This is a genomic window from Bacteroides reticulotermitis JCM 10512, assembly GCF_000517545.1.
GTDB lineage: Bacteria > Bacteroidota > Bacteroidia > Bacteroidales > Bacteroidaceae > Bacteroides > Bacteroides reticulotermitis.
The window spans coordinates 57,672-115,342 of sequence record NZ_BAIV01000012.1 but is presented as its reverse complement, the minus strand read 5'-3'; the positions used below and the strand labels follow the sequence as shown (position 1 = coordinate 115,342).

Below are 57,671 nucleotides of genomic sequence, written 5' to 3'. Positions count from 1 at the left end.
TTGAAATTGATTTCAGCGGGATCTTCTTCCGGGAGGAAGTCCTCTTCAACGCCTCCGTTGTCGAGAAACAGTTTTTTAGCAGCTTCGAGTTCTGCATTATGTAACTTATAGAATGCTTGTTTCAGGTTGTCAATTTCTTGCTTATTCGTGTTTTCTGTGTTTTGCGCGAGTTCTTTCAACCGGTTCAAGATTTCCTCTTTGTCCATCTGTTTCGTAGTTTCTTCCGGTTCCTTTACGGCATCAACATTCTCAACCGGAGTCTCGATAATAACTTCGGAAACTTCGGATGTTTTCTTTTCTTCTTCTAACTTCCCTTGATTCAGAGGTAGAGTAGTGTCATGAGCGTCCATCATTGTATATTAGTTTTGGGTCACAAATTAATGAAATAAAACAATTACTTCATACTATTTTGCCTATTTTTTTTTATTTATCTTACTTTCACGACAATAAAACAGTAATTCCCATATATAACATCATTCCGATTATGTCATTTGTGATGGCAATAAACGGTCCGGTAGCAATAGCAGGATCTATTTTAAGTCTTTCGAGTGTCATCGGTACCAATGTCCCGAAGATTGAAGCAAACATGACGACCGCAAATAGGCTGATCGACACGGAATACGTCACTGTGGCAGTTGCACCAAACCGAATAAAGTTGTAGGTGTATACCAATATCGAGATAATAGTGGCATTAATCAAGGCCACTACTGCTTCTTTGCTAACTTGTTTGAATGTGTTCTTGGTATCTAGCGAACTGTTGGCAAGTCCTTGTACAATTATGGCGGACGATTGCGTACCCACGTTTCCTCCCGTACCTCCGATTAACGGAATGTAGAGTGCCATCTCCGGATGTGCGGCAAACGTAGTATCAAAATTTCCCAGAATCATAGAGTTACCGATACCTCCCAGCATGCCGATAATTAGCCAAGCAACCGTGCCGTGGTTTGACGAAAGACTTTATCATCGGTTTCTACGTCTTGCGAAAGACCTGAAGCCAATTGATAGTCACGTTCGGCTTGTTCACGCACTTCATCCATAACGTCGTCGACAGTGATCTGTCCGACTAGCCGGCCAATGCTATCAATAACGGGCAAAGCTACCAAGTCATATTTTTCGATGATCTGTACTACCTCTTCAATAGAAGTGTCGACATGCACCGAAATAGGTTCTTTCTGCATCACATGCTTTACCTTCGATACCGAAGGCGAGGTAATCATCTTTTTGAGTGGAAAAACACCTCGCAGGCGTTCGTCGTCGTCAATAACGTATACGTAATAGACCTCATCCAGAACTTCCGCTTGCAGGCGCATCTCTTTCAAACACTCCGGCATACTCCAGTTTTCGTTGACAAGTACCATCTCTGTACCCATCAAACCACCGGCGGTGTTTTCATCATATTTCAATAAATCGACAATATCACCAGCCTGTTCTATGTCTTCTATATGCGAAAGCACCTCTTCCTGCTTGTCTTCGTCCAACTCACGCATTAAGTCTACGGCATCATCCGTGTCCATGTAGTCAACGAAGCGCTTAGCGATCGTTTCGGAAGGAAGTATCTCTAGAAACTCTTTACGGACATCCTCGTCCATCTCCATGAGTACATCCGCTGCCGTCTCATTGTCGAGCAACCGATAGACAAACCGCGCTTCTTCCGTACTTAGGTCATTGCATAATTCGGCAATGTCGGCCGGATGGAGGTCGACGAGAAGATTTTTAACCTTATCGGCTTCTTTTTGTTCTATAAGGCGTTTCACATTGCCAATGTATTCCTCATCCATGTCAGTTCGGTTTTACGTATTACTACTTGCAGTCGGATCAGGCGTTTAAGCTGGCTGATTCATTGCTTTGAGTGCCGCTTCGACTCTGTTGGTCAGGTCGATAAACTCCTGCACCGATAGTTGCTCGGGACGTTTGTTGAATAAAACATCTGCCGTCAACGGGCAATCTTTACCTAATATCGGTTTGATGGAATTACGTAATGTTTTTCGGCGTTGGTTGAATGTTGTTTTCACCACCTGCTTGAATAGTTTCTCGTCACAGCCTAATTGCTGAGTTTCGTTGCGCGTCATGCGAATAACTGCGCTTTTTACTTTGGGAGGAGGGTTAAATACCTGTTCACTAACCGTAAATAGGTATTCAACTTTATACCATGCTTGAATCAGTATACTTAGAATTCCGTAAGTCTTACTGCCTGGACCTGCTGCTATGCGCTCGGCTACTTCTTTTTGAATCATTCCGGTGCAGCAAGGTATAATGTCTTTATTATCCAGCATCTTGAAAAAGATCTGACTGGAAATGTTGTATGGGTAATTGCCGGTAAGCACAAAAGGTTTTCCGTCGAATAAACGTTGTAGTTTCATTTTCAGAAAATCATCTTCGATGATGTGATCTTCCAGTTGCGGAAATGTTTCACGAAGATAAGCCACGGATTCGTAATCTACCTCGACCACTTTAATCTGTCTGTCCTTTTTTACAAGAAACTGGGTGAGTACTCCCATACCCGGCCCGACTTCCAAAACAGGCAATTCGGGAAAGGTATCGACTGTATCAGCGATGTTCTCTGCTACTTTCAGATCTTTCAGAAAGTGTTGTCCGAGAAACTTTTTAGGCTTTACTAATTTCATTTACCAACTAAATAATTACTTTTGCAGTTGACAAAGGTAATTCTTTTAAATGAAGAATGAAGGATTAAGGATGAAGAAACTAATAAAAAAGGCGCTGAAACTTGTTTTACCAATTGTCTTGGGCGGCTTTATTTTGTTCTGGGTTTATCGGGACTTTTGACTTTTCAAAGGCAGGAGATGTACTACTACGTGGCATGAATTGGTGGTGGATGCTGTTTTCACTTCTATTTGGTATTCTAGCCCAACTCTTTCGCGGCTGGCGCTGGCGGCAGACTTTGGAGCCTTTGGGCGTTTTCCCGAAGCGGAATGATTGTGTAAATGCAATTTTTGTATCTTATGCAGCTAGTCTTGTAATTCCTCGATTGGGCGAAATTAGCCGTTGCGGAGTACTTGCCAAATATGATAATGTGTCATTCTCCAAATCGTTGGGTACTGTTGTTACCGAACGCTTGGTCGATACTTTAACTATTCTATTCATTACCGGAATCACCTTTTTGTTGCAGATGCCTGTTTTCATTACTTTTCTGGAACAGACCGGAACTAAGATTCCTTCGCTGGTTCATTTACTTACTTCTGTATGGTTCTATATCGTATTGTTCTGTTTGATAGGCGTGTTGGTGCTCCTTTATTACCTGAGAAAAACGTTGTTCTTTTATGAAAGAGTGAAAGGTTTTGTACTCAATATATGTGAAGGTGTAATGTCTCTCAAAAATGTACGTAACATACCGCTATTCATATTTTACACGCTCGCTATTTGGGGCTGTTATTTCTTTCATTTCTATTTTACCTTCTATTGTTTTGAATTCACGAGTCATCTGAGTATGCTGGCTGCGTTGGTGATGTTCGTTGGTGGAACATTTGCTGTTATTGTACCTACGCCTAACGGAGCAGGCCCCTGGCACTTTGCAGTCATTTCAATGATGATGCTTTATGGAGTAAATGTGACCGAAGCCGGAATATTTGCTTTAATTGTGCATGGAATTCAAACTTTTTTGGTAGTTTTGTTGGGTGTATATGCTTTAGTAGCTCTCTCGTTTACCAATAAGAACAAAACTAATTATTAAATAGAAAATGTTATGAGTAGTATTCTTTCTTTAGCTCCACAAAACGTTTGGAAGCATTTTTATTCATTAACGCAAATTCCCCGTCCATCTGGTCATATGGAGAAAGTGACAAACTTCTTACTCAATTTTGGAAAAGAGTTGGGGTTAGAAACTTTTGTCGATGAAGTTGGCAACGTGATTATACGTAAGCCGGCTACTCCGGGAATGGAGAATCTGAAAGGCATTATTTTGCAGGCTCATATGGATATGGTTCCGCAGAAGAATAACGACACGGTACACGACTTTGAAAAAGATCCTATTCAGACCTATATAGATGGCGATTGGGTGAAAGCGAAAGGTACTACGTTAGGAGCTGACAATGGACTAGGCGTAGCTGCCATTATGGCTGTATTGGAATCAAAGGATTTGAAGCACGGTCCTTTGGAGGCCTTGATCACGAAAGATGAGGAAACTGGAATGTACGGTGCATTTGGATTGAAACCCGGTACACTGAATGGCGAAATAATGCTGAATCTTGATTCGGAAGATGAAGGAGAATTGTATATTGGTTGTGCCGGTGGTATGGATGTCACCGCTACATTAGAATATAAGGAAGTAGCTCCTGAAGAAGGCGATATTGCTCTCAAAGTTACTTTGAAAGGATTGCGTGGAGGCCATTCCGGATTGGAAATTAATGAAGGACGTGGCAATGCCAACAAGCTGTTAGTTCGCTTTGTACGTGAGGCGGTTGCTACCTATGAAGCACATTTAGCTAGTTGGGAAGGTGGAAATATGCGCAATGCTATTCCACGAGAAGCCAATGCGGTGATAACCATTCCGGCTGAAAATGAAGAAGAAATCCTTGGCTTGGTGAAATATTGCGAAGATCTTTTCAATGAAGAATTGGCTGCTGTTGAAACTCCAATTAGCTTTCAAGCGGAAAGAGTGGAATTACCGCTCGGTAAAGTCCCACAAGAAATTCAAGACAATCTGATTGATGCTATTTTTGCTTGTCAGAATGGCGTAACCCGTATGATACCAACTGTGCCTGATACTGTAGAGACCTCTTCTAACTTGGCGATAATTGTTATTGGTAGCGGTAAGGCCGACTTTAAAATTCTGGCTCGTAGCTCAAGCGATAGTATGAAGGAATACTTAACGACTAGTCTAGAGTCTTGTTTCTCTATGGCTGGTATGAAAGTAGAAATGACCGGTGGTTACTCCGGATGGCAACCTAATGTTGAATCACCGATATTGCACGCAATGAAAGCTTCCTATAAACAACAGTTTGGGGTAGAGCCTGCAGTGAAAGTTATTCACGCCGGATTAGAATGCGGAATTATCGGTGCAATTATTCCCGGTTTGGATATGATCTCCTTTGGCCCTACTTTGAGATCACCTCACTCACCGGATGAAAGAGCGTATATACCGACTGTACCAAAGTTCTATGACTTTTTGGTAGCTACTTTGGAGCAAGCTCCCCGGAAGTAAAATCAGCGAACTATTTGCATAGTTCTACATCATAAACGAAAGGCACTAAGGAGATCTCCTTAGTGCCTTTTTGACATATACATAATCTCTTTGCCCGCCAAAATAGACTACTTAGTTGATCTGCATCAATAAATATGCTATAAAACATATATTCTAGGGAGATATATGCAACAAAGGCACTCTTCTTGCGTTTTATATATAGATTTTAGGAGGATAACAAAATGAAAAAGTTAAAAGGTTTATTTAGACACATCGGTGAAACTGATGTAACTATTTGGGGATATGCTACGCTTAACGTGCTTCCCCGTTGATTGAGAAAGATTGTTTTAAAGTAGTTTTCAGAGAATTTAAAGTAAAATGATTATGGCAAAGAAAATAACCAAACTAGTCGGAAAAATCCTCAGTGAAGTAGGGCGTAACGAAATGCTGACATTGGGGTATCGGATTGAAAAATGAAATGACGTACACTAACAAATATAGAAAAGCCGGTCCTTGGATCGCTTTTCTATATTTGTTAGATACCAATCAATGACTCATGGGATAGATGTACAAAGATAACGTAGCATGCCGACAAGCATGCTAAGAATGGACTTTGTTATTTTCGTAGGGAAGTAATAACCGAGTTTTAAGGCGTCTCAATCAATCTTTTATTTTTAATTAATTAGGACGTTTTTTCCTTTTTATTCTCTTTCGAGGTATTGTGTGTCCACTTTTCCATATAGTTTCATCCAAGCCCAGGACTTCCGTTTCCTTAGATATAGAAGATCGTAGTTATTTACCTTTGCTTCAAGATCGAATGCGGAAAGATAATTACCCAGATGGTCTCTACGGCTAGTTTTAGCTTTGGACGAGAATAGAAGTATGACCCATTCGATGCTGTAAAGGATATAGTACATCATTGGAACTAATAACATAAACCACCAGGAAATTAAGACTGAGGGTATTAGGGCCGGTACTAATGCTAGTAAGATACATTCAAAGTAGATCTTTCTGTAAATCATCATTTCCATCTCTTTACATGGCTCGAGATACTTCTTTTTTGTAAAATTAATGCCGAAAATCATGACATTTTCTTTCTTTTTGTTTAAGATGGCTTTAGCCAACAAACTATCATATAAAATCATATGAGTCTAGGTTGTTTTAGTAATCCTTATATATGCGAACTGTTAATGCGATGCTAATAATTGTTTTTAGTTACTCTTGGTGTCTTATTCTAAAAACTTTTTTCTTTACAGACGGCAAAGTTACAAACTTTTTTTCTTTTCTTTGTTATTGATTAGCGAAAAAATAGTGAAGAATATAAATAAATGGGCTTTATGAAGATCAAAAAAGTTTATTTTTGGGTATTATTGGGATTGATAATCAGTTCCTTTGTACAAGCGCAAACTTATGATAAATTATGGAAGCAAGTAGAACAGGCACAGCAGAAAAGTTTGCCGCAAACTGTTCTCAAATTGTCAGACGCGATTTATCAGAAAGGAGAACGGGAGAAGAACTCCGGGCAAATGCTAAAAGCATATATGCTGCAAATGGAGTGTCGTGGTGCACTGACTCCGGATAGTCTGTATGTGGGCATAGAGCGACTCGAAAAGTGGGCTTCGCAAACAAACATACCTATGGATCGGGCTATCTTACATTCTTTACTGGCAGAAAAGTACGCCCAGTATGCTAACGACAATCAATGGCAGCTTCGCAGGCAGACTTCAATAGTTGGTGAAGCTCCTTCGGCCGATATGCGTGAATGGACATTGAATATGTTTACTGACACGGTGCGTTCGCACATTCAGGCGGCACTAAAGGATTCCGTGTTGTTGCTTGCTACCTCTTCGCGTACATATATTCCTTTTGTTGAGTTGGGAGAGACAAGTCGATTCTATCATCATGATATGTATCATCTACTGGTTTCTCGCAGTTTGGATGCATTGAAGCAAATCAATTTTTCCGATCGTTACGTATCCGAATCCCCATCCATTATAAAGCAGGATATAATAGAACTTTATAACCGTATGCTCTCAACCTATAAGGCTTCTGATTCTAAAGAAGGGTATCTATTGGCTGCACTCGACTATCTTGCGTGGAAGCATACGGGAGTCGGAAATTTGAATGAATCCTATTTGCGACAGATTGGGCCGAGGGCTGCAGTTAAGCCTACTGACTATGAAGTCGCATTGAACGAGTTGAAGGAGAAATACAATTCTGAAGCAATATGTGCGGAAGTCTACCTCGCTTTAGCGAATCATGCCATAGAGAATGAACAGCCGAAAACTGCTTTGCAGCTTTGCGATGAAGCGATTCGCCTGTATCCGAAATATGATCGCATCAATGCTTTGAAGAATTTGCGGGAAGATATTCTATCACCGCATCTGACAGTGAATACGTCATCGTCCGCTTTTCCCGGTGAAGACTTGAAGTTAACCGTTTCGCACAAGAATCTGAATGGCTTTACCGTCCGTCTTTATCGGTCCGTGAAAGGTATCACTGAGATGCCGGAAAGTAAAATGAAACCATATTTGCTTAAAGAACAGCATTATACAGTTCTGCGTCCGGAAGATTATCGTGCGCAGGATACCGTATTTACTTGGAAGGCACCGGAACTTGGCTCATACGCGATGCGCATTGTGCCCGATACCTACACAAAAAATAACACAACCTGTGCCTTCAATATCACGCGCTTCAAGGTACTGACTTGTCGCATGCCGCAAGAACAATATCAAGTAGTTGCACTCGACAGGGAAACCGGACATCCGATTCCGTACGCGAAAGTTACGCTTTATGATAATAAAGAAAAGGTCGTGGATGAATTTACGACGAATGAGGCCGGGAAGGTTGCGTTTCTTTGGAAACCAGCATATCGATACTTAATAGCCGCTAAGGATAACGATTCCGCCATGACAAAACAGTACATTTACGGAAGTAACTATGGACGTTATACACCTGATGCGAATGCTGAACACATTACTTTATTGACCGATCGCTCTTTATATCGTCCCGGACAAACCGTGTATATAAAGGGGATTGCCCACACCCAGTCTTCGGATACGGCTCAAGTGATCTCAAATAAAGAATATACGGTAAAACTGACTGATGCCAATAATCAGGAAGTAGCCCAGAAAAAGGTACGTACCAATGAATTCGGTTCATTTACGTCTGATTTTGCTTTGCCTGCCGCGTGCCTGAATGGAATGTTCTCGTTGGAAGTAGCGGGAAATCGGATAAACATCCGCGTAGAGGAGTATAAGCGGCCGACATTCAATATAACTTTCGAGGAGCAGACGGCCGGCTATCAATTAGGTGATGAAATAACCGTCAAAGGAAAGGCTGCGGCTTATAGTGGCGTGTTGCTGCAGAACCTTCCGGTGAAATATACCGTAAAACGTTCTTCTTACTTCTTCTGGACGCTTGACAGGGAGACACAGATTGCTTCCGGTGAGGTCTCTACGAACGATAATGGAGAATTCGCGATTCCGGTTCGCTTGGAAGAAGATAAAGTAACCGATGATATCAACGGTGTTTTCTATCGATATCAGATAGAAGCTGTTGTTACGAATGTATCAGGTGAAACACAAACTTCTGTTCAGGTCGTTTCAGCCGGAAACCATTCGCTCATAATGCAGGCTAATTTGGAAGAGCGAGCTCTCAAAGATGATTCAGTTAGCCTCCGGTTGAATGTACAAAACCTGAATGGTCGATCAGTGGAAGCAGAAGGTACGTACCGTTTGTTCCGCGCCAAAGAAGATTCGATGACTCCGCTGGAAGATGTACCGGTGGTTACAGGAACGTTCGTTGCCAATCAGGAACTAAAGGTAGATTGGAAACACCTTGCTTCCGGGTCTTATGTGCTGAAAGCAGTGGTCAAAGACAGTTTGGGCAGGGAAGTGACGGATTATGCGAAAACAGTTCTTTTCTCCACGAGTGATCGACGTCCACCAGTGACAACTCCGACATGGCTCTATCAAGAGAATGTAGCGTTTGACGCAACTCATCCGGCTGTGTTCTACTTCGGTACATCCGAGAAAGACACGTATTGGATGATGGATGTATTTAGTGGAGACCGATTGTTGGAAAGCAAAGCTCTCAACTTATCTGATACAATTGTACGTTTTGACTATCCTTATAAAGAAAGCTACGGAGATGGTGTGCTGATCCAATTCTGTATGGTGAGAAATGGAGAAGTTTATCAGGAACAAGTGCGATTGACCAAACGATTGCCCGATAAAAAGCTTACTTTGAAGTGGGAGGTTTTCCGTGATAAGTTACGTCCCGGACAGACAGAAGAATGGAAGTTAACGATAAAGACACCGCAAGGACAACCTGCCGATGCCGAAATGCTAGCAACCATGTATGATGCTTCATTAGATAAAATATGGAAGCAACAACAGGACTTTAAACTCATTTATGCTCGTACGGAAGTTTTTGTAAATTGGATGATTCCTTTTAAAGATATACAATCGTTCTATTACTGGTGGGATCGTGCTAATTTGAAACTGTCTCCTTTGGTTTATGATTCTTTTGTGACTAATCAGTCTGCACCTATATTTAATATGGTAGGCCGTTCTACCGGTGGTCTAATGATTAGAGGAAATGCGGCGGTTGCGCAAGAGGTCATCTCAATTGCTGATGCTAAAAGTGGAGGAGGTGTCGATCTTGCAGAAAGCAAACAACTCAAAGGAAAATTAATGGGAGTCGTAGCATCCACTTCAGCAGACAAATCAAATTCGCGATTATACGAAGAAGGCAGTGAGGAAAAGTTATCCGCTCCCACCGCTGATCTTCGTACAAACTTTGCCGAGACCGCTTTCTTCTACCCTCAGCTTCGCACGAACGAACAGGGTGAGGTTTCCTTCTCTTTCACGCTTCCCGAAAGCCTGACACGCTGGAACTTCCGTGGATATGCCCATACAAAAGGAATGTTGATGGGTACGTTGGATGGAGAAGCAGTTGCCAGCAAAGAGTTTATGCTGACTCCCAATTTGCCTCGCTTTGTCCGCGTAGGGGATGTTACTTCCATCTCGGCTTCGATTGCCAATATGACGGGTAAGCCACAGGCAGGAACAGTAACAATGGTCTTGTTCGATCCCATTACCGAAAAGGTAATCAGTACCCAGAAACAGAAATTCTCTCTTACTACCGGACAGACTCTTGGGGTGAACTTCCGTTTCACGGCAACAGATAAGTACGAAGTGATGGGTTGCCGCCTGATTGCTGATAGTGGTACGTTTAGCGATGGAGAGCAACAGCTGCTTCCGGTATTGAGCAATAAAGAGCAATTGACCGAGACACTTGCCATGCCTTTGCGTGGCGAAGGTGCCCGTGTGTTCTCACTCGAAAACCTGTTCAATCGTCATAATAAGACGGCAACCGATCGCAAACTTACCGTTGAGGTAACCGGCAATCCGGCTTGGTATGCCGTACAGTCTTTGCCTTCCCTCAACCTGCCGGTAAATGATGACGCTATTTCGTGGGCTACCGCTTATTATGCCAATACATTGGCTTCACATATTATGAACAGCCAGCCGCGTATTAAATCCGTCTTCGACAGTTGGAAGCTTCAAGGAGGAACGAAAGATACTTTCTTGAGTAACTTGCAGAAGAATCAGGAAGTGAAGAATATCCTGCTGTCCGAATCACCTTGGGTGATGGAAGCGCAGACCGAACAACAGCAGCAAGAACGCATTGCCACCCTGTTTGATCTGAATACAATTCAAAACAATAACATCTCCGCATTGACCAAGCTGAGTGAGCTACAGAATGCCGACGGAGCCTGGTCGTGGTATAAAGGAATGAATGGTAGTCAGTATGTGACGGCTTACATCGTGAATGTGAATGCCCGTCTGGCTATGCTGACAGGTAGCAAGCCCGCTGATGCGATGCTGGCTCTGCAGCAGAAAGCATTCACGTATCTGCATCAATCCGCTTTGAAGGAGTATACCGATATCTTGAAATATCAGCAGAGAGGAGAGAAACCTTCAGGTCTTTCCACGAACGCTTTGCAGTATTTGTATCTGATTGCTATATCCGGCGAGGAGGTTCCTGAAGCAAATAAAGCAGCTTACGCTTACTACCTGTCTCAGGTGCCTAAGATGCTTTCGGGAGCTTCGGTCGATACCAAATCGATTGCTGTCGTTATATTGGATAAGGCTGGTCGCAAGAAAGACGCACAAGACTTTGTCGCTTCCTTGAAAGAACACTTAACGAAGACCGACGAACAGGGCATGTTCTTCGCCTTCAATGAGAACCCCTATACTTGGGGCGGATTGAAGCTGCCTGCGCATGTCCACGTTATGGAAGCCTTGTCTTTGGTTGGCGGTAATGAAGATGCAGTAGAAGAAATGAAGCTCTGGTTGCTGGCACAAAAGCGCACCCAGCAATGGACCTCTCCGGTGGCTACGGCCGATGCAGTTTATGCTTTGCTGATGCAAGGAACCAACCTGCTCGAAACTAAGGGAGATGTGCGTGTTACAGTCGGCAATGAAGTGTTGGAAACTCTTAGTCCTGCCAAAACCACGGTTCCGGGCTTGGGTTATGTCAAACGTAGCTTTACGGAAAAACAGGTTGTGAATGCTCGTGAAATAAAAGTAGAGAAAAGAGATCCGGGTATTGCCTGGGGAGCAGTTTATGCCCAATACGAATCTCCGCTTGCTGATGTAGAGCAACAAGGAGCAGAGTTAAACGTACAAAAGCAAATGTATGTGGAACGCCTTGTTAATAATGTGGCGCAACTCCAACTGCTGACAAATAAGACACCTCTTCAGGTAGGTGATAAGGTTGTAAGCCGACTTAGCATCCGACTGGATCGTCCGATGGACTTTGTGCAGTTGAAAGATCAGCGTGCCGCTTGTTTCGAACCGATCGATAATCTATCCGGCTATCGTTGGGGAGCAGGCACAGGCTATTATGTCGATGTAAAAGACGCTTCTACCAACTTCTTCTTCGACCGTTTGGGTAAGGGATTGTATGTATTGGAGTATAGCTATCGGGTGAGCCGTAGCGGTACATATACCTCCGGCTTGGCTATTATGCAAAGTGCGTACGCTCCGGAATACGCTTCTCATTCAGGTTCGATAACGGTAGAGGTGAAGTAAAATAACGACTACCGAAAAGGAAGGAAATATCCTTCGTAAACTTTGTAAAAATCGCTCGTTGATTGTGCAAAGGTTACGGAGGATATTTTTTATGCCCGTACGTTTATCTTAATAAACCTTTCAATCCGTTCCATATCTCGTCTAAAACTCCTACATTTGTGCGTCAAAATAAAAACATATCGCATGAAACGTAGTTTATTATCTATATTTTTCCTACTTACCCTGACTTTGGCCGTTGTTGCCCAACCGCGCATCTCTTCCAATAAAGAGACACATAACTTTGGACAGATCGAATGGAAGCAACCGGTTACGGTGGAATATACAATAACAAATACCGGTAATAAACCGTTGGTGCTGACTAATGTTACGACCTCTTGCGCCTGTGCGGTAGCCGATTGGACAAAGAATGCCATTGCTCCGGGAGAGAAAGGCATGGTTAAAGCTGTTTTTGATGCCAAGGCACTTGGACGCTTTGAGAAGTCGGTAGGCATTTATAGCAATGCGACACCTAGCCTGGTTTATTTGAAATTTACCGGAGAAGTGGTTCAAGAAGTTAAAGACTATACCCAGACACATCCGCATATGATTGGCGACATCAATATTGATTGCGAAGAGTTTGCTTTCCCCGATGTCTATCAAGGACAGAAACCGGAACTGACTTTCAGTATTGTGAATCTTTCCGATCGTCCCTATGAACCGGTGTTGATGCACTTGCCTCCTTATCTGAAAATGGAAGCTGAACCAAATGTACTACTGAAAGGTAAGAAGGGTACAGTGAAACTGACGTTGGATGCTAATTTGCTGAAAGACTACGGACTTACACAAACTTCTGTTTATCTGTCACGTTTCTCAGGAGATAAAGTTAGCGAAGATAACGAAATGCCCGTTTCGGTAGTTCTGCTTCCCGACTTTTCGCAGATGACTGCACAGGATTCTCTGAACGCTCCGGTTGTTCGTCTGTCTGAAACCAATATTGATTTGAGCGGCCCGCTACAAAAGAAAAGCAAGGCCAGCTATGATATTCTGATTGCTAATCCCGGCAAGAGCCCGTTAGTTATCAGCAAACTGCAAGTATTTAATTCGTCGGTAGGAGTTAGTTTAAAGAAAACCGTTATTCAGCCCGACGCAATGACCAAACTTAAAGTAACGATCTACAAACGCGATACAGGTAAGAAGAAGCACCGTCTGCGTATTCTGATGATTACCAATGATCCGTTGCGTCCTAAAGTTGAAATTAATATCAAACGTTAGTTATCATGGAACATCCCGAAAATAGCGAAGCATACAAAGGACTTGTTGTCAATAAAGGTATTGAGCAACCCTCGTCCGTTAATCCCTATTTGAAGCGGAAACCGAAGAAACGCCTCTTGTCGGCAGCCGAGTTTGTAGAGGGCATCGTGAAAGGTGATATCACCATTCTAAGTCAGGCAGTGACCTTGGTAGAAAGCGTGAAACCCGACCATCAAGTCATCGCTCAGGAAGTTATCGAGAAATGTTTGCCCTATTCCGGCGATTCCATTCGGATTGGCATCAGCGGTGTTCCCGGTGCGGGAAAAAGTACATCGATCGACGTATTTGGACTGCATGTGCTCGAGAAAGGCGGAAAGTTGGCCGTACTAGCCATCGATCCAAGCAGCGAACGCAGCAAAGGAAGTATCTTGGGAGACAAAACCCGTATGGAGCAACTTGCCGTGCATCCCAATTCTTTTATTCGTCCGAGTCCCTCGGCCGGCTCTTTGGGCGGAGTAGCCCGTAAAACTCGTGAAACCATTATTCTTTGCGAGGCTGCCGGCTTCAATAAAATATTTGTTGAAACCGTAGGAGTAGGGCAGAGCGAAATAGCTGTTCACTCCATGGTCGATTTCTTTTTGCTTATCCAGTTAGCCGGTACCGGTGATGAGTTGCAAGGTATCAAGCGAGGGATCATGGAGATGGCTGACGGAATTGTAATCAACAAAGCCGACGGTGATAATCTCGAACGGGCTAAGTTAGCCGCAACTCAATTCCGCAATGCATTGCATCTGTTCCCTCTTCCCGATTCGGGTTGGGCACCTAAGGTGATGACCTATTCAGGTTTCTATAATATAGGTGTGAAAGAGGTGTGGGACATGGTTTACGAATACATCGACTTTGTGAAAGACAATGGGTACTTTGAGTACCGGCGTAACGAGCAGAGTAAGTTTTGGATGTACGAGAGTATCAACGAACAGCTGCGCGACAGTTTTTATAACAATCCCCAAGTTGAGGCTTTACTCAGGGAAAGAGAACAACAAGTTTTACAAGGGAATCTGACCTCCTTTGTAGCTGCCAAAAGTCTGCTCGACACCTACTTCGAAGATTTGAAGAAATAGTAAATCACACCCGAGGTTTTCTTGTAACTGCCTGCGGGTCGCATTCTGAATAGCAGTTACTTTCAAGTAGTTTCATGCCTATGAGAATTTTGTTTCATAGGCATGAGAAAAAAGTTTCATCACGGTGAGAAAAAAGTTTCCTCGGTATGAAACAGTTGCTTCTTCTACTTCTTTAGGAAAGATACAAGGCAGTTATAACTCTTTCCCTGCCTTTTCGAAGTCGGCTCTCGACTTACTTTGTGTTACGATATATACACCTAAGAATACCAAAGCAATGGCAATTCCCTTTTGCCAGCCAAAGCTTCCGATACCCATAATAACAGCGGCAATCGTTGCTACAATCGGTTGCATATAATTATACATGCTTACCACCGTTGGGCGAAGTAACTTCTGAGCAGTCATAATGCAGAGATAAGCTAGGAAGCTACCACCTAATACCACATAGAGCACTTCGACAATTGCAATTGTCGGAACAGAGGTCCAGACGATGGCCGATATATCCTGATAAGAGAACGGTATATAGCACATGGAAGCATAAACAAACATCCACTTATTAATGGTGACAACCGAATATTGTTGGGTGAGTCCCTTGAACACCGTCAGGTAAATGGAGAAGCTGATCTGCGCTACCAAACAAAGTAGGTCGCCTATGAGGTTACCATTGCCACCACCAGCCATCTGGCTGCTTAGGATAAGCGTAAGTGCGCCCAAGGCACCGACAAAGATACCCAATACCTTTTTGTTCGTAATTGGTTCTTTGAGGTAGATAGCGGCCACAATCATGGTGACGATTGGCAAAGTGGTTGTTACAATCGACGCATCAATCGGAGAAGTCATCGATAATCCGAAGATAAACACCCCCTGATTGAAGACCAGGGCAAAAAGAGAAGCAAAGAAAATCTTCAGCATATCCCGGTGACTTACATGTTCCTGTTTAAAGAACGCCGAGAGAAGCCAGAAAGCTGCTGCTGCTCCCACCATGCGAAACGTGGTAAGGGAGATAGGGGAAAACTCTTGGAGAGCCGACTTGCCAATAGGAGCCATCAAGCCCCACATCACGTTTGCAAGAAGTGCAAACAGATGTCCATGCATATTTTTACTTTTATCCATGTTCAATAATACCTATAACTAATAACACCTAATCTTGAAAACGGTTGCAAAGGTAGTCTTTTATTCTGGTATTTGTGCAAATTGACGAGTTTACACGCTTACTCTCAGAAAAAAAGAGGGCACTTTTCCCAGTGATACTTGCTTTAAACTTATTCGGACAAATTCTTTGCCTTGATAGAAAGCCAGCCGGTTCTCTGTCGGATTGGGAATGCCGGGTTTGTCTTTGGTCTTATACGCCCGGCAAACTACTCTTTTGTCGATTGTCTATTGAATAAAAACCAAACAGGGTCTTAATATTCCTTTATTCTTTTTGATTATCCTCATAAACGCTTTATCTTTATGCAATCAATGTTCTTGATTATCTACGGTAATCTCTAAAATGAAACTTATGGAACTACAAGCCAACTTTATCCGTCGTATTGAAATACAAGGTCTCTGGGGGCGATTTAATATCGCCTGGGACTTGCGGCCCGATGTGAATATACTTTCCGGTATCAATGGAGTCGGAAAAACAACCATCCTCAACCGTTCGGTCGATTATCTGGATCAGCTTTCGGGAGAGATGAAAAGCGATGAGAAGAACGGTGTACGCCTTTTCTTCGATAATCCCGAAGCGACTTTTATCCCCTACGACGTGATTCGGAGTTACGACCGTCCTTTGGTGATGGGCGACTTTACAGCCCGCATGGCGGACAAGAACGTGAAATCCGAACTCGACTGGCAACTCTATCTGCTTCAAAGACGCTATCTTGACTACCAAGTCAATATCGGTAATAAAATGATCGAACAGCTCTCCAGTTCCAATGAAGAAGAACGTCGCGAGGCTAACAATCTTTCGATGTCGAAGCGTCGTTTTCAGGATATGATCGACGAGCTTTTCAGTTACACCCGCAAGAAGATAGACCGGAAGCGGAATGAGATTGCTTTCTATCAGGACGGCGAACTGCTGTTCCCCTACAAACTCTCTTCCGGTGAGAAGCAGATGCTCGTTATCCTGTTGACTGTACTTGTGCAGGACAATAGCCACTGCGTGCTCTTTATGGATGAGCCGGAGGCTTCGTTGCACATCGAATGGCAACAGAAACTGATATCCATGATTCGGGAACTGAATCCTAACGTGCAGATTATACTGAGTACGCATTCACCTGCTGTTATCATGGAAGGCTGGCTGGATGCGGTGACGGAGGTGAGTGATATATCAGTGCCCGCGGCAGGAGCGGCCTCTTCGCATAAAGTGGAGAAGTAGCGATCGGCTGAAAAGAAGTTAATGAACACTATGGACAATCATCGCACGCGTAATACAAGCCGGAAAGACGTTTTATCACCTACTCCCCCAACGCAGGGAGGAGGGAAACGTTTGTCCTCTTATTTGAGTTCTTCTTATTTTAATGCTGCCGACAAACTCTACTCCAAGAAAGTACGAAAACGTATCATTGCCTATGTAGAGAGTTACGACGACGTGGCTTTCTGGCGCACGCTGCTTGAAGAGTTCGAGAGTGAGGACTATTATTTCCAAGTGATGCTTCCTTCGTCCACTTCGCTGGCGAAAGGGAAGAAGATGGTTTTGATGAATACGCTCAATACGGAGAATCTGGGAAAGAGTATGATTGCCTGCGTGGACAGCGATTATGACTTTCTCTTGCAGGGGGCGACCAAAACATCTCAGAAGGTAAATCGAAACCAGTATGTATTGCAAACGTATACGTACGCTATTGAGAATTACCACTGCTTTGCCGAAAGTCTGCATGAAGTGTGTGTGCAGGCAACCCTGAACGACCGTTCGATCCTCAATTTCGAAACGTATCTGCGGCGGTATTCCGAAATTGTATATCCGTTGTTTCTTTGGAATATCTGGTTTTACCGGCAGCAGGACACCAATACTTTCCCGATGTATGAATTTCATGCCTGTACGGGCTTGAGGGATATAAGTCTCAGGTATCCGGAACGTAGTTGGATGCGGTGCAACAACAGGTGAATAAGAAGCTGGCCGAACTGAAGAATAAGTTTGCTTATCTGATCGATAAGGTCGACGGTTTGCGAGCGGAGGTTAAAGAATTGGGGCTAGTGCCCGAAAGTACTTATTTATATATGCAAGGCCATCACGTGATGGATAATGTAGTCTTGAAACTATTGAACCCCGTTTGTACCGTTCTGCGGCGTGAGCGTGAGGAGGAAATAAAAAGGTTGGCCGAGCATGAAGAACAATATAGAAATGAACTGACCAGCTATCAGAATAGTCAGGTAGATGTAGAGATTATGTTAAAGAAGAACATGGCCTACAAGAGGCTCTACCACTATGAATGGTTGCGGGAAGATGTTCATGAGTTTTTAACAAAATAGAAGTTTTATCTTAATTTATGGAAGAAGTAGTAGACACAGTAAGTATTGCATTAACAGGTAAAGAAACACAAGAACTAGGGAGTGCCCTGATGAGGGAGGTCAACCACGGATTGGTTAACATCGGAATGGAAGCTTCCTGGGCAGATAAAATAGACAATTTAGTAGTTTTGGTATGTATTATCGGAGTTGCTCTGTTGGGGAATGTCATTTGTCGGCGTATTCTTTTGCAGGTAGTGGCCCGATTGGTAAAAAGGACGAAGGCAACTTGGGACGACATCGTGTTCGATCGCAAAGTGCTGACGCACGTGAGCAACATGGTTGCCCCGATCCTAATCTATATTGCCATTCCCATTGCTTTCCCGGAGCATACGGATTCCGGACTACTCGACTTGTTCAGACGACTCTGCCTGATTTATATCATAGCGGTTTTCCTACGATTCATCAATGCGTTAATGATCGCTGTTTATCATGTGTATAGCGTCAAAGAACAGTATAAGGATAAACCGTTGCGCGGACTTTTGCAAACGTTCCAAGTAATACTCTTTTTCATCGGAGCGATTATCATTATAAGTATCCTGATCAAGAAAGATCCGGTTGTGTTGCTCACCGGTTTAGGAGCTTCCGCCGCGATTCTGATGTTGGTATTCAAAGACAGCATCATGGGCTTTGTGTCCGGTATTCAACTTTCGGTTAATAACATGCTGAAGGTGGGCGATTGGATAGCGATGCCCAAATATGGTGCGGATGGTACCGTGATTGAAGTATCACTGAATACCGTGAAAGTTCGGAACTGGGATAATACCATTACCACCATACCACCCTATCTTTTAGTTAGCGACTCGTTCCAGAACTGGGAGGGGATGTCGACTTCCGGTGGACGTCGTGTGAAGCGTTCGATCAACATCGATATGACGAGCGTATGTTTCTGTACGCCGGAAATGCTGGCGAAGTATAAGAAGATCCAATTGCTTACGGAATACATTGACGGAACGGAAGAGATGGTGGATAAATATAACGAAGAGCATGGCATCGACAACTCGGTGCTGGTGAATGGACGCAGACAAACCAACCTGGGTGTGTTTCGGGCGTATTTGAACAACTATTTGAAGAGCCTGCCCACGGTGAACCATGAAATGACTTGCATGGTGCGACAGTTGCAACCTACCGAAACCGGTATACCTTTGGAACTCTATTTCTTTTCCGCAAATAAGAACTGGGTACCTTATGAAGGGGTGCAGGGCGACGTGTTCGATCATGTGCTTGCCATTATCCCCGAATTCGGATTGCGTGTGTTCCAGAACCCGACAGGAGAGGACTTTCGGCAGATGGGCATAAAGAATATGAATTGATTGGGTGATAAATATTCGCACAGAGCAAAATAAAAGGAGGGAAGAAGTCGGCATCGAGCCTGTCTTCTTCCCTCTTGCTATATCTTATAGCTTGCCTGCAAAGATTCTACTAGATCCGCTATCCGTTTAAAACATTATTGATCGCTTCTAGCTCTTCGCTCGAGAAGTCTGTCTGCTGAATCCCTTTCAGGTTGTCTTTCATCTGTTCCACCGAACTGGCTCCGATAATGACAGAAGTCACGCTGTTGTCTTTCAATATCCAAGCCAAAGCCATTTCCGCCAGGGTTTGTCCACGTTGTCCGGCTAGCTGATTGAGTCTCTTTATTTTGAGCAAGACCGCTTCGGTCAGTTGTTCCTGTTTGAGGAAACCACCCAAGGCAATGCGGGAGTCTGCCGGAATACCGTTTAAATAACGGTCGGTCAATAAACCTTGCGCTAATGGAGAGAAGGCGATGAAGCCGGCTCCCTGTTCCTGAGCTTGTTGCAACAAGCCCTCTTGCTCCGGTTCGCGGTTGAATAGATTGTAACGCCCTTGATAGAGAAGGCAGGGGGTATCTCTCTCCTTCAGATATTGGTAAGCAAACGCGGCTGCCTCTTTCGGATATTTGGATATACCGACATAAAGCGCTTTCCCTTGGCGAACGATGTCGACCAAGGTTTGCAGGGTTTCTTCCAACGGTGTTGCCGGATCGTAGCGGTGTGAATAGAAAATATCGACATACTCCAGATTCATCCGTTTGAGACTTTGATGCAGGCTACTCATCAGGTATTTGCGCGATCCCCAATCGCCGTATGGCCCCGGCCACATATCGTGCCCTGCCTTGGTTGAGATAAAGAGTTCGTCGCGATAGGGCATGAGCGACTTCTTCATAATCTGCCCGAATGTTTCTTCCGCCGAACCGTAAGACGGTCCGTAGTTGTTGGCGAGGTCGAAGTGGGTGATGCCGCTGTCGAAGGCAAAGTGTGCCATCCGAATGCTGTTTGAGAAAGGATTCACATCGCCGAAGTTGTGCCATAAACCGAGTGAGACTTCCGGTAGGAGTATGCCGCTTTTGCCGCAGCGACGGTATTTCATTCCGTTTGTGTACCGGTCTTCTTTGGGAGAATAGAGTGGATGAATCATATGATTAGATGTTATTATTCGGCTTCTAAGTTAGATAAAAAAGAGCAATGGGGCGGGGTACTTGAATGAAAAAAGCTATTAGCTTATCGGAATAAGCTAATAGCTGGCTAATTTTAGTGTAAGTCGTGACTTTTACGAACGATCGTTCATTATTTGGCGTCTCCTTTGCATTCGATATCGGTTGCCAAGGTGATGTAGTTCAATACAGAACTACCGTCAAGCAATGCTTTCTCAGTTTGTGATGTTTCGGTTGTCAGACATTTGCCTTTGCCTGTAACAAGCGTATTGTAGAGTTTTACTTTAGTTCCGGCACGTAAACGAATACCTTGCTTGGAACCACCATTACCAATTAATGTCAGATTAGATAATATCGGGCAAGCCACCGGCGTTGCGTCGAAGTTCTTACCGTTGTTGTCACACTCCAGCAAACAGTCGCAGTCGTAACCCAAAGTGCTTTCAGCTTCTTGATAAGCAACAAGGAATTGTCCTTTACCATTCCAACCTTCTGTCCAGTCGAAAGAGTCGTCGCTACAGCTGGTAGCAACCATGTGTTTGATGTTCACCGAACCACCGAAGAATTCGAAGCCGTCGTCCGAACCTTTGTAAGCCTGAAGGTATTCTACTGTAGTACCGTTACCCACTCCGTAGAACGAAACGCCGTTGGCTTCGTGCTCTTCGTCAAATGCGTATCCGGTATATTCCAGACGGATGTATTTAAGTGTACCCGAGTTGTCGGCATCATTGCTACCACCATATGGAGCGCCGCCTATTTCCGATTGACCTTTTCCACCTACTACATTGGTATGTGCGTATCCGCAGATGTGGATACCACCCCAAGCTCCGGCTTCTTTCTTCTGTGAAGTCATGACGATCGGTTTGCTGGCTGTGCCTACCGCATTGATCTTGCCACCTTGTTTGATTAAGATGTAGTCTACCACGTCATCGTCTTTGGCTACAAGGGTTACACCTTCCTGAATGGTGAGCGTAATTCCGCTGTTTACGATATATTCACCGCTCAAATAGTATTTGGTGTTGGCGGTCAATGTCTTATTGGCTTTGAGTTCTCCCTGAAGTACTTCGGCGGATTGCATATCCGATTCGTTAGCTCCTCCGATTTCGTTCTTTAGCGTCCATCCGGCTGTCCAGTCATTGTTTGTCGGCACAGCACCACGATATTGGGCTGTTTCAAAGAAAGCCGCGTCAAGAGTCTTAGCATCGAATCCTCCGCTGATTGTACCAACATATAGATTGGTGAATGCTGAGGCGAAGCTGTGGTTAATCACATTGTTGTTAGCGACTTTCGTAAATTCAGCCGAAGAATATTCAGTTTTGTTTTCTTGCGGAATCTCTACTTCTGGATCGTCACTATCACTACATGCAGTGCATAAAGTCATTGCAGCGATTGCCGCCATTGATGCAAATTTCAGATTGAATGTTTTCATACTTTTAATTGTGAAAATGAATACTTCTATAGTTTATAAGTAAATCCTACTTCGATACCGGTGCCTTTCTTGAAGCGTTCTACTTCAAGCTCTTGTCCGGTTTTGATAATCTCTTGTTTGAATATGATGTCTTGATTCAACAGGTCTTTCAATTGCAGTTTCAAACTGAAGTGCTTGTTGATCTCGTAACTTCCTACGAAGTTCAGCGTATGTACGGCCCGTTGCTTCACATCTCCCAAACCGGATATTCCAACGGCGTGAATGCGGGGACCTTGTACGTTGTAAAGTAAGGCTAAAGCCAGTTGGTTGTTGTGACGGATTTGCGGCGTATAGCTAATGTCCGCGTTGACGAGGTAAGGAGATGCTCCTTGCAAAGAGCGTTCGGAGTTTGTATAAGATCCTCCTTCTTCAGGCAACTTGACATTGGTGTACATATACGTTCCGTTTACTCCGACGCGTAGGTTGCGCATTACTTCTCTGCGGATCTCCAACTCAACTCCGGCTGCGAATCCTGTGTCGGCATTCTGGAAAGAGTGTACGGCTGATCCTCCGGCCAACATCTGAATGCGTTCGATCGGGTCTTCCAGTATCTTGGCATAGCCGGTTACGGCAAACAGGTTGTTGCTGTTATTACTGTCATAGAGCTCATAACGCAAGTCGGCGTTGTAATTGTATCCGTTCTTTAGGTCGGCATTACCACGTATCTGCGCCGAACCGTATGACTCTTGGTAGAGGAAGGGGGCCATTTCGATAAACGAGGGGCGTGTGATGGTTCTCGAGAATGAGAATCGCAGGCTGTTATCTTTATCGAATGTATATTTCAGGTTGAGTGCAGGGAATAAATCGTCACTCTTCAATTCGCTTCTTTTAGCTTGTCCACCGTCGGTGTAGTAATCTACCCATTGCTCGCTCCGTTCATAACGTATTCCTAAGTTAACGAGTAATTGGCGGATCGGATAATATTCCGTTTCAAGAAAGCCCGCATATATTGAATTTCCTGCCTGATAATTGTCTTTAGGCTGTTGGTTACGGTTGATAACGAGCGTTCCGTTAGCTACATTCTCTTGATTTATATATCCGTCTGTGCTGTAGATGTCGCTTATTTCAGGATATAGTTTGCTTAGGTTGTAGTAGAAGCGACTGGAACTATAATCACGCTTCTTGTCTTTGTACGTGAGCCCAAAGCGAAGTAAGTTTTTCTCTTGGAATTTATAACTGCTGCGTACATCTGCCACCCATTCGTCTTCACTCAGGCTACCGAAATAACGCATGGTCTCTTGTTGGTTCAGTTTGAAGAGTTTCAGGTTGCTTCCGTCTTTCTCAAACATGATCTGGCGTCGGTCGGGTTCATCGCTTCCGGTTGTGCTATACGATCCGCTCCAGTTGATATCCCACTGCTTGCCGAATTCATGATGTCCGTTCAATTGGTGGTTTTGCAGGGTATAGATATGTGTCACCCCGTTACTTCCTATTAACTCATGGCTGTCGTAGTCTACTCCTTCGCGACGCATATACGTGTCTATCGCATTTCGTGCATAGAAGAATGTATATCCGATGCGGTCTGCCTGGCGTAAGGTATAACCAACGTTGGCCAAACCGGCAATCTTCAATTCGGTAGCGTAACTGTTGTAATCGAAGCGGTTGATGGTGTTACCTCCTGCTTCCAAGGTACGTACGTAAGCGTTCTCCATGCTTTGGATGTCATTTCCTACGCCTAGCGAACCTAGTATGCTTAACCGCTGGGAAGCGATATTCCAACTCTTTCCGAATCCGATGTTACCGCCAAACTCGGGTAAGGCACTTTTCTTCTTCACCTGAAAAGAGGTGTTGAATATGTTCTTGGTCTTCACATACGACTCGAACTCTTGTTTGTCCATGTCCAACGCACGTTGGTCTACGGAAGGATTGAAGAACAGCGATTTCTCCCGATCCATTGAATAAAAGTCTTTGAAGAGCGTATTGAATTTACCGCCTACGTTGAAGTCGACAGAGAAGAAGTCGGTTCCCGCATTTTCCTTCGTGCTGATATCGATGTGTGCTCCCGAGTAATCGGCGAATGCACCTGCTTCGTATACTTTGCTGACTGTGATATTCTTCACGGCCGATGAAGGGAACAGATCCAATGGAATCAGTTTATTGTCCGGGTTGGGTGAAGCGATGGGAAGTCCGTTTAGGGTTGTGGTGCTGTATCTGTCACCTAGTCCGCGAACAATGAGTTGTCCGGCATCGGCGATGGATATGCCTGTTATCTTCTTTACACCATCCTGTACGTGAGATATTCCTTTGAGACTCATCTCTTTCGCACCCATGTTCTCAATGGCAAGGGTGGCTTGCTGTCTTTCCAGCATAAGCATCTTTTCGCCTTCCAGGTTCTTGCGTGCCGTAACCGTTACATCACCAAGCGTGTGTACATCGGTCTCCATTTCAAAGTCAATTGTAGTATCAGAACCAATCGTTACCGTTTGTTGGATGGTTTTATAACCTACGTATTTAACCTGAATGGTATAGGTGTTGCTTTTGGCATTACAGCTATACTTACCATCGAGGTCGGCTACGACTCCAATCTGTGTTCCTACCAACTGTATGATAGCTCCGGTAAGAGGTTCTCTGGTTTGTTTGTCAATGATCGTTCCTTTAATAACTCCCGCTGCAACCTCAAGGGTAAAGAGAAGCAGTAATAGGCAAATGGAAATTTGTTTCTTCATATTTTGCTATGTTTCTTAAGACGATGCAAAGTTGAGAAGGAAACGTTACGTTGATGATAAGGAGCTGATACACTTTGCTTACATATGTATTACATTTCTGTGTATACGCGACTGGAGGCTTCTCGCCGATAGAGCTCTTTCGTTACTATATAAAAATGTAGACGCGTGCTAGCTTATGCTAGGCCGTTTTTTAGGTCGTTGTCATAGTTGTGACAGTTGCGTACACTGTTGCGACACGGTGTTGAAACAGTGTGTATCTTATTAAAAGAAGGATAGCGATTGAGCATAAAAAAACGGTCCGGGAATAAAACTCCCGAACCGTCTTCATATATAGAGGAATGTCGTGCGATTATAAACCGAAAGACAGTTTGTCGATTGATTGGTATACAATACTTGCAATACCCAAACCAATGATGCCTAATGTACAAAGTGCCAAACCTAGCTTCGTGTAATTGTCACTGCGGAATGTCGGAATTGGATTTTCCGATGGAGTGATATACATTGCTTTCACAATAAGCAAGTAGTAGTACAATGAGATTACCGTGTTAACCAATGCGATGAATACCAATAAATGGAATCCGGCATCGAAGGCAGCATGAATATAAAGAACTTCGAGAAGAAGCCTGCGAACGGAGGAATACCGGCTAGCGAGAATAATGCTATAGTCATCAGGAAAGATAACTTCGGGTTCGTCTTATATAGTCCGGCGTAATCTTCGATTGCAACCTTCTTACTTCTGAGTTCAATAATGGCGATGATGCCGAATACAGCTAAGTTGGCAACTGCATACACCAATACATAATATACCAGTGAAGTCATACCCAGTGCCGTACCTCCGATAATACCGAGCAAGATGTATCCTGCTTGCGAAATACTGGAGAAAGCCATCAGACGCTTGATGTTCTGTTGACGTACTGCAAAGATATTGGCAATTGTGATTGATGCGATAGCAATCCAGAAGAGTACTTCTTGCCAGTTGGCAATCATCGGTGCGAACACCTTGATCAGAAGAGTCAGCAGAACGAAAGCTGCCGATCCCTTAGAGATCACACTCAGATAAGCTGTCACAGTAGTCGGAGCGCCTTCGTAAACGTCGGCCGTCCAGAGGTGGAAAGGCACGAGCGAGAGCTTAAAGGCCATACCTGTGAAGAAGAATACAAATGCCATGATCTGTAAAGGACTTCCATTGATAAAGCTCGGTAGGTCATCGAAGTAAAGCGTACCTGAGGTTCCGTAAATCATAGACAAACCAAACAGAAGCAACGCACTGGAGAACAATGCTGATAAGATGTATTTCGCACCGGCTTCTGCTGAGTTATGACGGTATTTCTCGAAAGCAACTAAAGCTGCCATCGGAATAGAAGCTGTTTCCAAACCGATAAAGAACATCAGGAAGTGTCCGGCAGAGATCATCAGATACATACCCAACAATGTAGAAAGGGTCAATACATAGAACTCACCTTGCTTAAACGAGGTGTCGTCGCGTTTCAACCATTCATGTGCCATCAAGAATACGATGATCGTACCTACGTTTAATACGGACTTAATGACTGTGTGCATGGGTACGTAGTGGTACATGCCACCGAAAAGATCGGTTGCCGTACCCGGTATCAAATTGATCGCTGTGTGTATAACCAATAAGATTACCGGTAGCATTGTGTACCATGCAGGGATCCCTTTGGGCTTACGAGAGTCCGGGGATACGAAGAGGTCTGCCAAAAATACGATTACCAGAACGGCAATGAGCGACAGCTCTTCTCGCATATATAGAAATTGTGAATAATCCATTTTTTTATAATTAAGAATTATGAATTAAGGAATCAGTTGAGAAACAACTGGTAACACACTATCGCCGATCATATTGCTTATCCAGAAAGGAAGTAAACCCAATCCGGCTACACAAACAATTAGACAGATTACAGCTACACGCTCATCCCAAGTCGCGTCGGTCAGTTCCAAGTGATGCTTGTTTGTACAAGTACCATACAGAATCTTTCCTACCAAACGGAGGATATAAACCGCTGTAATCACGATGGAAGAACATGCGATAACTGTAAGGGTACGGTGGAATGCATCTGCATTCTGGAACGAACCTACAAAAATCGTCATTTCAGCAATGAAACCACTCAGTCCCGGCAAACCGAGATTGGCGAGTCCGGCGATAACATAACATATACTGAGGAATGGCATCACTTTCATTAATCCCGATAATTCGCGAACGTCACGTGTATGTGTACGTCCGTAAATCATACCGATAAGCGCAAAGAACAAGGCTGTCATCAAACCGTGTGAAAGCATCTGGAGGATAGCACCTGTTGCAGCAGTCTGATTTAGCATCAGGATTGCGAAAAGTACCAATCCGCAGTGTGACACGGAAGAATAAGCGTTGATGTATTTCAAGTCTGTCTGTACGCAAGCTGAGAAAGCACCGTAAACAACAGAAATACCTGTTAGGATCAGGAAGATCCATGACAGTTCGTTAGCAGCTTCCGGCATCAGATAGATTGCGATGCGGAAACATCCGTAACCTCCCAGTTTCATCAATACTCCTGCGTGAAGCATGGATACGGCAGTCGGAGCGGAAGCATGACCGTCGGGGCTCCATGTGTGGAATGGGAATAAAGCGCCAAGTACACCGAAACCTAAGAAGGTAAGCGGGAACCAGATGCATTGTTGTCCAAAAGGTATATTGTTTAAATGAGCAATTTCAAGCAGGTTCATGGTTGTTGCTCCTGAACCGAAATAGATTCCCAGAATACCGATCAGCAAGAAAGCCGAACCACCCATAAGCATAAGGGTTAGTTTCATCGCTGAGTATTCTTTACGTCCCGATCCCCAAACACCGATTAGCAGGTACATCGGAATCAACGCTATTTCGTAGAACATAAACATCGTAAACAAGTCGATGGAGATAAAGAACCCGAATACACCCATGGAAAGTAAAGTAAACCATAGGAAATATTCTTTGGTGAGCGGTTGCAAACGCCAAGAAGCGAAAGTACCGGTGAACACGATGATGGCGGACAACAATAGCATGGCTACCGAGATTCCGTCTACACCTACCGAATATGCTATATTGAGTGGTGCGTACCAAATTGTGTCCGCGCGGAATAGCATCTCTGCTGCGTTTCCGGCACTACGTTCTCCCAAGTAGAGGAATGTGAGTACAACGGAGGCAATCAGAAGTGCCGTTGAACCGATAACCATAACCCCCCGGATCGCTTTGATTCCTCGGACGGCCCAGAGCGCGGCTAGCATCAGCAAGGGGATAAGTACAAAGATTGATAAGAAATTCATATCGTTCTGTCTTTATAAGATTAATAGTAGGATAAGCGCAAGTGCTCCGCAAAGGAATACATACGCATATTGTTGCACTTGTCCGCTTTGCAAACCACGAATCTCATCGCTTGTGGTATTCGTAGCCCAAGCAAGGAAATCGAAGAAACCATCTACTACATGGCGGTCAAACCAAGCAATAGGAGCAGAGATGCCGCGGAAAATTATCTTGTGCGTGATGAACTGGTATACTTCATCGATATAGAAACGGTGTGAAGCTGCCGAATGCAGTTTCTTGAAACGTTTCGCTAACGAGTCTGCTACCGGTTGCTTAGCGCCCTTATACATCCAAGTAGCAACTGCGATCGAGATAATAGCAATAACTACACTTGTAATTGCGACTTGTGGGTCGAGGTGGATGGAATAAGACTCTCCGTTCGAACTGATGAAGTGACCGAATGGAATAAATCCGGCTACACAAGTTACGATAGCTAAGAATATCAATGGGAAGGTCATAGCCAACGGACTCTCGTGTGGAGTATGGTGTCCGTGTCCTTCGTGTCCGGCTGCCGTACGGCTAGCAGGTTCACTTCCCCAGAAAATACCATAATAAAGACGGAACATATAGAATGCTGTCATAGCAGCGATAACTGTCATAATCCATCCCATTGCCGGACTAAATTGGAAGCAGGCTGCCAGAATCTCATCTTTCGAGAAGAAACCGGAGAATGGAGGTATACCTGCAATCGCAAGACAAGCAATAAGGAATGTCCAGTGTGTGATTGGCATGTATTTCCGTAAGCCACCCATGTCAGACATTTCGTTCGAGTGTACAGCGTGGATAATGCTACCGGCTCCTAGGAAGAGCAAGGCTTTAAACATAGCGTGCGTGAACAAGTGGAACATGGAAGCCATGTATCCTAATCCACCATGATGGGGATCAGCAGATGTACATACACCTAAAGCTACCATCATAAAGCCAATCTGCGAAATAGTCGAGAAGGCTAGTACGCGCTTAATATCTGTCTGTACGCAAGCAATGCTCGCGGCAAAGAGTGCGGTAAATGCTCCTACCCAGCCAACAATATGCAAGGTGTCCGGGGCATAGGCGATAAACAGCGGAACATACGGGCTACCAGATATACACCGGCAACAACCATAGTAGCTGCATGGATCAATGCACTGACCGGAGTCGGGCCTTCCATTGCATCCGGTAACCAGATGTGCAACGGGAACATGGCACTCTTACCGGCACCACCGATAAACATCAGTCCCAAAGCCAAAGGTAGCATCGAAGCACCACCGGTGATTAAGGACATCGTATCCGGAGTGAAGCCGAATGTACCGCCATAGTATCCGTAAATAAGAATACCGATCAGGAAGCCTAAGTCAGCGAAGCGGGTTACAATAAATGCTTTCTTTGAAGCTGCCACTGCTTCCGGCTTCGTATAGTAGAAACCAATCAGCAGATAAGAACTGACACCTACCAATTCCCAGAAAAGGTACATTTGGAAGATGTTTGTTGCAACCACCAGCCCAAGCATTGACATGGTAAATAGCGACAGAAAAGCGTAATAACGTTGAAAGCCCTTTTCACCTTTCATATAACTGAAAGAGTAAATATGTACCATTAATGATACGGTGGTGATTACGATCAACATCATTACAGATATAGGATCGAGCAAAATGCCCAAATCGAAATGTAATGTCTCAGTAAAAGGAAGCCACGTAAAGTTGTAAGGCATTAGTGTGGCGAATGTACCGTCTTCCAGGCGCGGGGCCGTGAAGTATTGAAAAGCGGTGACGTACGAAAGTACGGCTACTGCTCCCAGTACTAGCGTACCGATAGTACCTGCTGTCCGGTGTGACATCCATTTACCTCCGATTCCTAGTATTAGGAAGGAAAGGAAGGGAAGAAGGAGTATCAGGATTGTTAGTTCCATACAAATTATTTTAATAACTTATTATTTATTCTTACTTTATATCCATCCGGATTAAATCCGGCATTGATTATCTCACCGTTACCATTTCAAACCATCCAGGTTCCGAACTTGGATGTTGCGCAGGTTTCGGTAAATGTTAATCATAATGGCAATGGCTATCGCAGTCTCCGCAGCGATATAGCGATGGAGAATAAAGCGAAGAAATGCCCCTCCAGTCCTTCCGGAAAGAGAAAACGATTGAACACAGCGAAGTTTATATCTGTAGCGTTCAGCATTAACTCTATAGAAATCAGGATGGCCAGCGTATTTCGGCGGGTGAAGAATCCGTAGATTCCCGCAAATAACATGATGGTAGATACTACCAAATAATATTCCATGTGTATCATATTCAAATTCTATATTTGACGGTTAATACTTGATTCTATCTTTTACGGGCAATCATAATACCTCCGACGATACATGCCAACAACAAGATGCTGACTGCTTCGAAAGGCAATACGTAGCCGTACTTATCACTACTCAATAGCGCATGTCCGATGGAGTGAATGCTTATCTCTTGCGGAAGCAGGTTACCTGTTTGCAGGAACTTATGCTTGAGAACGACAAATAAAACAATCGCTGCACCGATAATGACCGTGAACAATCCGGTCAGCAACCTGCTACGTTTCAGCCGTTCGGCACGATCGCTTTCTCCACTGGTAAGCAGAATAGAGAACACATAAAGCACGACGACACCGCCGGCATAAACTATCACTTGAACAGACCCTAGGAATGTATAACCCAGCAGGAAATAAATGCCGGCTGTGCCGAAAAGCACAAAGAGCAGATATGTCGCTGAGCGTACAATACGCTGAGTCGTCACCGTCATAATGGACATCATAATAATAAATGCTGCCAGAAAGTAGAATACTACCGTTTGAAGTGTTGATTCCATATCTAATTTTCTTTTTTCTTTTCAATTACTTTACTACCTTCATGGTTAAGCTTCAAAAGGAGCTTTGAACGGTCGAAAACGGCTTGCTCAAAATCTTGGTCGAACGTGATCGCATCATGCGGACAAGCGTTGACACAGAGCTGACAGAAAATACAAGAACCTAAGTCGTACTCATACTTAGCAAGTATTTTCTTCTTCTTGCCTTCCTCTGTTTCGATCATTTCACTAATGATCGTGATCGTATCGTTCGGACATGCTGTTTGGCATAATCCACAAGCAATACAACGATGCTCGTTATTCTCGTTATGGGGCATGGTCAGCGAACCGCGGAAACGGTCGAACATTTTCAGTTCTTTCCGGTTTTCGGGGTACTGTTCGGTTACCTTCTTGCGAAAGTATACCTTAATGCTTGTCTTCATACCCGTCATTAAGGTGCTGATGCCGTGCACCAACCCACCTAAATACGTATATTTCTGATCTTTATATTCCATAATTATTTAATTAGAAGTGCAGTCCGAAAGCAACACAAAGTGCCATCAGAAGTAGGTTTGCCATAGAAATAGGAATCAAATATTGCCATTCCAGTTTCAGGATTTGGTCGATACGCAAGCGTGGGAATGTCCATTTGATCCACATGAGTAGGAATACGACAAAGAATGCTTTGCCGAAGAACCAGATAAAGCCGGGGATATAATCCATGATCGCGTTGAATCCATCCAGACCAACCACATGGAAAGGCATCCAGCCTCCAAGGAAAATAGTGGCAGCTACACTCGCTACAATGAATAAGTTCAGGTATTCAGCCAGGTAGAAGAAACCGAAGTGCATACCGGAGTATTCTGTATGGTATCCGGCTGTCAATTCACTTTCCGCTTCGGGAAGGTCGAATGGACCACGGTTACATTCAGCATTACCGGCAATCAGATAAATGATAAAGGCAATAACGGCAGGAATATGTCCTTTGAAAATAAACCAGCCATTAGCTTGGCTTTCTACTACTTGAGAGAATTGCATCGTTCCCATAAGTACAACCATCGTCATGATGCTCAGTCCAACAGACAGCTCATAGCTGATGATCTGTGCACCGCTTCGCATGGCACCAATCAAAGAGAACTTATTATTACTACTCCATCCGGCAAGCAGAATACCTACTACTCCAATGCTGGAAGCAGCTAACAAGAAGAAAACTCCTACGTTAAAGTCCAGAATCACTGCTCCTTTATTAAAAGGAAGACAGGCAAATGTGAGGAACGAGGCGATAAGAACCATGAATGGAGCCAGCCCATAAAGGAAACGGTCGGCATTCTTTGGTGTGAAGATTTCCTTCGTAAGCATTTTGAGAACGTCGCAAAGAACTTGAATGGAACCCCATTTACCTACACGGTTGGGACCGAGTCGGCACTGGAAGAACCCACAAACTTTACGTTCCATGTAGATCAATATGATAGCCAGGATGGCGTACAGCGCAATAATGCACACACCGATAACCACACATTCTATAAAAATGGCTAAACCCTCTGACATAACAGAGGTGAGTAGCGCATGTATCCAGTTTGTTACTATACTAAAGTCGAACATAATTTTATCTATCAATATCAGGTACTATATAATCCAATGTTCCGCCGATAGCAATCAAGTCGGCAATCTTAGTTTCCCGGCAAATAGTGTCAATAGCAGCTACAAGCGGCAAACCGGTAGAGCGGTAGTGTAGACGATAAGGTGTCTTATCTCCATGACTCTCAAGGAATACGCCAAATTCTCCGCGGCTACCTTCTACAGCAGTGTAATAACGGCCTTCAGGAACACGGATAATCGGTTTCATTTTCTCTTGGTAGGATCCTTCCGGAATATTGTCTATCAATTGTTCTATGATTTTCAGACTTTCCATAATCTCGTCCATGCGGACCAGATAGCGGGCAAATGAATCACCTTCTGTATAAAGATTTCTTTGAAGTCGACTTTGTCATATACACCGTAAGGTATTCGCTTACGAACGTCGCAAGACCATCCCGAAGCACGTCCCGTACCTCCGGTGCAACCGAAAGAAATGGCATCTTCGCGGCTTATGATTCCAACACCTTTCAAACGAGTCTGGGTGATAATGTTACCGGTGAATATATCATGATATTCGTGGATAATACCGCGCAGATATGGAATGAATTCTTTTACCCGTTTTACAAAGTTCGGGTGAATATCTGCCTGTACGCCACCGATGGTGTTATAGTTCTGTATCAAACGTCCGCCTGTTGTCTCCTCAAAGATATCAAGGATCCGTTCGCGATCACGGAAACCATAGAAGAAAGCAGTCAATGCTCCCATATCCATAGCCAAACAAGCGTAGTATAGCAAGTGAGAGTCTATACGTTGCAACTCATCCATAATGGTACGGATGTATTGTACGCGTTCGCTAACCTCAACTCCCATTGCATTCTCAATACACATACATAGTGCATGACGATTTTGATGAGCTCCTAAGTAGTCAAGACGGTCGGTTAGTGCCAGTGTCTGTGGGTAGGTCAGGCTTTCATTCATCTTTTCAATACCTCGGTGGATATATCCACAGTTGGCATCGATTTTACGAATGGTTTCGCCTTCAAGTGATACGCGGAAGCGCATTACACCATGCGTTGCAGGGTGCTGCGGTCCGATATTAACCACATATTCTTCTTCTCCGAAAAGTAGTACCGATTTGTCTTTGATAGTACCATCCGAGTTCAGTTCTATTTCTGTCGTTGTATCTTCTACGACTTCGTTATCCATACGAAGCGGATTGTCTTTTTCCGGATCGTTGTCTTTACGCATCGGATAACCTACCCAGTCATTGCGCAGATATAAACGACGCATATCGGGGTGGCCGATGAAGACAATGCCATAGAAGTCGAATACTTCTCGTTCGTAGAAGTCTGCTATTTTCCACAGGTCAGTTACTGATGGAAGTTCGGGCTTTTCGCGATCTAGTGTCGCGGTACTGATAGCTGTACGTTCACCGGTTGCAGTGGATTCCAGGTGGTAAACTACCCCTAATCCGCGAAGAGTCTCCGGTGTGTCTTTTTCGTCAGCCGTTCCCCAGTCCATACCGGTAAGGCTTACGAGAAAGTCCATCTGCTTTTCGTTCCGTAAGCGTAGCATTTCATTATGTAGTGCCGACGGTTCTATAAAATGTATTTCTTGCATAAATTTTAGTAAATATACGAATGGGGAATCATTCTTTCATGTATTCCGGTTTTTTCTCTTTTCTGTTAGTTCCGCCAAAGAATTTTTCTATTTTTACTTTGCGTTGAAGTTGCATCATGCCATAATAGAAAGCTTCGGGGCGAGGAGGACATCCTGGAATGTATACATCCACAGGTACGATTTTATCTACTCCGTTCACTACGTGGTAGGACTTCTTAAAAGGACCTCCACTTACGGCACATCCACCTACGGCTACTACATACTTGGGATCGGGCATCTGATCGTATAGACGCTTTAATACCGGAGCCATTTTGTCTGTAATCGTTCCACATACCATGATCATGTCTGCCTGACGCGGGCTGGCTCGTGCTACTTCAAACCCAAAACGGGCCATGTCATAACGAGCGGCACCCAGTGCCATGAATTCGATACCGCAACAGCTGGTAGCGAATGTGAGTGGCCACAGTGAATTACTGCGTCCCCAATTGACCAGATCGTCCAAAACCGCAAGAGCGATATTAGCTCCTCCGGCATTAAGTTCTTTAACCAACTTTTCCAATGAATCATTGTCGATGAAATCATCATACGGAATAGATTTTATTTTCGGCTTTTTGGTTACTTCCATTCCAACGCTCCTTTCCTCCAGGCATAAGCAAGGCCTAGAACTAAAACTGAAAAAAAGAATAGAACACTAATTAATCCTTGTGCTCCCAAATCACGCATTACAACGGCCCACGGGAACAAAAAAACTGTTTCGACGTCGAACATCAAAAACAGAATAGCAAACAGGTAGTAACCTACACGGAACTGCATCCATGATTTACCACGTGTTGGCACACCACATTCGTAAGCTTCGAACTTTTGCTCATTGTATGATCGTGGAGAAATAGCATATGAAAGTGCTACTACCACGCCAACAAAGGCTATAGCTGTCAGCAATACAACAACTAACAATGTAAAACTCATAACTGCAATAGCTGTTAGATTGAATATTTATAGAAATAAGAATTTACTTTTTCATTATTATTAGATTAAACCCAATCAATAAGAAAGATGGATTGAATAAGCATGACTAAGCCAGATGGTCTAAATGACAATCTTTCTCAAACCGTAAATATAATATATAATTGGATCTAAAAAATAATCGGGGGAGTAAAGAGGACTTGAATCTAGTAGTATAGGAAAGATGTTGTGTTCTTCTAGATTGATTTCCTGACTTTTAGTTGAAAGAGCGAATACGAGATGAAGTTCTTCTGAAAAGTTACAGACCAGATGATTTTGTGAAACATAACATCTCTCCTGGTGGAGTTCCGTAGTGTTTTTCGCACAAAAATCTTCCATTGCTTCATTTATAGTGGAATGAAGCAACAATGTAGAAACTAAAAATAGTCTGTATTTTAAGTTTTTTTTCATCCTTCTTTCTTAATGGCTGCAAATATAGAATTAATATTTATTCTTTTTGCAAACTCTGAGTGGCAAAAAAGGTTTTTTAACTCGCTCAGTTTTAGGTTTATCTTTTTTATCATGCTCTAAATCTTAGGGGTATTTGCTCGAATATGCGTGGTGAATCTTATAATAAGTTAAAAATAGTCGCAAAAAGACTGAAAAGTGCTTTTATTTACATTTTACCCAGAGAAAATACATTTTTTTGTATTTCAAGATAAATGATTGATATGAAACACACACTTTGCCTTCTGTTATTTTTGATCGGATATTTATCCAATCTTTGTGCCAAAAATGAAAACGACTCTTTGTTAACTGCTCTAGATAAAGTTATTTCTCAACGCCGTACTTATACGGAAAAAAAAGAAAATACGATAAAAACACTGAAACTACAAAAAGCGGAACAAAAAACATTGGAGGATTTATACCGCTTGAATTCTCAAATAATTTATCAGTATGAGACCTTTGTTTGCGATTCTGCTGAACGGTATATCAATGAAAATATTGAAATTGCTCGAAAATTGAATAATCAAGTTTTTCTGTTGGAAGGACAACTGAAATTGGCATTTGTTTATTCATTGTCGGGTTTGTTTGTTCAGGCTACCGATATCTTGAAATCGATCCGTTGCGAAACTCTTCCGGATTATTTAAAAGCCTTGTATTGTTGGAATAGCATACGGTATTATGAAAACTTAATCAAGTATACTGCCGATACCAAATTTTCGAAAGAATATCAGATAAAAAAAGAACTGTATCGCGATACGGTAATGAGTGTCTTGTACAAACAATCGGATGAATATTTGAAAGAAGAAGCCTTTAAACTGCAGAGTGAAGGACAGTATGCGGAGCCTGTACGGATATTAATCGGAATTTACAATAAACAAAAAACGGATACTCACGCATATGCAATGGCTGCTATGGGAGTAGCCAGAGCACAACTATTGGTTGGCGACACAATACAAGAAGAAAAGTATTTAATTTTAGCGGCAATGACCGACATTAAGCTTGCCGTTAAAGAGAATGAGGCTTTATTGACACTTGCCGTCAATCTTTTCCGGAAGGGGGATATCGATAGAGCGTATAATTATGTGAAAGTAGCTCTGGATGATGCCATATATTATAATTCCCGTTTTCGGAATACCGTAATTGCCCGTATCCATCCCATTATTGAGAGTACCTATCTTTATAAGCTTGAACAACAAAAACGAAATCTACGTTTCTATTTTTTTCTAACGAGTATCTTTGTGGTAGCTTTGACTATAACCCTATACTTTAACTACAGGCAGACTAAGGCGGTCTCAAAGGCTAAGCGGCATCTTAAAAATATGAATGGAAAACTGATAGCACTGAATCAGACGTTAGATGAAGCCAACTTGATTAAGGAAAGATACATCGGCTATTTTATGAATCAGTGTGCAGTCTATATAAATAAGCTGGATGATTATAGGAAAAATGTAAATCGTAAAATAAAGACAGGGCAAATTGATGATTTGTATAAATCATCATCCCGGCCTTTTGAGAAAGAATTGGAAGAGCTATATTTCAATTTTGATAAAGCCTTTTTAAACTTATATCCCAATTTTGTCGAGGAGTTTAATTCTCTCCTAATACCGGAGGAGCATTTTAAGCTTGACAAGAACAGACTGAATACCGAACTGCGTATATTCGCTTTGATACGTTTAGGGATTACAGATGTCGGACAAATAGCTGTTTTCTTGCATTATTCCGTTCAGACAATCTATAATTATAAGAGTAAAATAAAGAGATTGTCTCTTATCGATAGCAATCTTTTCGAAGAAGAGGTGCGAAAACTCGGTTCTTTATCCTATAAATGATTCTATCGGACTTACCAAACCTGTTTTTAGACATTGTTGTAAGTTGTTGATTATTAATTTTATACATTTCTTTTTAGAGCTTTGTAGTTTACTTTATGTTCTACCATAGGCAAGTTAATGCTGTTTCTATACTCTATATTTGCATCAAGAGCTTTTGATAACTTTTGGAACTAATATAAAGAAAAACAACATGGGATTTTCAGAATTGTACCTTGCTTACTATGCTAAACTGGTTCGGTTTGCAACAGTATTTGTGATATTAGAAGAAGATGCAGAAAACATCATCCAAGATGTGTTTACAGAACTATGGATGAAAAGCGACTGCTTGGACCAAATTGAAAACATCAATGCTTACCTCTATCGGTTGGTTCGCAATAGATGTCTGGATCATTTAAAGCATAAAGTCTTTGAACAGAAATACGCTAAGAATATGCAGACATCTTTTGAAACTGAACTCAACTTGAAACTACAATCTTTGGATAGTTTTGATACGTGTCTGGTTTCCGAAGAAAAGGAGATTACAAAGAAAATACATGCCGCAATCAATAGCCTGCCCGATCGGTGTCGGGAAATCTTCATGCTCAGTAGGTTTGATGGGTTAAAGTACAAAGAGATTTCCGAATGTCTGGGTATCTCGATAAATACCGTTGAATGTCAGATGAGTATTGCTCTGAAGAAATTAAGAGTCAAGTTACAAGTTTGTCGGGCAGCATAATCATTCAAGTTTCGTGAATGTAAAACTAGAATTATTTAACAAATCCTTTTAGGGGTGTTGTGTCCATTAATCGTTCATAGTGAAAAAGAGAACAAAAGAATGGATAATAGTCTTACTAAATATTTTACAGGTGAGTTGACTCCTGAAGAAAAAGAAGAATTACTGGCAAGCGTACATATAGATGCAAAGTTGCAACAGGATTTTATAGATAATCAGCATCTTATGGCCTCATTGAGCATGCTGCCTCAAGAGGATGATCGGGAGAAAGCTAGGTTAAAACTGTCCGAATTAATGCAGAAGATAAAAAACAAATAGGTATTTAGATTATATATTATCATGAATAAGTATTATATCGCGTTGCTAGCCGGACTTATCAGTACATCTATCTATGCACAAAAAAACTATTTTGTAGATGGATTTCATGGGGGAATATATGGACATTATCCGGTTGAATGGAAAACGCAATTTATTGTAGATCAATTGTCAAACCATCCGGAATGGAAAATTTGTCTGGAGATAGAACCGGAAACATGGGATACAGTCATGGTTCAGACGCCAGAGGCTTATCGAGAACTGAAAAAGATGTCGGCTAGCGAGCGTGTCGAATTTACCAACCCGACTTATGCACAGCCCTATTGCTATAATATATCCGGTGAAAGTATTATACGGCAATTTCAATATGGCATAAAGAAGATAAAGACGCATTTCCCGGAAGTAGAAATGGTTACCTATTCGGTTGAAGAACCTTGTTTCACTAGCTGTTTGCCACAAATCCTAAAACTATTTGGATTTAAGTATGCTGTATTGAAATGCCCCAATACTTGTTGGGGAGGGTATACAAATGCTTATGGTGGGGAATTGGTTAATTGGATCGGTACGGATGGTACATCGATATTGACTGTTCCCCGCTATGCTTGTGAAGCATTGGAAGAGAACTCGACTTGGCAGACTACTGCTTGGTGCAATTCTGAATCCTATCTACAAGCTTGTCGGAATGCCGGTATTCAACATCCGGTTGGTATGTGTTTTCAGGATGCCGGTTGGAAGAATGGACCTTGGCTAGGGAGTGGAACAAGTATCAAGAATAATTCAGTCTATGTTACATGGAAAGATTACATCGAAAATAAATCTATAGGGCGTACGAATGATAATTGGCATTTCACACAAGAAGATATGCATGTGAACTTGATGTGGGGTAGCCAGGTCTTACAACGGATAGCACAAGAAGTGCGAACATCAGAAAACAAAATTGTGATGGCCGAAAAAATGTCACTTATAGCTTACTTAGAGAATGGTTACCGCTATTCGCAGAAAGAACTGGATAGCGGGTGGCGTACATTAATGCTGGCACAGCATCATGATTCCTGGATCGTTCCTTGCAATAAGTTGAATAAAGAACGGACTTGGGCAGAAGAAATTACGTTGTGGACAAATAATACGAACCGGGTTGCGGATAAAATAGCGCAAGAAGCCATGAGTAGCTTTGAGTCTCAACATAAGACTGAGAAGCAAAACATCGGCTATGTTCGTATATGCAATACCTTGGGCGTCCTTCGGAAAGAGGTTGTTCATCTAAACCTACCGCGTGAATATGCAACTTCAGATATTAAACTATATGATTGCCAAAAAAGAGAAGTCGCTTGTTTTGTAGATAAAGACGAAGAGAATATTAGCTTATTCTTTGAAGCAGAAGTTCCTCCTTTCGGATATTCGACTTATCGCATTCAAAAGGGAAAAACAAGGAACCCCAAAAGTATAGTAAGCAAATCAAAAACAGACAAGGAATATATGATTGAAAATGATTTGTATAAAATCGTATTTGATTTGTCAAAAGGTGGAACGATCAAAAGTCTGATTGCTAAAAAAGAGGGTGGAAAAGACTTTGCACATCAAAAAGGGCCATTCGCTTTGGGCGAACTAAGAGGTTACTTCTATGAAGCGGGACGATTTTATTCTTCAACAGAAAATCCTGCCCGGGTAAGTGAGGTAGAAGAAAATCCATTTCAAACAAAGGTGAAAATAGAAGGAAGTATTGCTTCTCATCCATATACACAAGTTATCACGCTTGTTCGTGGACAAAAAAGAATTGATTTTGACTTAACTGTCCATTGGAAAAACAATGTGGGAATTGGAGAATATAAAGAAACCGATTGGGTGAGCAATCGGCGGGCTTATTGCGACGATCGGTTCAAGTTAAGCGTACTTTTTCCTGTCGACCTGCAAAACCCTCGAATATACAAAGATGCTCCGTTCGATGTTTGTGAAAGTAAACTGGAAGATACCTTTTTCAACACATGGGATCATATCAAGCATAATATTATTCTGCATTGGGTTGATTTGGCAGAACAAGACCATGGTCATGCTTTAACGCTGCTATCCGATCATACGACCTCCTATTCCTATGGAAGAGGGCTGCCGCTTGGTTTGACTGCTCAATACTCAGGGGGAGGACTTTGGGGAGTAGATTATAAGATAACGGCCCCGTTGCGATTAAAATATGCTCTTATTCCTCATCAGGGGAAATGGGATGAGGCGGCAACAGCTACTTACAGCAACCGTTGGAACGAACCATTATTGTGTTCTTATACCACTTCCATGCCACTCCAAAAGCGATCTTTGATTGATTTATCTACGAGTGGTTATCAGATCAGTACAGCTTATGCACGGGAGGATGGTAAAATCCTAATACGACTTTTCAATGCAGAAGGCGATGCAAGTTTGCAGAAGATAACTTTTGGTATGTCATTGGCTAGTGTGGAAGAGGTCGATTTGAATGGTGACATACTTACTCAGAGAAAGATTTTAAAGCATTCCGGTAAAACAGAATTGGAAATAGCCATGCCTCGTTTCGGGATAAAAACGTTTTTGTTGAAAGCGATTTAATAAGTTTATACTAAGCATATGATGGTTTTATTTAAAAATACGGCAAAACTTCTCATACTCAGTTCCTTTTTAGGAATAACGGCCTGCACCTCCACCAATACGGTGAACGCAGAATTGATTCCGACCGATTATGTGAATCCATTTATTGGCGCTAGTACAAGTGTAGGTGCTGCCGGTGTTTACCACGGATTAGGGAAGACATTTCCCGGGGCAACTACTCCCTATGGAATGGTGCAGGTAAGTCCGAATACAATTACCGGAGGAGATAATGGCTCCGGATACAGTTATGAGCATAAGACGATTGAAGGATTCGCTTTTACACAAATGAGCGGTGTGGGTTGGTTTGGTGATTTAGGGAATTTCCTCGTTATGCCTACAACCGGCGAATTACAGAAAATCGCTGGTAGAGAAGATAGTATAAAAGGATATCGTTCCGTATACAATAAAGCTACCGAAGTAGCTAAAGCCGGGTACTACTCTGTAGAATTGACCGATTATAAGATCAAAGCAGAGAGTAGTTCGACGCCACATTGCGGGATACTGCGATTTACTTTCCCTGCTCACGAACAATCCCGCATTCAGATTGATTTGGCACGTAGAGTGGGAGGGACTTCCACTGCTCAATATGTGAAGGTGGTAGACGATAATACCATTCAAGGTTGGATGAAGTGTACACCAGACGGTGGTGGATGGGGAAATGGGGAAGGAAGTGCCGACTATACAGTTTATTATTATGCACAGTTTAGTAAACCATTGAATAATTACGGATTTTGGAGTGCCGATATTCCTGATGGTTGGACTCGGAAGCGCGATCAAGTTGTGGGACTTCCTTATTTGCAACGAGTTTCACAAGCTTCTATTATTAAAGATAAAAAAGAGTTGGCAGGCAAGCATCTCGGATTCTTTACCGAATTCCCGACTGCAGAGGGAGAAGAGGTTGAACTGAAAGTGGGTATCTCCTTTGTTGATATGGAAGGAGCCACTAATAACTTTAAACAGGAAATAGCTTCTAAAAACTTCGATCAGGTGAAGCAGGAAGCGAACGATTTATGGAACAAGGAACTTAATCGTGTGAAAATTACGGGAGGCACGAATGATGAGAAGACTGTCTTTTATACAGCTTTGTATCATACCATGATCGATCCACGCATTTATGCCGATGTCGACGGACGTTATGTAGGCGGAGATCACCAGATACACGAAGGCGACGGTACATTTACCAAGCGTACAATCTTTAGTGGTTGGGATGTATTTCGGAGTCAATTCCCATTGCAAACCATAATCAATCCGCGATTGGTTAGTGATCAACTGAATTCGTTGATTACTATGGCCGAGCAGAGCGGACGCGAGTATTACGAACGTTGGGAGGTCTTGAATTCTTATTCCGGCTGTATGCTGGGTAATCCTGCTTTGTCTGTATTGGCGGATGCCTATGTGAAAGGGATTCGTACCTATGATGCGGAGAAAGCTTATCAGTATGCAGTCAATACTTCACGAAAGTTTGGCAATGATCTGTTAGGTTATACACCTGAACCACTGAGTATCTCATATACTTTAGAATATGCGTATGCCGACTGGTGTATTTCTCAATTGGCAAAAGCGCTGGGAAAGGAAGATGGTTATAAACTTTTCTATGAAAAGGGACAAGCTTATTACAATATCTTTGATAAGGAAAAAGAGTGGTTCCGACCACGTAAAGCAGACGGCACATGGGAGGCTTGGCCTGAGAATGCGCGCACTAAGGAATGGTATGGTTGTATTGAATCTAATGCTTATCAGCAGGGATGGTTTGTGCCACACGATATTCCCGGCATGGTAGAACTGATGGGTGGCAAGGAGATGGTAATAGCAGATTTAACTAATCTGTTTGATAAAACTCCTTCCAATTTGTTGTGGAATGAGTATTATAATCATGCCAATGAGCCGGTACATTTTGTTCCTTTCTTATTCAATCAGCTCGATGTACCATGGAACACACAGAAGTGGACACGTTATATTTGCGAAAAGGCGTATGCTAATAAAGTAGAAGGTATAGTTGGAAATGAAGACGTAGGACAAATGTCGGCTTGGTATATTCTGGCTGCTTCTGGTATTCATCCTTCTTGTCCGGGTAATACGCGTATGGAAATCACGAGTCCTATTTTTGATAAGATAGAATTTCGTCTTGATCCGAAATATCATTCAGGAAAAACCTTTACCGTGATTGCTCATGATAACAATACAAAGAATCAATATATACAAAAAGCCTTGCTGAATGGCAAAGAGCACAAAAAGTGTTATCTGAACTTTACTGAAATAGCAGCCGGAGGAACATTGGAGTTGTTTATGGGAGATAAGCCTAATACAGAATGGGGAATTTGATTGAACAAAGATTACCCAACTGATTGTAACTTTAAAATATGAATCACAGCATGATGAATAAGCTTTGTCCTTTTATATTGTTGGCGATATCTGCCTTATCCAAACAGGGTGTATAGAGCAGAGTACTATAATGTCATTGAATACCTCTAACCCTCAGATTGTCTGGGAAGTGAAACCTCAGACTGACTTAGAAAATATGACTGGGGAGCAAATATCTACTCCAGGATTTGAAATGTCCGATTGCGTTCAAGGAGTTGTTCCGGGCACTGTCTTTACTGCTTATGTTGAAGCTGGAGTTGTACCCGATCCTAACTATGCGGATAATATCTATAAGGTAGACGAGACATTTTACAACCGCCCTTTCTGGTATCGGACGGAGTTTAAACTTCCTGCGTCTTATTCAGCAGGCAAGCGTATGTGGCTTCATTTCGACAATACGAATCGTTTTGCCGATTTCTATTTTAATGGTGAGAAAGTATCTGGGACAAAGTCATCGTCGAGAGATGTGAGCGGGCATATGTTGCGTTCGAAATTTGATGTGACCGATTTGGTAAACAAATCCGGAAAGAATGCAATTGCTGTTTTGATAACAGATCCCGATCAAAAGAAGACGCGTCAGGCTAAAGACCCGTATGGAGTTGCTTGTAGTCCTAGTTATTTGGCAGGTGCGGGATGGGATTGGATGCCTTATGTACCGGGGCGTTTGGCGGGTATCACCGGTAATGTTTATCTGGCGGTTACCGGAGATGTGGTAATGGAAGACCCTTGGGTGCGCTCTGAGTTGCCGACTTTGCAGAAAGCGGAGATTTCTATTTCAACAGATATCAAGAACATCTCCTCTGCCTCAAAGACAGTAGTTGTCACCGGAGTTATTCAGCCGGGAAACATTACTTTCTCTAAAGAAGTCCGGGTAGAAAGGGAAGCAACAGCTAAATTATCTATTAATAAAGATGACTTTGCTCAACTAGTAATTAATAATCCAAAACTTTGGTGGCCGAATGGATACGGCGAACCTAATCTCTACACCTGCAAACTGATTTGTTCTGTAGATGGAAAGGTCTCGGATGTAAAAGAAATGACATTCGGGATCAAGAAGTATGAGTATAAAATGGTTGATAACGTAGTAGGATATCCGGTTCTGACATTCTTTATCAACGGACAGAAAGTATATCTGAAAGGTGGAAATTGGGGAATGAGTGAATATCTGCTTCGTTGTCATGGCAAAGAATATGAGACGAAAATCAGACTACACAAGGAAATGAACTATAACATGATTCGTTTGTGGACAGGTTGTGTTACAGATGATGAGTTTTATGATTATTGCGATCAATATGGAATTATGGTGTGGGATGATTTCTGGTTGTATGTAGCATATAATGAGGTAGCACAACCGGAAGCGTTTAAGGAGAATGCGCTTGACAAAGTGAAACGTCTTCGGAATCATCCTTCTATTGCTATCTGGTGCGGTGCTAATGAAACACATCCAGCACCCGAATTGGACAATTATTTGCGCGAAATCGTAGCCCGAGAAGATCACAACGACCGGATGTATAAATCCTGTTCCAATCAGGATGGACTGTCAGGCAGTGGTTGGTGGGGAAATCAACCTCCGAAACATCATTTTGAGACTTCAGGTAGTAATCTTGCCTTTAATACACCGGCTTATCTGTATGGAATTGATCATGGGTACGGATTGCGTACGGAGATCGGTACAGCTACTTTCCCGACTTTTGAGAGTATAAAAGAATTTATACCGAAAGAGGCATGGTGGCCTTTGCCACTGATGAGCAGTTGAAGAATGAAGATGATAATGTTTGGAATAGGCACTTCTTTGGTAAGGAAGCTTCAAATGCTAACCCGATTAATTACAAAAAAACAGTGAATACGCAGTATGGAGAATCATCCGGTCTGGAGGAATTCTGCGAGAAGGCACAAATGGTGAACATCGAAGTAATGAAAGGTATGTATGAAGCATGGAATGATAAGATGTGGAATGATGCGGCTGGTATTCTGATCTGGATGAGTCATCCCGCATATCCGTCTTTTGTGTGGCAAACCTACGACTATTATTACGATCCTACGGGTGCTTATTGGGGAGCAAAAAAAGCTTGTGAGCCCTTGCATATCCAATGGAACTCCTCTGATAATAGTATAAAAGCAGTAAATACGACCGCAAAGGACGTGAAAGGGGTAATTGCCAAAGCTACCATCTACAACTTGAATGGACAGGAAGTTCCCTCATATGGACAAAATAGGAAGATTGATGTAGCGGGCAGTAACATTGCGGAAGCATTTACGTTAAACTTTAATCCATTCAATTTGGCTTACGGAAAGAATGTTGTGGCTTCCTCTTCAACAACTGCTTCTAAGAGTGCTTCAATGGTTACCGATGGAGGTTTCGGAAGTCGTTGGGAAAGTGAGTATAGGGATCCTCAATGGATTTATATTGATCTTGGTCAGGAAGAGAAGGTTGAAAATGTTGTTTTGAGATGGGAAACTGCTTGTGCTAAGAAGTATGAGTTGCAAGTCTCAAATGATGCAAAGGAATGGAAAACAGTTTATACCAATAAAGAAGGTAAGGGTGGTACGGAACAAATAGAATTGGTACCAATAGTTGCGCGTTATGTGAAACTGGTAGGTATTAGTCGTGCTACACAGTTCGGATATTCATTGTTCGAGTTTGAAATTTATGGTGAGACGGCAAAGAAGATAGAAGAACTGACTCCACTTCATTTCATTAAATTAGAATTGACAGATGCAAAAGGCAGCCTACTCTCAGAAAACTTTTATTGGAGAAATGGTCTTAAAGATCTTGATTATACACCATTGAATACACTTTCTGATACTGATTTGTCATGTCAGTTAGTTGATAAGTCAAAGTTATCTGAAGGAAAGATGAAGATAGTAGTAAAGAACAATTCCAAGACAGTGGCTTTTGCTAATAGGGTGAGACTTATAAATAAGACCACACAAAAACGTGTACTTCCTATCATCATGTCCGATAACTATATAACATTGATGCCAGGTGAAGAAAAACAGGTTAATATAGAGGCTGCACCTGAACTGTTGAAAGGGGGTGCAAGCGTGCTGATAAAACAGTATGGACAGGCAGAACAGAATAAACTTGATATAGCGTATTAATTGTTCTGCTATATAATTTATAAGATCGTTTTATGTGACTTGTTTTCCTGTTAAGTTAATCACTTAAAGAGTGAGACTTACAAAAGATGGACAATGATGGTTGGGCATGGATTGCAAAAACTTTTTAATTGATACAAAATGAATAGATTTATTGGAACTATTTCTCTGTTGATTGTATTTTCCTCTTGCATTTACGGAAGAGACAATATACGTATTGTCAATTTGCTTTGTGACAATATGGAAGCTCCGATAGTAGTCGAGAGTCAACAGCCGTTGCTTCAATGGCAATTGATCTCTGAAAAAAGAGGGAAAAAACAATCGGCTTATCGTATTATAGTGTCCGGCAATTTGAAACAGCTTCACAAAGGAAAAGGTGATTATTGGGATTCCGGCAAAATAGACTCTTCAGAGTCTGTTGTTAAATATCAAGGGAAACAGCTATCATCTGAGAGCCAACTATATTGGAAAGTAATGGTGTGGGATGAAAATAATACCCCATCAAAATGGAGTGATGTATCGAGTTGGGGCATGGGATTATTAAATGCTTCAGATTGGAAAGCAAAATGGATTGGGCAAACCGAAGATTTATATCCGGATTCGACACTCACATTTCCGTCACCTTATTTCCGTAAAGAGTTTACACTAAAAAAAAGTGTAAGAAAGGCAGTCGTATATATATGTGGATTAGGCTTCTATGAGATGTACTTTAACGGGAATAAAATAGGGGATCAGGTATTGGCTCCTGCCGTTACGAATTACGATAAAAGAACCTTAAAAAAACTGTTGTACCATTATGACGACCAGTCAACACAAAGGGTACTCTACAATGTATTTGATGTCACTTCCAGTCTGTGCAAACAACATAATGTGATTGGCGTAGTTTTAGGTAACGGTTGGTACAATCAGCGTGATCGTATTGTAGAAGGGCATATGTGGTATGATGTTCCTAAAATGATATTACAACTAGAGATTGAGTACAAAGACGGGACTAAGGAGACCATTGTTTCAGATCAATCATGGAAAACTACTACAGGTCCGATTCTGCATGATGCTATATTTTCAGGAGAGGTTTATGATGCTCGACTTGAGTTAGGCTCTTGGAATCAGGAAGGTTATGATGACTCTACTTGGAAATCAGTCTTATCGGTTCGTCCTCCTACAGGTACCTTACAGGCGCAGACGATACCATTTAATAAAGTTATGCAAACGGTAGATACCCAATTCAAGCAGATAAACGACTCCTTGTATACCTTTACTTTGCCCGAAACGGTTTCGGGATGGTGCGAACTTTCTGTAAAAGGCAAAGCGGGGGATTTAGTAAAATTACGTTTTATCAGTGATGAAGGGTTGAGCTATGGTCAGGAAGATACTTACATACTGAAAGGTGGAGGTGAAGAAAAATGGGAGCCAAAATTCACGTGGCATGCTTTTAAAAAGGTTGAAGTGGTCGCAGAGGAGGCCGAAATATTAGCGCAAAGTATATCCGTGAAATCCATTTATACGGATATCAGGAATACGGGAAGTTTTGAATGCTCTAACGAACTTTTTAATCATATCTGCCAAGCGTATGACCGTACGATGCATGCTAATTTCAAAGGAATAATAAGTAGTGACCCACATCGTGAGAGATTGGCTTACACCGGTGATGGGCAAGTTATTACAGAAAGTCTACTCTACTCATATGATATGACTCGTTTTCTTAGTAAGTTTGTAGATGACATCAGCGATGCTAGCAATAAGGTGACAGGCTATGTGCCGCATACTGCACCTTTTGGCGGTGGCGGTGGCGGACCTGCATGGGGATCGGCTTATGTCGTGATACCTTGGGCCCATTTTCGTCATTATGGTGATACTACACTGTTGCATGAGCATTATTCTGGAATGAAACACTGGGTTGAGTACCTTAATACGCGTATTGATGATAAAGGTATAGTCGTGAGAGAGGAACCGAATGGTTGGTGTTTGGGAGAGTGGTCTACGCCTAATAATATAATTGAAATTCCTGCATCGTTGGTGAATACGGCATACTTTTATCATGTCACTTGCATCGTAGCAGATATAGCGAATGTGCTGAATAAGCACACTGACGAAAAGAATCTCCGCCTACTTGCCCAAACAATTAAGAAGAACTTCAATACCGCTTTTTATAATGAAACAACTCATCATTATTGGGAAGGGAAGCAAGGAGCCAATACGTTGGCATTGGCATTCGGACTTGTTCCTGAGGGAAAGCATGAAGAGGTGTTCGCTGCTTTGCTTGAACTATTGAAGAAGACCAATTATCATTTTGACACAGGTATACTTGCTACTCCGCTTTTATTGAAGGTCTTGACGGAAAACGGAAGAACAGACCTTGCATATAGACTTATGAATCAAAGAGATTTTCCGGGATATGGCTATCTGGCTGATAAGAAAAATAATACGCTATGGGAAACATGGAGCGGTGATGGAAACGAGGAAGGATGTGGACATTGTCATCCGATGTTCGGGAGTGTCGTTGCATGGTTTTACAATTCATTGGCGGGAATAAAACCCGACCGATTGTGTCCTGGGATGAAACATTTTTATGTTGAGCCAAAGATTGTATCGGATTTGAAATATTGTAGAGCGTCATATAATAGTTTATACGGTAAGATTAGTTCGGAGTGGAAAATAGATGAAAGCGGCAATTTAAATCTTAAAATAGAAGTACCTGCAAATACGTCAGCGACGGTGGTCGTCCCTGATTGGGGGAGCAGAACGGTTCTAGAATCTGGTAATCCGGTAAATAATGTCCGGCATATTGCCATTGACAAAGTTAATCCTGCCCGGATTGAAGTATCATCGGGTGCGTATGACTTTGTCATTCTAAAGTAGGTCATTTAAAAAATTGAATATGAATAGTATGAAACGATTGTTATGTTTGATTTGTTATTTCTGTTGTCTATCAATAATAGCACATGGGAATGCGAAAACTACACCTTTCCATTTGGTGGAGTTAAAATGCGAAAATCTAACTAATCCTTTAGGGATTGATAATGTAACGCCTCATTTTAGTTGGAAATTGAAAGGTGAAGAACTGAAGGGCGGACAGGCCTATTATGAAATACAAGTGGCTTCGGATAGTCTTTTGTTGGTGCAGGATAAGGCAGACTTGTGGAATACCGGAAAAATAAAATCTGGGGCTTCAGTAATGGTGTCCTATAAAGGGAAACCACTAACTTCCCGTTCTTTGTGTTATTGGAGAGTACGTGCCTGGAACATTAAAAAGCAAGCTTCAGTCTGGAGCTCTGTTGCTCGTTTCGGTGTTGGTATTTTAGATAAGCCACAGATGCAGGGTGAGTATATTGGATCATCGACCGAGGGTGGCAAGATTTGTGCTCCTCTCCTTCGTAAAAAAGTAAAAATGACCAAGGGAGAAACTTCTTTTCTGCATGTAAATACATTAGGTTATCACGAAATTTATGTCAATGGAAAGAAAGTAAGCGAAGACGTTCTTACACCTGCTGTGTCACATTTGAGTAAGCGTTCGTTGATTGTTACTTATGATATTACCCCTTATCTGCAAGAGGGAGAAAACGATCTGTTACTCTGGCTTGGTCAGGGATGGTATAAGACAACGACTTTCGGAGCAGCTTATGAGGGACCGTTGGTAAAAGCAGAACTGGATGTTCTGAAAAATGGAGAATGGGAAGTAGTAACTAAGACTGACCGTTCATGGAACGGGCGTGAAAGTGGCTATTCGGATACAGGTACTTGGCGTGCATTGCAGTTTGGTGGTGAGAGAGTAGATGGTAGAATTTTGCCGAAAGATCTTTCGGCAAAGACTTTGGATAAAATGAAATGGGCACCTGTGGTAACGGTGACAGTCCCTGATCATATTGCTTCACCTCAAATGTGCGAGGTTAACAAGATACATGAGATCTTGCAGGCAGTTTCTGTCAAGAAAACAAATGAAAATATGTGGTTGGTAGATATGGGAAGAGTTCAGACGGGATGGTTTGAAATGCAGATGCCCGTGTTGCCAGAAGGTCATGAAATTACAATGGAATATAGTGATAATCTGACTAAAGACGGTGAGTTTGAAAAACAAGGTGAAAGTGATATCTATATATCTGCTGGTCGTGAAGGAGAAGTCTTCAGAAATAAATTTAATCATCATGCATATCGGTATGTACGCATCTCCAATCTTTCGCAAAAACCAGAAACCGGTTGGATGAAGTCTTTGCAGATTTATGGAGATTACAAACAGGCAGCTACTTTTGAATGTTCAGATGCTGATCTGAATGCTATTCAAAGCCTGATTCAATACACAATGAAATGTCTGACGTTTAGCGGATATATGGTAGACTGCCCACATCTGGAACGTGCAGGGTATGGTGGCGATGGTAACTCATCGACTACTTCTTTGCAGGCTATGTACGATGTAGCCCCGACTTTTGAAAACTGGATACAAACATGGGGCGATTCGATGCGTGAAGGGGGAAGTTTACCGCACGTTGGTCCTAATCCGGGTGCCGGTGGTGGCGGACCCTATTGGTGTGGCTTCTTTGTACAGGCTCCATGGCGAACTTACGTCAGCTATAATGACCCCCGACTTATTGAGAAATATTATTCTCAAATGAAAGAATGGTTCAAATATGTAGATAAATATACAGTAGATGGTTTGTTGAAACGTTGGCCTGATACTAAATATCGTGATTGGTATCTTGGCGACTGGTTGGCACCGATGGGTGTAGATGCGGGTAATCAAGCTTCTATTGATTTGGTAAACAACTGCTTTATCAGCGAATGCCTGAGTACTATGTATAAGACAGCCTTAACTTTGGGTAAAAAAGAAGAAGCGGAAGAGTTTGCTGCCCGTAAGGAAAAACTGAATAAACTGATACATCAGACTTTTTATCGTGCGGAGGAGGGAATTTACTCTACAGGTTCACAGTTGGATATGTGCTATCCAATGTTGGTCGGTGTTGTACCCGATTCTTTATACAATAGAGTGAAGGAGAATATGATATCCATTACTGAAGAAAAACATAAAGGGCATATTGCAGTCGGCTTGGTAGGTGTACCCATCCTAACAGAATGGGCTGTTCAGAACAAACAAGTGGACTTCTTCTATCGGATGATGAAGAAGCGTGATTATCCGGGCTATTTATATATGATTGATAACGGTGCAACAGCGACTTGGGAATACTGGAATGGAGAACGTAGCCGCGTGCACAACTGTTACAATGGTATTGGTATCTGGTTTTATCAGGCTGTAGGAGGAATACGTCTCGATGAGGCTGAACCGGGGTATCATCATTTTTATGTTGATCCTCAAATTCCGAATGGAGTGACTTGGGCAAAAGTTACGAAAGAATCACCGTATGGTACTATTGCTGTTAATTGGGAATTGAAAGATAATCAGTTGAATTTGCAACTGGTAGTTCCTGTCGGAACAACTGCTACGGTTTGTATTCCGGATAATGCTGTTTCATGCAAGATGGGTAAGAAGAAAGTTAGTGTTAAGCAGAAAACAGTTCTGGTAGAGGACGGAAATTATAATTTTGTGTTTGGCTTGGATTAGTTGTCATAATTATGTGGTTTAAAGGAGCTGTCCTCTTTTGGGGACGGCCCTTTCTTTTTATATCTATCCTGTACCGGATTAATGTAAAATTAAGGGGATGAACTGAACCTATATACTGATCGATCTGTATAAAACGAAAGTTTTTTCATCATAACATGCTTTATTATTCGGTCACAGGTAATTTTAGGTGGATTGTACGTAAAACTTTGTGAATCTGCGCTTACGGGTGATTAAATGTAATCGGAGATCTGATCAAATCATCTCTTGGTGTAAGCTGATGTTTCTCAGGTTAATACAATGCTCATACTTTCTTGATAGTGGGGTATCCAAGGATCACTTTCAAAAGTATGGGGATTACGCCTGAATCTTATTAATCTATACAATAATAAGAGAATATTCATCATTCCCCTTAACTGAAATCTAGGAATATAGCCTGCATCTACAAACTAATTAACCGGCAAAATACGCAATTTAAGCGAGTTACACAATGATACAACACTCTTATGTCATAATCACTTTTTGCCGTAAACGACTGATTGATAGTTTGATATATTGCGTCTGCTTTTTTTCAGCCTGATCAACTCAATAGATAATACCGATTTCTGAAGACTGTGTACTTAGCAAAAATCTCCCGCTAGCTAGTAGTAAACAACTGGTAAAAAGCATTTTTGCCCATTCTATTTCCTGTTCCACAACTGTGGAACAGCTGACTCACATATTGTGAAACACGTGTCCCACATAATGTGGAACAGCCGTCGCACATAGGTGCGACAGGAAATAAAAGAGAATAAACATAGAAAAAGACTGCTTACATCCGCTAATCGTTGCATACGATGCGGTTATTAAAAAGGCTTGTTTGGTGAATTGGAAGTTCTGTTTTGAGGGGAAGAAAGCAATAGCTATCGTTCTTCAGAATAAAATGATCGAAAAAAAAAGAAGGCGCATTGCAATTAGTTGATATTCTGAATGATATGCAAAAAAGTGACTAAGTCATAAGAGTGTTGTATCATTGTGCAAAGAGCTTCTGTCATGCCCCGATGATGAAATTAGGAACACAGAATGGCCACACGGATATTGTACAGTTTGCCAAAAGAGTCAAAACTTAAACAGTACTCAGGGAAAAAGAGAGATTCCTATACTTTTGCAAGTGATCCCTAATACAGTTACTTTTTCAAGTATTAATAGCTTGGAACTCAAGTAACCTGAATCAAGTATTTCGGTAACTCAGCTCAGGTACTTAAGTTACCTTAACTTTCTGTTGGTTTACCTCACTTAACTACTCAGGTTGCTCTGAACGAGTACTCAGCTTACTTAAAACGAGTAATCAATCCTACGGAATCATCTCTTTAAGGAAGCAGGCTTGCACATAAATTGACGAAGAACCTGCATATTACCGATTTCGAAGTAAAATATCATGTTTATATCAGCTCCCGGCAATGAAATTTAATGCAATAGTGTACTATTACAAGATAAAATAGTCTAATAAGTCACTAGAGACAAATTCTGAGAATAGCATATAGATGTACTTTTGAGCAATAATTAAGTGAGCTATTTTAGATTTTTACTTAGTGGTATTCAAGGTCTGAACCGTTCTTAGTATGATTATGCTATTTTAGATAAAAAGAATAATAAGAGATAAATATGAGACAGAATCTGATAGTATTTGCTGGTATCTTGATTTTTATTTTATCAGGATGTTCAAATGTCCCTCATGCACCTTCGGTAGCATCTCTTGAACAAGGATTCAAGAATGTCCCTGATAGCATTCGAATAGGATGCTATTGGTATTGGCTTTCGGATAATATATCCAAGGAGGGAGTTGTTAAAGACTTATATGCCATGAAAAAAGCCGGAATCACTCGAGCGTATATTGGTAATATTGATATAGGAGGAAATTCTTATGGAGATACGAAAATATTTACGTCTGAATGGTGGGAAGCTGTGCATGCAGCACTAAAAACAGCGACCGAACTAGATATAGAAATAGGTATGTTTAATAGTCCGGGGTGGAGTCAGTCTGGAGGACCGTGGGTGAAGCCTGAACAAAGTATGCGCTACCTAGCATCTACCGATATGCCGGTGAAAGGTCCACAATCCCTATCATACGCAGTTCCCGGTTATTCGGATACGATGCAATTAGTTCGTGTCATCGCTTATCCGGCACAAGCAGATGTGTACGAAAAGGAGTGGAAAGTACAACAGAAAGGATATGAACCGGTAGTCCTTGATATGCATGTCGATAAGACGCAACCTATCCGTAGCTTTACTTTTACGACATACAATTATGTATGGACGAAAGCGGAATTACAAGCGAAAGTGGGCGATGCATATGAAACAATTCGAAAGTTTGAGATAGATCGTACCAATCGAATGCAATCAGTCGGATTTGACCCGAATGCTCCAGTTGTATTATCGCTTCCGGTAACGAGATCGGGTGACTACCGTTTGCTACTGGATAAACCATTTAACTCGTATGGAGATACGGAAGCGATAGTATCTCTCTCTTCTGCAAGGATGATAGAGCGTTATCCAGAACAGTCCTTAGCGAAAATGTATCAGCGTCCTGATCCTAAATGGGATTCTTATATGTGGCCTAACCAGAATTGGTACAACGACTTGGAAGGCTTTGTCATATCGCAGGATCAAGTATTAGACCTTACTGGCTCTCTTTCTGCCGATGGGACTTTGACATGGAATGTCCCAGAAGGTGATTGGACTATATCTTGCTTGGAAATGAAAACAACAGGAGTGACAAATACTCCTGCTACTCCAGAGGCTACCGGACTTGAGGTAGACAAGATGAGCAAGCAACATGTTGCTACTCACTTTGACGCTTATCTGGGAGAAATTTTACGTCGTATCCCGGAAGCAGATCGCAAGAGTTTGAAAATAGCTGTGCAGGATAGCTATGAGACGGGTAGTCAAAACTGGACAGATGATATGTTGGAACGTTTTAAAAAAGTATATGGATATGATCCTTTGCCTTATTTGCCGACTCTGCATGGGAGAGTGGTTGATAACGAAGATGTATCTTCACGTTTTCTCTGGGATTTGCGCCGTTTAGTCGCGGATGCTGTTGCGTATGATTATGTAGGCGGTTTGAGAGATATCTGTCATCAACATGGACTAACCACTTGGTTGGAAAATTATGGTCATTGGGGATTTCCTGGAGAGTTTTTACAATATGGAGGACAATCAGATGAAGTTAGCGGCGAATTTTGGAGCTTTGGTGATTTGGGCTTGATTGAGAACCGTTGTGCAGCATCTTGCGGACATATTTATGGTAAGAAGCGTATCTGGGCAGAATCATGTACAAGTGGAGGTCCGAACTTTACGCACTATCCGGCTGATATGAAAGCACGAATGGACCGCTTCTTTACCGAAGGAATCAATGCTACCTTACTTCATCTCTACATTCATCAACCATATGAAGATCGTAATCCTGGTATGAGTGCCTGGTTCGGGAATGATTTCCAACGAAAAAACACATGGTTCAGTCAGATGGATATATTTACGGATTATATGCGGAGAACAAACTACTTATTACAACAAGGCAGTTATGTTGCAGATGTTGCTTATTTCATAGGTGAAGATGCTCCTAAAATGACAGGCTTAGCAGAACCCGAATTATCCAAAGGTTACTCTTTTGACTATATAAATGCTGAAGTTCTGTTGACAAGAGCTATGGTAAAGGATGGATATTTGACTTTGCCCGATGGTATGAAATATCGTTTGCTGGTATTACCCAATCAAAAATCCATGCGACCTGAAGTGTTGAAGAAAATCTGTGAATTAGTTCATGCCGGATTAGCCGTTTATGGAGAGTCCCCAGTTTATTCTCCGAGCTTGGCTGGATATCCCGATATTGACAAGCAGGTGCAACGTATGGGACGTGAATTGTTTGAGGCAGATACTTATGGTGCGGGAAGCGTTTTTCATCGTGGCGTGGACTTACAAGAAGTCTTGGATAAACTGAATATACATCAGGATTTTGTATGTCAGGCAGATGAACCGATCTTATTTATCCATCGTACAGTGTCTGACGGAGAAGTCTATTTCCTATCTAACCAAGGCGATAAAAAAATATCTTTTGATGGAGAATTCCGTGTATCGAGTGATTTATATCCAGAAATATGGAATCCTGTAACGGCTGATATCCGCTGTTTACCAAAATTTGAATGTACGGGAAATGGTATATCTTTGCCTCTTGAACTGGAAGGAAATGAAAGTGTTTTTATCATTTTCCGTAAAGACGGTAAAACGATGAAAATAAAGAGTAATTATCCAGCAAAAGAAACCGTTTGCAAAGTGGAAACTCTCTGGGAAGTTACATTTGAAGCCGGGAAAAGGGCCCCGAGAAACCGGTCGTATTGCCGCAATTAATAGATTGGATGAATTCAGAGAATAATGCTATTAAATATTTCTCAGGTCAGGCTGTCTACACGACTTCGTTTACACTGTCGGAACTTCCTCAAAAGGAATTATATCTTGATTTAGGTAAAGTAATGGTTATGGCAAAAGTGACTTTGAATGAGGCGTATGTAGGCGGTGTCTGGACTGAACCTTATCGCTTGAATGTTACAGATTATCTAAAAAAAGGAGAAAATAAGCTAGAAGTAACTGTCGTCAACAACTGGCAGAATCGTCTTATTGGTGACCAACTTCTTCCGGAAAATCAACGCCCTACCTGGACAAATGTCAATCCTTGGAAAGCGGACTCCTCATTACAGTCTTCCGGGTTGCTAGGACCAGTGGAAATACAGAGCTTTGATTATGAAATGAGATAGTCTAAACCTATCACCAAAAATAAACTCACTTTTTAGTGGTAGATCTTTTTTAAATCGTTCTGATATTAAACAAAGATTATTAATTGTTATTTCTATGAATATGAAAAACTTATTTTATTGGTACTTGCTTATTGTAGGTATGTGGTTGTTTTCATCTTGTACCGCCAATCTGGAACAAGTGGAAACAACAGATTTAGACCGGGAATCAGTTTTTGCAGATAGTGCATATACGGCGAGATTCCTATCACAAATCTACACGGATGTGGGCTACGATGTTAAGCCCAATCGTTTTAAGACAGAGGCTTTTGGAATGGCAATCGAACACGGAGGGCTGCAGACTGCATGTGATGAAGCAGCGTATAAAGTTGTTTCTGATGTAACCAATGATGTGATGTTTGCCACTGGCACCATCAATCCGGTGAACGCAAAGGAAGATGATGTATGGAAAATAGCCTACGTTAATATTCGGCGTGCGAATGTATTTATGAAGTATGTAGAAGGAAGTCCGATTACCGAAAATGTAAAAAAACAGTATAAAGCGGAAGCCCGATTTTTACGTGCGTGGTATTATTCCATGCTGTTGCGGCATTATGGCGGAGTGCCATTAATTGGTGATAATATATACGAGGTGGACGACGATATGAAAACTAGTCGCGACACGTATGCCGACTGTGTGAAGTATATTGTGGACGAGTGCAATTTGGCTGCGCTTGATTTACCAGATAAATTCCGAGGTATAAATACCGGGCGTGCCACTGCCGGCTCGTGTAAGGATTAATCTCACGTATTCGTTTGTACGAAGCCAGTGCGTTATTCAACGGTAGTGACTTTGGGAAAACCTCTGATTTTCCCAAAGAACTGATAGGTTATATTGAGTACGATAAGGAACGCTGGAAGGTGGCTGTCGATGCCGCTCTCGATGTGATAAAGATGAATACTTTTGCCATTTACTCCTGTCATATCTGTAATGA

Annotated in this window: 30 protein-coding genes and 8 pseudogenes (2 of these 38 cut by a window edge); 20 read left to right on the top strand and 18 right to left on the bottom strand. The window is 42.3% G+C overall.

Annotated elements, in window-relative coordinates; genetic code table 11:
• The 3 genes and pseudogenes from JCM10512_RS09000 to rsmA all read right to left on the bottom strand — a co-directional run.
• A protein-coding gene (locus tag JCM10512_RS09000) for a DUF349 domain-containing protein (RefSeq protein ID WP_044162340.1) crosses the window boundary here: on the bottom strand, window positions 1-353 show its start. Its footprint begins 1,498 nt before the window's first position; only the first 353 of its 1,851 coding nucleotides appear in the window; its start codon is at window positions 351-353; the stop codon falls past the left edge of the window.
• An 85-nt stretch (window positions 354-438) separates the two neighbouring features.
• Window positions 439-1,778, bottom strand: a pseudogene (mgtE, locus tag JCM10512_RS08995) (magnesium transporter).
• 45 nt (window positions 1,779-1,823) lie between these two features.
• On the bottom strand, window positions 1,824-2,624 hold the full coding sequence (rsmA, locus tag JCM10512_RS08990) for a 16S rRNA (adenine(1518)-N(6)/adenine(1519)-N(6))-dimethyltransferase RsmA (protein ID WP_044162337.1): 801 nt from the start codon (window positions 2,622-2,624) through the stop codon (window positions 1,824-1,826).
• A 70-nt stretch (window positions 2,625-2,694) separates the two neighbouring features.
• Between rsmA and JCM10512_RS08985 the strand changes: the two are divergent.
• Window positions 2,695-3,688 (top strand): annotated as a pseudogene (locus tag JCM10512_RS08985) (lysylphosphatidylglycerol synthase transmembrane domain-containing protein).
• Between the two features lie 12 nt (window positions 3,689-3,700).
• Entirely contained in the window at window positions 3,701-5,158 is a 1,458-nt protein-coding gene (locus JCM10512_RS08980) for an aminoacyl-histidine dipeptidase (protein WP_044162335.1), read from the top strand.
• A gap of 680 nt (window positions 5,159-5,838) precedes the next feature.
• On the opposite strand, the gene JCM10512_RS08975 is transcribed toward JCM10512_RS08980, so the two are convergent.
• Window positions 5,839-6,282 (bottom strand): hypothetical protein, encoded by a 444-nt coding sequence (locus JCM10512_RS08975; RefSeq protein WP_044162333.1) that lies wholly within the window; start codon window positions 6,280-6,282, stop codon window positions 5,839-5,841.
• Window positions 6,283-6,474: 192 nt separating this feature from the next.
• On the opposite strand from JCM10512_RS08975, the gene JCM10512_RS08970 reads away from it, so the two are divergent.
• The 3 genes from JCM10512_RS08970 to meaB all read left to right on the top strand — a co-directional run bounded on the left by JCM10512_RS08970 (window position 6,475) and on the right by meaB (window position 14,591).
• Complete coding sequence (locus JCM10512_RS08970) at window positions 6,475-12,240, top strand: alpha-2-macroglobulin family protein (RefSeq protein WP_044162394.1); 5,766 nt, start codon at window positions 6,475-6,477, stop codon at window positions 12,238-12,240.
• A 183-nt stretch (window positions 12,241-12,423) separates the two neighbouring features.
• Window positions 12,424-13,491 carry a DUF1573 domain-containing protein gene (locus JCM10512_RS08965; protein WP_044162331.1) on the top strand — a complete coding sequence of 356 codons (1,068 nt, stop codon included), beginning with the start codon at window positions 12,424-12,426 and terminating at the stop codon, window positions 13,489-13,491.
• Window positions 13,492-13,496: 5 nt separating this feature from the next.
• Window positions 13,497-14,591 (top strand): methylmalonyl Co-A mutase-associated GTPase MeaB, encoded by a 1,095-nt coding sequence (meaB, locus tag JCM10512_RS08960; RefSeq protein ID WP_044162328.1) that lies wholly within the window; start codon window positions 13,497-13,499, stop codon window positions 14,589-14,591.
• Between the two features lie 192 nt (window positions 14,592-14,783).
• On the opposite strand, the gene JCM10512_RS08955 is transcribed toward meaB, so the two are convergent.
• A complete protein-coding gene (locus tag JCM10512_RS08955; RefSeq protein WP_044162327.1) occupies window positions 14,784-15,701 on the bottom strand; it encodes a DMT family transporter in 918 nt (305 codons plus the stop codon).
• 388 nt (window positions 15,702-16,089) lie between these two features.
• Between JCM10512_RS08955 and JCM10512_RS08950 the strand changes: the two genes are divergently transcribed.
• The 3 genes and pseudogenes from JCM10512_RS08950 to JCM10512_RS08940 all read left to right on the top strand — a co-directional run bounded on the left by JCM10512_RS08950 (window position 16,090) and on the right by JCM10512_RS08940 (window position 19,390).
• On the top strand, window positions 16,090-16,947 hold the full coding sequence (locus tag JCM10512_RS08950) for an AAA family ATPase (protein ID WP_044162325.1): 858 nt from the start codon (window positions 16,090-16,092) through the stop codon (window positions 16,945-16,947).
• A gap of 111 nt (window positions 16,948-17,058) precedes the next feature.
• Window positions 17,059-18,041 (top strand): annotated as a pseudogene (locus tag JCM10512_RS08945) (DUF4435 domain-containing protein).
• 17 nt (window positions 18,042-18,058) lie between these two features.
• Complete coding sequence (locus JCM10512_RS08940) at window positions 18,059-19,390, top strand: mechanosensitive ion channel family protein (protein WP_081741263.1); 1,332 nt, start codon at window positions 18,059-18,061, stop codon at window positions 19,388-19,390.
• 118 nt (window positions 19,391-19,508) lie between these two features.
• On the opposite strand, the gene JCM10512_RS08935 is transcribed toward JCM10512_RS08940, so the two are convergent.
• From JCM10512_RS08935 to JCM10512_RS08875, 13 genes and pseudogenes are all read right to left on the bottom strand, one after another.
• The gene (locus tag JCM10512_RS08935) at window positions 19,509-20,513 is read right to left on the bottom strand and encodes an aldo/keto reductase (RefSeq protein WP_044162323.1); all 1,005 of its coding nucleotides are present in this window, start codon (window positions 20,511-20,513) and stop codon (window positions 19,509-19,511) included.
• A 149-nt stretch (window positions 20,514-20,662) separates the two neighbouring features.
• A complete protein-coding gene (locus tag JCM10512_RS08930) occupies window positions 20,663-21,955 on the bottom strand; it encodes a beta-helix domain-containing protein (RefSeq protein ID WP_052517155.1) in 1,293 nt (430 codons plus the stop codon).
• Between the two features lie 26 nt (window positions 21,956-21,981).
• Entirely contained in the window at window positions 21,982-24,660 is a 2,679-nt protein-coding gene (locus JCM10512_RS08925; RefSeq protein ID WP_044162321.1) for a TonB-dependent receptor, read from the bottom strand.
• 349 nt (window positions 24,661-25,009) lie between these two features.
• Window positions 25,010-26,448 (bottom strand): annotated as a pseudogene (locus JCM10512_RS08920) (NADH-quinone oxidoreductase subunit N).
• Window positions 26,449-26,472: 24 nt separating this feature from the next.
• The gene (locus JCM10512_RS08915) at window positions 26,473-27,957 is read right to left on the bottom strand and encodes a complex I subunit 4 family protein (protein WP_044162319.1); all 1,485 of its coding nucleotides are present in this window, start codon (window positions 27,955-27,957) and stop codon (window positions 26,473-26,475) included.
• A gap of 12 nt (window positions 27,958-27,969) precedes the next feature.
• Window positions 27,970-29,879 (bottom strand): annotated as a pseudogene (nuoL, locus tag JCM10512_RS08910) (NADH-quinone oxidoreductase subunit L).
• 78 nt (window positions 29,880-29,957) lie between these two features.
• Window positions 29,958-30,265, bottom strand: a pseudogene (nuoK, locus tag JCM10512_RS08905) (NADH-quinone oxidoreductase subunit NuoK).
• 35 nt (window positions 30,266-30,300) lie between these two features.
• Window positions 30,301-30,813, bottom strand: a complete 513-nt coding sequence (locus tag JCM10512_RS08900) for an NADH-quinone oxidoreductase subunit J family protein (protein WP_044162317.1) — start codon at window positions 30,811-30,813, stop codon at window positions 30,301-30,303.
• Window positions 30,814-30,815: 2 nt separating this feature from the next.
• Window positions 30,816-31,304 carry a 4Fe-4S binding protein gene (locus JCM10512_RS08895; RefSeq protein WP_044162315.1) on the bottom strand — a complete coding sequence of 163 codons (489 nt, stop codon included), beginning with the start codon at window positions 31,302-31,304 and terminating at the stop codon, window positions 30,816-30,818.
• Window positions 31,305-31,314: 10 nt separating this feature from the next.
• Window positions 31,315-32,391 carry an NADH-quinone oxidoreductase subunit NuoH gene (nuoH, locus tag JCM10512_RS08890; RefSeq protein ID WP_044162313.1) on the bottom strand — a complete coding sequence of 359 codons (1,077 nt, stop codon included), beginning with the start codon at window positions 32,389-32,391 and terminating at the stop codon, window positions 31,315-31,317.
• A 4-nt stretch (window positions 32,392-32,395) separates the two neighbouring features.
• Window positions 32,396-33,987: pseudogene (locus JCM10512_RS08885) on the bottom strand (NADH-quinone oxidoreductase subunit D).
• Window positions 33,988-34,015: 28 nt separating this feature from the next.
• A complete protein-coding gene (locus tag JCM10512_RS08880) occupies window positions 34,016-34,612 on the bottom strand; it encodes an NADH-quinone oxidoreductase subunit B (RefSeq protein WP_044162312.1) in 597 nt (198 codons plus the stop codon).
• Window positions 34,603-34,953, bottom strand: a complete 351-nt coding sequence (locus JCM10512_RS08875; RefSeq protein WP_044162310.1) for an NADH-quinone oxidoreductase subunit A — start codon at window positions 34,951-34,953, stop codon at window positions 34,603-34,605. Before JCM10512_RS08875 ends, JCM10512_RS08880 begins: the two co-directional genes overlap by 10 nt.
• Before the next feature lie 707 nt (window positions 34,954-35,660).
• On the opposite strand from JCM10512_RS08875, the gene susR reads away from it, so the two are divergent.
• From susR to JCM10512_RS23695, 12 genes and pseudogenes are all read left to right on the top strand, one after another.
• Complete coding sequence (susR, locus tag JCM10512_RS08865) at window positions 35,661-37,265, top strand: SusR family glycan utilization regulator (protein ID WP_044162390.1); 1,605 nt, start codon at window positions 35,661-35,663, stop codon at window positions 37,263-37,265.
• A gap of 190 nt (window positions 37,266-37,455) precedes the next feature.
• Window positions 37,456-37,980, top strand: a complete 525-nt coding sequence (locus JCM10512_RS08860) for an RNA polymerase sigma-70 factor (RefSeq protein ID WP_044162306.1) — start codon at window positions 37,456-37,458, stop codon at window positions 37,978-37,980.
• A 99-nt stretch (window positions 37,981-38,079) separates the two neighbouring features.
• Window positions 38,080-38,295 carry a hypothetical protein gene (locus JCM10512_RS08855; RefSeq protein ID WP_044162304.1) on the top strand — a complete coding sequence of 72 codons (216 nt, stop codon included), beginning with the start codon at window positions 38,080-38,082 and terminating at the stop codon, window positions 38,293-38,295.
• 21 nt (window positions 38,296-38,316) lie between these two features.
• Entirely contained in the window at window positions 38,317-40,863 is a 2,547-nt protein-coding gene (locus JCM10512_RS08850) for a glycoside hydrolase family 38 C-terminal domain-containing protein (RefSeq protein WP_044162302.1), read from the top strand.
• Window positions 40,864-40,884: 21 nt separating this feature from the next.
• The gene (locus JCM10512_RS08845; protein ID WP_081741264.1) at window positions 40,885-43,224 is read left to right on the top strand and encodes a GH92 family glycosyl hydrolase; all 2,340 of its coding nucleotides are present in this window, start codon (window positions 40,885-40,887) and stop codon (window positions 43,222-43,224) included.
• Window positions 43,225-43,274: 50 nt separating this feature from the next.
• A pseudogene (locus JCM10512_RS24820) lies at window positions 43,275-46,365 on the top strand (discoidin domain-containing protein).
• Window positions 46,366-46,503: 138 nt separating this feature from the next.
• The gene (locus JCM10512_RS08835; protein ID WP_044162300.1) at window positions 46,504-49,221 is read left to right on the top strand and encodes a family 78 glycoside hydrolase catalytic domain; all 2,718 of its coding nucleotides are present in this window, start codon (window positions 46,504-46,506) and stop codon (window positions 49,219-49,221) included.
• Between the two features lie 19 nt (window positions 49,222-49,240).
• Complete coding sequence (locus JCM10512_RS08830; RefSeq protein ID WP_044162299.1) at window positions 49,241-51,913, top strand: family 78 glycoside hydrolase catalytic domain; 2,673 nt, start codon at window positions 49,241-49,243, stop codon at window positions 51,911-51,913.
• Window positions 51,914-53,554: 1,641 nt separating this feature from the next.
• Window positions 53,555-56,296 carry a glycosyl hydrolase gene (locus JCM10512_RS08825; protein ID WP_244437051.1) on the top strand — a complete coding sequence of 914 codons (2,742 nt, stop codon included), beginning with the start codon at window positions 53,555-53,557 and terminating at the stop codon, window positions 56,294-56,296.
• Window positions 56,297-56,304: 8 nt separating this feature from the next.
• Window positions 56,305-56,700 (top strand): glycosylhydrolase-like jelly roll fold domain-containing protein, encoded by a 396-nt coding sequence (locus JCM10512_RS23705; RefSeq protein ID WP_244437050.1) that lies wholly within the window; start codon window positions 56,305-56,307, stop codon window positions 56,698-56,700.
• 100 nt (window positions 56,701-56,800) lie between these two features.
• Complete coding sequence (locus JCM10512_RS23700; protein ID WP_158332195.1) at window positions 56,801-57,478, top strand: RagB/SusD family nutrient uptake outer membrane protein; 678 nt, start codon at window positions 56,801-56,803, stop codon at window positions 57,476-57,478.
• A 14-nt stretch (window positions 57,479-57,492) separates the two neighbouring features.
• Window positions 57,493-57,671: the 5' portion of a hypothetical protein gene (locus tag JCM10512_RS23695; RefSeq protein WP_148298333.1), read on the top strand. It continues 100 nt past the right edge of the window; only the first 179 of its 279 coding nucleotides appear in the window; its start codon is at window positions 57,493-57,495; the stop codon falls past the right edge of the window.

Excerpts from the sequence above, each read along its gene's own strand:
- JCM10512_RS08875 (WP_044162310.1), bottom strand. The coding sequence starts at position 34,953 with ATGAGTTTTACATTGTTAGTTGTTGTATTGCTGACAGCTATAGCCTTT.
- JCM10512_RS08940 (WP_081741263.1), top strand. The coding sequence starts at position 18,059 with ATGGAAGAAGTAGTAGACACAGTAAGTATTGCATTAACAGGTAAAGAA.
- JCM10512_RS08855 (WP_044162304.1), top strand. The coding sequence starts at position 38,080 with ATGGATAATAGTCTTACTAAATATTTTACAGGTGAGTTGACTCCTGAA.
- JCM10512_RS08835 (WP_044162300.1), top strand. The coding sequence starts at position 46,504 with ATGAATAGATTTATTGGAACTATTTCTCTGTTGATTGTATTTTCCTCT.
- susR (WP_044162390.1), top strand. The coding sequence starts at position 35,661 with ATGAAACACACACTTTGCCTTCTGTTATTTTTGATCGGATATTTATCC.
- JCM10512_RS08955 (WP_044162327.1), bottom strand. The coding sequence starts at position 15,701 with ATGGATAAAAGTAAAAATATGCATGGACATCTGTTTGCACTTCTTGCA.
- JCM10512_RS08965 (WP_044162331.1), top strand. The coding sequence starts at position 12,424 with ATGAAACGTAGTTTATTATCTATATTTTTCCTACTTACCCTGACTTTG.
- JCM10512_RS08975 (WP_044162333.1), bottom strand. The coding sequence starts at position 6,282 with ATGATTTTATATGATAGTTTGTTGGCTAAAGCCATCTTAAACAAAAAG.
- JCM10512_RS08860 (WP_044162306.1), top strand. The coding sequence starts at position 37,456 with ATGGGATTTTCAGAATTGTACCTTGCTTACTATGCTAAACTGGTTCGG.
- JCM10512_RS08925 (WP_044162321.1), bottom strand. The coding sequence starts at position 24,660 with ATGAAGAAACAAATTTCCATTTGCCTATTACTGCTTCTCTTTACCCTT.
- JCM10512_RS23700 (WP_158332195.1), top strand. The coding sequence starts at position 56,801 with ATGAAAAACTTATTTTATTGGTACTTGCTTATTGTAGGTATGTGGTTG.
- JCM10512_RS08845 (WP_081741264.1), top strand. The coding sequence starts at position 40,885 with ATGGTTTTATTTAAAAATACGGCAAAACTTCTCATACTCAGTTCCTTT.
- JCM10512_RS08935 (WP_044162323.1), bottom strand. The coding sequence starts at position 20,513 with ATGATTCATCCACTCTATTCTCCCAAAGAAGACCGGTACACAAACGGA.
- JCM10512_RS08970 (WP_044162394.1), top strand. The coding sequence starts at position 6,475 with ATGAAGATCAAAAAAGTTTATTTTTGGGTATTATTGGGATTGATAATC.
- JCM10512_RS08825 (WP_244437051.1), top strand. The coding sequence starts at position 53,555 with ATGAGACAGAATCTGATAGTATTTGCTGGTATCTTGATTTTTATTTTA.
- JCM10512_RS08900 (WP_044162317.1), bottom strand. The coding sequence starts at position 30,813 with ATGGAATCAACACTTCAAACGGTAGTATTCTACTTTCTGGCAGCATTT.
- JCM10512_RS08950 (WP_044162325.1), top strand. The coding sequence starts at position 16,090 with ATGGAACTACAAGCCAACTTTATCCGTCGTATTGAAATACAAGGTCTC.
- JCM10512_RS08830 (WP_044162299.1), top strand. The coding sequence starts at position 49,241 with ATGAATAGTATGAAACGATTGTTATGTTTGATTTGTTATTTCTGTTGT.
- nuoH (WP_044162313.1), bottom strand. The coding sequence starts at position 32,391 with ATGTTCGACTTTAGTATAGTAACAAACTGGATACATGCGCTACTCACC.
- JCM10512_RS08980 (WP_044162335.1), top strand. The coding sequence starts at position 3,701 with ATGAGTAGTATTCTTTCTTTAGCTCCACAAAACGTTTGGAAGCATTTT.
- JCM10512_RS08915 (WP_044162319.1), bottom strand. The coding sequence starts at position 27,957 with ATGAATTTCTTATCAATCTTTGTACTTATCCCCTTGCTGATGCTAGCC.
- rsmA (WP_044162337.1), bottom strand. The coding sequence starts at position 2,624 with ATGAAATTAGTAAAGCCTAAAAAGTTTCTCGGACAACACTTTCTGAAA.
- JCM10512_RS08895 (WP_044162315.1), bottom strand. The coding sequence starts at position 31,304 with ATGGAATATAAAGATCAGAAATATACGTATTTAGGTGGGTTGGTGCAC.
- JCM10512_RS08880 (WP_044162312.1), bottom strand. The coding sequence starts at position 34,612 with ATGGAAGTAACCAAAAAGCCGAAAATAAAATCTATTCCGTATGATGAT.
- JCM10512_RS08930 (WP_052517155.1), bottom strand. The coding sequence starts at position 21,955 with ATGAAAACATTCAATCTGAAATTTGCATCAATGGCGGCAATCGCTGCA.
- JCM10512_RS23705 (WP_244437050.1), top strand. The coding sequence starts at position 56,305 with ATGAATTCAGAGAATAATGCTATTAAATATTTCTCAGGTCAGGCTGTC.
- meaB (WP_044162328.1), top strand. The coding sequence starts at position 13,497 with ATGGAACATCCCGAAAATAGCGAAGCATACAAAGGACTTGTTGTCAAT.
- JCM10512_RS08850 (WP_044162302.1), top strand. The coding sequence starts at position 38,317 with ATGAATAAGTATTATATCGCGTTGCTAGCCGGACTTATCAGTACATCT.